The organism is Massilia sp. 05N420 (assembly GCF_056397205.1).
The window spans coordinates 112753-167813 of the sequence record NZ_JBFTMX010000006.1 but is presented as its reverse complement, the minus strand read 5'-3'; the positions used below and the strand labels follow the sequence as shown (position 1 = coordinate 167813).

Sequence of the window (55061 nt, the reverse complement as noted above, 5' to 3'; positions counted from 1 at the left end):
CTGGCCCAGCTGCTCGCAGGCGGTGCGCTGCTCGAAGGGTACCGGGGACGGCCCCTCGTTGTGGCAGGAGATCAGGCCCCACAGCTTGCCCTTGACCATCAGCGACACCGACATCGAGGCCAGCGTGCGCATGTTTCGCATGTACTGCAGGTGCACCGGCGAGACGCTGCGCAGCACCGCGAACGACAGGTCGTTCGGCTTGCCGGTGACCGGATTCATGGCCGGGACCAGCGGCGCCGGCGTGTAGTTGGCGTCCTGGATCAGGCGGATCGGCGACAGCGCGTACAGCTGGCGCGCCTGGACCGGGATGTCGGAGGCCGGGAAATGCTGGCCCAGGTAGGAAGCGTAGTCTTCCTGCCTGGCCTCCGCCATCACGTGCCCGTGGCCGTCGCGGTCGAATTTGTACACCATCACGCGGCCGAAACCCGTCACCGAGCGCACGTGGTGGCAGGCCAGCCGGGCCAGCGATTCCACGCACTCGGCACTGTTCACTTTCTGCAGGAAGTCGCCGATCAGCGAATACAGGTGGCGGAAATCGGCCGTGGCGGCGCGTTCGGTCGGTTCGAACTCGAGGATGGTCAGCTCGTCCCAGCGGTGCCCGAGCACGTCGAAATGGCGGCCATTGCCGATCGTGACCGTGCCCACGTAATAGGGACGCGAGCCCAGATTTTCCGTCAGTTCCGGCGCCAGGCGGAGGGCGGCCGCTTCGCCGGTCACCTCGGCGAGCGGGCGGCCGACGGCTTCCTGGACGCCGAAACCGGTCCAGTCGCCCAGGTTGGCGCTGGCCTGCAGGATTTCCAGGCCGTCGGACAGGGTCAGCATGAAGCCGTGGGGCTGGATGCTCCCGGGCGTGCGAATCGGCTCCCTGTCGCAGGCCGACAGGTCGAGTACGGGGGCGGAAGAGGCCGGATTCATGTACGTGGGATGATGTAAAACTTAAATTTCAACTCCGCCATTTTACATTGAATGCCGTGCGGTACCCTTCTTTAGGTATTCTGGCAATGTTGCCCATGCGGCGATAACGCAACGGTATGACTAATGCAGAATTGTGAAATCCCTTGTTACGCGTGCGGGCTGGGCGAACAGGCTGGGTGTATCATGAAGTGGATTTGGATCAATGAATTTGTGCCTCTGACACGAGCGGCAAGCCATGAGCGAACACATGCAGGAAAAGAAAATCTTGTCGGATGAGCGGCGCTATCAGTACCTGATTTCCGGTATCAACGACTACGCGATCTACATGCTCGACCCGCAAGGGCACGTGAGCAGCTGGAACGCGGGCGCGAACCGGTTCAAGGGCTATGTGGCGCAGGAGATCCTCGGCCAGCATTTCTCGCGCTTCTACACCGAGGAAGACCGGGAATCCGGTCTGCCGGCGCGCGCGCTGAAGACCGCGCTCGAGCAGGGCAAGTTCGAATCCGAAGGCTGGCGCGTGCGCAAGGATGGCAGCCGCTTCTGGGCCCACGTGGTCATCGACCCCATCTACAACGAGGAAGGGGTCCTGCTCGGCTTTGCCAAGGTGACCCGCGACGTCACCGAGCGCAAGGAGGCCGAGGACAGGCTGCGCGAGAGCGAGCAGCGCTTCCGCCTGCTGGTGCAGGGCGTGACCGACTATGCGATCTACATGCTGTCGCCGGAAGGAACGGTCACCAACTGGAATTCGGGCGCCGAGCGGATCAAGGGCTATACCGAGGACGAGATCGTCGGCAGCCACTTCTCGCGCTTCTACACGGCCGAGGACCACAACGCCGGCGTGCCGAAACAGGCGCTGTCGACCGCCGCCGAGACCGGGCGCTTCGAGGCCGAGGGCTGGCGGGTGCGCAAGGACGGCACCCGCTTCTGGGCCCACGTGATCATCGACGCCATCCACGATGACGAAGGCAAGCTGGTGGGTTTTGCCAAGATCACCCGCGATCTGACCGAGAAGAAGCGCATCGCCGACGCGCTGGAAGCCGCCAACGCCGCGCTGTACCAGGCGCAGAAGATGGAGTCGATCGGCCAGCTCACGGGCGGCGTCGCGCACGACTTCAACAACCTGTTGTCGGTGCTGTCGAGCGGCCTGGAAGTGCTGGCGATGCAGCGCGGCGAGGGCAGCGACACCCGCACCATCGAGAGCATGCGGCGCGCGGTGGACCGCGGCGCGCGCCTGACCCAGCAGCTGCTCGCCTTCGCGCGCCAGCAGCCGCTGCAGGCCGAGACCCGCAACCTGAACCGCATCGTCACCGGCTTCGAATCCGTGCTGCGGCGCGCCGTCAATGCCGRCATCGAGTTCGAGGTCGACCTCGACCGCAATGCGCACAGCGCGATGATCGACAGCGCGCGCCTCGAATCGGCCCTGCTGAACCTGGTGGTGAACGCGCGCGACGCCATGCCGGAAGGCGGCCGCATCGTCATCGCGACCCGCAACGTGACGCTCGGCCACCACGAGGGGGGCAGCCTGCCGGCCGGCGACTATGTGCGGATCTCGGTCAGCGATACCGGCACCGGCATGCCGCCCGACGTGGTGAGGCGCGCCTTCGAACCCTTCTTCACGACCAAGGAAGTGGGCAAGGGCACCGGCCTGGGCCTGTCCCAGGTCTACGGCTTCATCAAGCAGTCGGACGGCGACGTGGTCATCGAAAGCAAGCCCGGCGAGGGCACCACGATCTCGATCTACCTGCCGGCGGTGGTGTCCGAGGCCCACGAGGACAAGCGTGCGCATGTCGAGCGCGTGCTGATCGTCGAGGACGAGCCGGATCTGATGGATGTCGCCGCCTCGCTGTTCACCAGCATGGGCTACGACGTGGTGACGGCATCCAGCGGCCGCGAGGCGATCGACATGATGGAGCAGCTCGATGTCGACATCCTGTTCACCGACGTCGTCATGCCGAACGGGATGGACGGCCTCGAGCTGGCCAGCTACACGCGCACCCATTATCCCGGCACCAAGATCATGCTGGCCTCCGGCTATCCGCTGCCGGCGCTGAAGCAGCGCCACGGCCAGGACCTGAACGAGTTCGCCTTCGTCAACAAGCCCTACCGGCTGTCCGACCTGGCGCGCACCCTGCGCACGGCGATGTAGGCGGAGCGGGCGCGACGATGGTCCTGCATGTCGAGACGCCGCTGCTGCCCTCGGGCGCCATGGCCACCCGGCCCGGCCAGTCGGTGTGGCTGAAGATGGAGGCGCTGCAGCCTTCCGGCTCGTTCAAGCTGCGCGGCATCGGCCACGCCTGCGAGCAGTACGCGCTGCGCGGGGCGCGGCGCTTCGTCTCGTCCTCGGGCGGGAATGCCGGCATCGCCGCCGCCCACGCCGGACGCCGGCTCGGCCTGCCGGTGACGGTGGTGGTACCGGAGACGGCCAGCGCCAGGGCGCGCGAGCTGATCGCGCGCGAGGGCGCCGAAATCGTCGTCCATGGCGCCTCCTTCCAGGAAGCGAACGCGCTGGCGCAAGCGATGCTGGGCGCCACCGACGCCTTCATCCACCCCTTCGACGACCCGCTGCTGTGGGAGGGCCACGCGAGCATGATCGACGAGGTGGCGCGCGCCGGCCTGATTCCCGATGCGGTGGTGCTGTCGGTCGGCGGCGGCGGCCTGCTGTGCGGGGTGGCCGAAGGTTTGCGGCGCCATGGCTGGGATGCGGTGCCGGTCATTGCCGTCGAGACCGAAGGCGCCGATTCCCATGCGCGCTCGCTGCGGGCCGGAGAGCGCATCGAACTGCCGGCCATCACCAGCATCGCCACCTCGCTGGGCGCGCGCAAGGTGTCGGAACAGGCTTTCGAACTGGCGCGCCGCCGTCCGGTCGAGCCGGTGGTGGTGAGCGACCGCGAGGCCGTCGAGGCCTGCCTGCGCTTCATGGACGACCATCGCGTCGTGGTGGAGCCGGCCTGCGGCGCCTCGCTGGCGCTGGCCTATCGCGCCGGCGAGAGGCTCGCTGCTTACGAGCGCGTGCTGGTGGTCGTGTGCGGCGGCGTCACGGCCACCGTCGAACAGCTGCAGCGCTGGGGCCGCGAGCTGGCTGCCTGAATCGTGGGCACGGCGTGCCCACCCTACCTTATTCCAGGCCGAAAATAATGTCGCAGATGCGGTCGTAGACCGGATCGGCCGACGGTCCCGGGTTCGGCCAGTTCAGGATGTCGAAGTGGTCGTAGCCCTCGTAGGTGCCGAGGTAGTTCCAGCTGCCGCGCACGGCCCGGCCGTAGTAGTCGCGCACCGGATGGCCGGCGGGCGCGCGCATGCTCACCGTGTTGACCACGCCGTCGCTGGCGAACCAGCTGCCGTCGATCCGCACTCTCCCGGGCGCCGACTGGGTATAGGAACCCATGCCCGGCTGCGCCAGCGAACCCGCGATGAACTCGCCCGCGAACAGCTTGAAATAGGGGATCATGTCGTCGCGTGGATACTGGAACCGGCTGCTCTGGATCGGTGCCAGCACGCGGTCGCTGCCGTTGCAGCACCAGGCGCCCGCCACCGTCGCCCGCGTCCCCAGCGAAAACCAGTAGACCGAGGGAGAGGTCTGCGCCCAGCGGTTGAATTCGCGCGCGCCGTCCGGCGCCAGCTCCCAGTGCGCCAGGCGGCTGTCGAGGATGTCGCGCAGAGGACTGCGTAAATTCGGCAGGACGTCCAGCACGGCGTCGCGCAGGGTGGTGCCGTTGTGCGGCGCCGAGATCGTCACCACGCTCGACACCCAGCCGGCCTTGCCGCCACGGTAAAGGTCGCCGCCGCCTTCGTCGCCGTCGGGCGAACCGTGTTCCAGTAGCTGTACCAGGGCGCGGATCGTGGTGCCGCCCTGGCTGTGGCCGATCAGGTGGACCGGGTGCGCCGCATCCCATTGTGGATAGAAGGCGAGGGGATAATCGTGCGGATTGTTGTCCGGATCGGCGGCCCAGCACTTGCCGGCCGGCTTTTGCGGCTGGCCGGGATAGCCGTGGCGGGCGACGTGGGTGGCGCCGTAGTCGACGCAGCCGCCCTTGATCTGGGCGTACAGTTCGGCGGCGCGGTCCCAGTTCGAACTGATCGCGCCGACRCCGGCCGTATAGACCGCATGCTGCCCCTTGTAGCGCTGCATGCGGGCCGCGATGTCGTGGTAGCCGCCCCAGTACAGGAAGCGACTGACGGGAAAGGTATCCAGCCCGAAGCCGAGGAAGCCGTGCACCAGTACGACAGGATGGTTGTTGGCGGCCCCGGCCGTTGCACCGCCCAGCAGACAGGCCAGGGCCAGCAGCGCTCGGGTGCTTGTTGTGTTAAACGACGGCATGTAGCTCTCCCTTGGTGGCGGACGCTACATTGTCGAATTGGTATTGGGTAGGGGGTTTGCGCGGTACCAAACGTCGGCCTGCGCCCTCAAACGTCGTCCCCGCGAAGGCGGGGACGGCGTTTGCACTTAATTCGCTACAACCGCGGTACCACCCATCTGCGCAGTACCCGCCGAATCGGCCGCGGGCGCGGGCGCCGGCACCGGCGTATTCGATGCCGTGACCGCGGCCTTCTCGGCCAGGTCCGGATTCCACACCACGTGCTCGTCGACGGAATACAGGCGGCACGGCTTGTCGCTCTTGGCCGAGCAGGTGGCAAGGGCGCGCGCTTCCGGATCTTCGCCTTCCTCGGCCCAGCACCAGGCGCCGCTCGGCGACACCGCGAAGGCGCGCGGGGTCATCTTGGTCAGGTATTCGGCATAGGCGCGCTTGCCGTTCTCGCTGAGGAAAGGCACGGCCTCGACGTCCTCGATTTTTGCGAAATTGGTTGCCTGCGGCATCGGTGGCTCGGGCACCTTGTAGACCACCTTGGTCGGCATGCCGACGCGCTCCAGGAACTGCATGGTGTCGGCCAGCCAGACTTTCTCGCCGTCGCGGCTGGCCAGCATGCCGTGCGCATCGCGCTTGAACGCCGCGTACTCGACCAGCTGGGCCTTGCCGCCGGCCTGTTCGAAGGCGTCGTGCATGCGCGCCACCAGTTCCGGGCCGAACAGCGAATCGTTCTGGCCGTACATCCACAGGCTCGGAATCTTGTTCTGCAAACCGTATTCGGCAAAGGCCGAGACCAGGGCCGAGCGCCAGCCGCAACCGTTGCTGTCGTCGCGCAGGCCGCCGGCAAAATTGATCAGGCCGCGCACGCCCGGCAGTTCCCGGGTGCCCAGCGCCATGGTCGCGAGGCCGCCGTAGGACTGCCCGGCCACCACGATGCGGTCGGCGTCGATCCATTTCTGCTCGCGGGCGTATGCCAGGGTGTCCATGATGTCCTCGGCCTGGATGTAGCCGTTGGCCGTCATGTCGCAGCCGCGGTCGCGGTAGCGGCCGGTCGAGTTGGCGAAGCCCTGGCGCATCGGCACCATCACCGCGTAGCCGCGGGCAACGAAGGCATGGGCCATGTGATAGAAGCGGTCGCGCGGCTGCAGGTTCGGGTGCCCCGGATCCTTGCCGTGGTTGATGATGATCAGCGGGAAGGGGCCCGGGCCGTTCGGCGAGAACACCGTCGTTTCCAGGCGCGCCTGGTGATTCTTGCCGGCCGGGATCAGGATGATGTGCTCGTTGATCCGGTAGTCGAGTTGCAACTCCTGCTCGACGGAAAAGCCCGGCAGCATGGCCAGCCCGATGATCAGTGCGGACGTAAGGTGGCGAACAGAAGCGCGTACTCTAAACATGGAAGACTCTGGGAACAGCGGCCTTACGGATGCATCCGGCAAGAACCAATTGCTTAGGGGAATAAATTGATTCTAAGCACTGTAATTTCTCAGAGCAATATCCGAATAACCAATTCGCGCATTAAATCTTTGTGTGTGGCCAGATTTGTCAGAACAGGCAGATAATTAGAATGTCCAACGATTGGGTGGCCCCATGGTTACTTTCGATGAACGGCTCAATGACCGCCTTGGCGAATTGTTCACCCAGGCCCTGCAAGGCGGTGGACGCGCATGGAACAAGGCGCTGGAACGCCAGTTGAAGCCTTACGGTCTGACGGTGGCCGGCTGGAGCGCCATCGCCGCGCTGGCGGAGCTTCGGCGTGGCGTCGGCGAGCATGAGGCACCAGGACCCTCGCAGACGGCCCTGGCGCAGCAGCTCGGCGTGGATGGCGCCACCCTCGTCACGACCATCGACCGCCTGACCGCCGCCGGCCTGATCGAGCGGGTCCCGAGCCAGCAGGACCGGCGGGTCAAGCTGGTCGTGCTCACGCAGGAGGGCCGGGAGATGGAGGACAAGCTCAGGGAGCACGCCGATGCCATGCGGCGCGAGGCACTGGCGCATCTCAATCCCGGTGAAGTGGCGATGGCCGTGAACGTGCTTGAGCAGTGGCAGCAGGTGCTGGAGAGTGCATGAGCGATAAATATGCGCCGCGCGAATGGCACCCGGACGAACGGCCGACCATGCCTGGCGGCCCATCCTTCCCCAGGCATTCCACGCCGCGCCGCATCGCCTATTTCCTGGTCGGCAGCCTGGTCAGCCTGACCGGCGGTCTCGGTAATGCGCTGGTGACGGTCAACCTGGTCAACCTGCAGGGCGCGCTGGGCGCCTTTGCCGCCGAGACCAACTGGCTGCCGACCGCCTATGTCATGACGAATGTCTCGATGAACCTGCTGCTGGTGAAGTTCCGCCAGCAGTTCGGCCTGCGCGCCTTCACCGAATTCTTCCTGGTGCTGTACGCGCTGGTGACCTTCGCCCACCTGTTCGTGAACGACCTCGGTTCGGCGATCGCGGTGCGGGCGGCGCACGGCATGGTGGGCGCCGCGCTGTCCACCCTGGGCCTGTACTACACCCTGCAGTCATTCAAGAAGGAGTGGCGGCCGCGCGGCATCATCATCTCGACCGGCATCTCGCAGCTGGCGCAGCCGATCGCCTACCTGTTCTCGACCCGGCTGCTGGAAGTGGCCGAATGGCGCGGCCTCTATTTGTTCGAGCTGGGCCTGACCCTGGTGACCCTGGGCGCCGTGCTGTGGCTCAAGCTGCCGCCGGGCGACCGCTTCCGGGCCTTCCGCCCGACCGACTTCCTCACCTTCGCGCTGTTCGCGCCCGGCATGGCGCTGCTGTGCGCGGTCCTGACTTTCGGCCGGGTGCTGTGGTGGACCCAGGAGCCCTGGGTCGGCGTGGCGCTGGCCGTGTCGGTGGTCCTGCTGCTGGCGGCCGTCGCCGTCGAGCACAACCGCAAGAATCCGTTGCTGAACCTGCGCTGGCTGACCAACGGCATGATCGCGCGCCTGTTCATCGCGATGGTGCTGGTGCGCGTGGTGCTGTCCGAGCAGAGCATCGGCGCGGTCGGCTTCCTGCGCATGGTCGGCCTGAACAACGACCAGCTGCAGACCCTGTTCCTGGTGGTGCTGGTCTGCACCCTGCTCGGCATCGCCATGTCGGCCCTGGTCTACAACCCCAGGCACCTGATGGCGCCCCAGGTGGTTGCCCTCCTGATCATGGCCATGGGGGCCTGGATCGACTCGCACGCGACCAGCCTGACACGCCCCGAAGAGATGTACGTCAGCCAGGGCCTGCTGGCCTTCGGCGGCGTGTTCTTCCTCGGGCCGCTGCTGCTCACCCTGCTGGGTACGGTGATCACGAATCCGGCCAACCTGATCACCTTCTCGGTGCTGTTCGGCCTGACCCAGAACCTCGGCGGCCTGCTCGGTTCCTCGCTGCTCGGCACCTGGCAGGTGATGCGCGAAAAATTCCACTCATCGAACCTGGCCGATGAGCTCAGCAGCCTCGACCCGCTGGTGGCGGCCCGCATCCAGCAGGGCGCGGCGGCCTATGGACGGGTGCTGGCCGATCCGTCCTCGCGCACGCGGCAGGGCATTGCGGTGCTGGGCCAGACCGCCACCCGCRAAGCCAACATCCTCGCCTACAACGACGTGTTCCTGGCGATCTCCATCCTCGCCGCGTTGCTGGCGGCCTGGATCTTCGGACGCGCGCTGTGGCTGACCTATGTGGCGCCGCCCGCCGCGGCGCCGGCGCCGCCGACGTCCGCCCCCGAGACGGTGACCGACTCGCCGATCGCCAACGCCGCCGGCGAACCGCCCGAGCCGACCGCCGACGGCACCATCCGCCCGACCTGATCCTTTGAATACGACGACATTATGGCCGAGACCACTACCAACGCTTCCCAGGACAAATCGAACCGCCACGTGATCGCCAGCGGCGCCGTATTCGCGCTGATCGCCCTGATCGGCGTCCTCATCGTCCTGTACGCCTGGGACCTGCCGCCCTTCCGCAGCACCATCCAGAGTACCGAGAACGCCACCGTGCGCGGGCAGGTGACCATCATCAGCCCGCAGCTGTCCGGCTACATCGTCGAGGTCGACGTCCAGGACTTCCAGCATGTGCGCCAGGGCCAGCTCCTGATGCGCATCGACGACCGCATCTACAACCAGCGCCTGGAGCAGGCGCGCGCCCAGCTGGCGACCCAGCGCGCGGCGCTCGCCAACTTCGCCCAGAGCCAGCAGAGCGCGCGCGCCACCATCTCCCAGAACCAGGCGGCGGTGGCGAATGCGGCGGCCCAGGCCCAGCGCGCCCAGGCCGACCTGCGCCGGGTCGAGGAACTGGCCGCCGACGGTTCGCTGTCGGCGCGCGAGCGCGACGCCGCCCGCGCCGCCCACGCCCAGGCGGTGGCGCAGACCGCGCAGTCGCGCGCCGCGCTCGAGATCTCGCGCCAGAGCCTCAAGACCGTGGACGTCAACCGCGCCTCGCTGGAAGCGGCGGTGGCCAACGCCGAGGCGGCCGTGCGCCTGGCCGAGATCGACCTCGCCAACACCCGCATCCTGGCGCCGCGCGACGGCCAGCTGGGCCAGGTGACGGTGCGCCTGGGCGCCTTCGTCAACGCCGGCGCCCAATTGACCGCCCTGGTGCCGCAGACCATGTGGGTGGTGGCCAACATGAAGGAAACGCAGATGGCCGACGTGCGCCTGGGCCAGCCTGTCAGCTTCACCGTCGACGCCCTCAACCACGCGAAGATGCGCGGCCACGTCGAGCAGATCTCGCCAGCCACCGGCTCCGAGTTCTCGGTGATCACGCCGGACAACGCGACCGGCAACTTCGTCAAGATCGCCCAGCGCATCCCGGTGCGGATCAGCATCGACCCCAACCAGGAACTGGCGGCGCGCCTGCGGCCGGGCATGTCGGTGGTGGCCAGCATCGATACCGCCGCCCCCGCCGCCGCGCCGAAAGGGCAGCAGCGATGAAGAGGGCCGTGCGCGCATCGTTCGCCTACGGCGCGGCCATGCTGCTGCTGGCCGGCTGCCGCATCCCGGTGCAGGACCGCCCGGGCTCCACGCTCGAGGTGCCGGCGGCCTGGCGCGCGCCCCTGCAGGTGGGGCCGAACGCCGCCGTCGAGCAGGAATGGTGGCGGGCCTTCGGCGATCCGGCGCTGGACGCCCTGGTGGCCCAGGCGCTGGCGCGCAACGGCGACATCCGCAGCGCGCGCTCGCGCCTGCAGGAATACCAGGCCCGCATCGGGATCGCGCGCTCGGCCCAGGAACCGAACCTGTCCGTCAGCGTGGGGCCGACCCGGGCGCGCAGCATCGGGCCCTTCGGTACGCCGATCGAATCGACCAGCATCACCGGTAATGTGCAGGCGGCCTACGAGATCGATCCCTGGGGCCGGCTGGAGGCCGCGACCCGGGCGGCGCGCTTCGATTACGCGGCCCAGCAGGCGGCGGCCGAGGCGACCGCGCTGTCGGTGGCGGCCAGCACCGCGTCCGGCTACCTGAACCTGCGCGGCCTGGACGCCCAGCTGGCGCTGGCGCGCCAGACCCTGGCCTCGCGCGAGCAGTCGCTGGCGCTGGCGAAGCGTCAGTTCGAGGTCGGCTACAGCTCGCGCCTGGAGCTGTCCCAGGCCGAGGCCGAGTACCGCGCCACGGCCGCCGTGGTGCCCCAGCTGGAACGCTCGATCACCCAGCAGGAGAATGCCCTGGCCCTGCTGGCCGGCGCCAATCCGGGACCGGTGGCGCGCGGCGCCGGCCTGGTCGGGCTGCGGGCGCCGGGCATCGCGCCGGGCCTGCCGTCCGAACTGCTGCGCCGCCGGCCCGACATCGCCCAGGCGGAAGCGGCCATCGCCGCCGCCGACGCCAGCCTGGCCGCCGCCCGCGACCAGATGCTGCCCTCGCTGCGCCTGACGGCATCGGTCGGCGGCTATGCGCACACGCTGCCCGACCTGCTGGGCGCCGGCACCACCTTGTGGAGCGTGGGCGGCAGCGTGCTGGCGCCGCTGTTCGACGCCGGCCGCCTGCGCGCCCAGGCCGAGATCTCGGCCTCGCTGCGCGACCGCGCCGTGTTCGCCTACAAATCGGTGGTGCGCAACGCCTTCGCCGAGACCGAGAATGCGCTGACGGCCGTGCAGCGCCTGCGCGAGCAGCTCGACCAGACCGAGGCGCGCCGGGTTGCCACCGCCGAGGCCCTGCGCATCGCCCACAACCGCTACCGCAACGGCTACTCCTCCTACCTGGAAGAGCTGGACGCCCAGCGCAACGCCTTCAGCGCCGAAACCGCCGTGCTGCAGCTGCGCGCCAGCTGGCTGGCGGCGCACGTGGACCTGTACCGGGCGCTGGGGGGAGGCTGGCGCGTGGCACCATGAATCACCAATCGCATGGATGGAGGGGAGCATGATCAATGTGGGAATCATCGTGGGCAGCACCCGCCCCGGACGCAAGGCGCCCGACGTGGCGCGCTGGGTGATGGAATGCGCGGCCGCGCGCGGCGACGCCGCCTTCGAACTGGTCGACATCGCGGACTTCGACCTGCCGCTGCTGGACGAGCCGGTGCCGCCGTCGATGGGCCAGTATTCGCAGCCGCATACGAAGGCCTGGGCGGCGAAGATCGCCGGGTTCGACGGCTTCGTGTTCGTCACGCCGGAGTACAACCATGGGACGTCCGGCGCGCTGAAGAACGCCATCGACTATCTGTACAAGGAGTGGAACAACAAGGCGGCCGGCTTCGTCGGCTACGGCAGCGCGGGCGGCGCGCGCGCGATCGAGAACCTGCGCCTGGTGATGGGCGAGCTGATGGTGGCCGACGTGCGCGCCCAGGTGATGCTGTCGCTGTTCACCGACTTCGAGAATTTCACCACCTTCAACCCGGCCGAACACCACGAGCGCGCGGTCGAGACCATGCTCGACCAGGTGGTGCGGTGGAGCGGGGCGCTCAAGCCCCTGCGCAAGGACGATCCCCCGGTGCCGGAGCCGGACAATATGCCGCCGCGCGGGGAGCGGGTGGGCGGCAGTTTTTGATGTTTCGTCCGCCGGGCGGAGAGTACAATCGCCGCCCATGACATCTTCAGCTTCCCGGCGCGCCACCTGCGCCGCCTGCCTGCGCGCGCGGAGCGCCTGCATCTGCGGCTTCGCGGTGCCGCTCGCCAGCCGTGTCGAGCTGCTGGTCCTGCAACATCCGCTCGAGGTGCATCACGCCAAGAACAGCGCGCGGCTGCTGCACCTGTCCCTGCCGTCGAGCCGGCTGCTGGTCGGCGAGGCGTTTGCCGCCGCCGAGCTGGACGCGGGCCTGCATGCGGACGGACGCAGGCCGCTGCTGTTGTACCCGCACACCCCCGGCGAAGCCGCGCTCGGCCTGCCGGCGCCGCCGCCGCTCGATCCTGCCGGCTTGGCGCAGCCGGAGGCGCTGCGCCTGGTGCTGCTCGACGCCACCTGGCGCAAGAGTCGCAAGATGCTCTACCTGAACCCTGCGCTGCAGTGCCTGCCGCGCCTGGCTCTGCAGGAACTGCCGCCTTCGGCTTATCGGATTCGCAAGGCCCATGCGCCGGACCAGCTGTCGTCGCTGGAAGCGGCCGTGCATGCGCTGTCCCGCCTCGAAAACCGGCCTGAACACTACACTTCGTTGCTCGACGGATTCGATCGGTTTGTGGAACAACAATCCCGTCTATTTCGCGCTTGAACCAACAATAAAGCAGGTGTACGATACTGTATATCCATACAGTACTCGGGAGCGCCATAGTGAATCGCCAACAAGCTTGGGCAGAAGACGTGGAATTGCAAGGCCAGGTCATGATCCCCCCGCGGCCGCTCACGCCGCACAAGGGCCGTGGCGCCGTGTCGAACCTCCAGGGCCGTTACGAAGTCCACGGCCGCGAGCGTTTCGACGACGGCTGGACGGTCCCGGGGCTGAAGGATGAAGGACCGGCCGCGCCGAAGACCATTGTCACGGATGAGTTTGCCAAAACCATCCTGACCCGCAATGCATCGCCGGACATTCCCTTCAATGTCTCGCTGAATCCCTACCGGGGATGCGAGCACGGCTGCATCTATTGCTTTGCACGTCCCTCGCACAGCTATCTCGGCCTGTCGCCCGGCCTCGACTTCGAAAGCCGCATCTTCGCCAAGGTGAATGCGGCCGACCTGCTGCGCCGCGAACTGGCCCGCCCCGGCTATGTGCCCGAAAGCATCGCCATCGGCGTCAACACGGATGCCTATCAGCCTTGCGAACGCGAACGCGGCATCACGCGCGAAGTGCTGCAGGTGCTGGCCGAGTGCAAGCACCCCTATGGCCTGATCACCAAGTCGGCGCTGATCGAGCGCGACATCGACCTGATCGCGCCGATGGCGGAGAAGGGCCTGGCGGCCGCCGCGATCACGCTCACGACCCTGGACGGCGAGATCGCGCGCACCCTCGAGCCGCGCGCGGCCGCGCCGGCACGCCGCCTGCGCGCGATCCGCACGCTCACCGAAGCCGGCATCCCGGTCAGCGTCAGCGTGGCGCCCATCATTCCCTTCATCACGGAACCGGAGATCGAGCGCATCCTCGAGGCCGCCAGGGACGCCGGCGCGGTCGGCGCGCACTACGTCGTGCTACGCATGCCGTGGGAAGTCAACCCGCTGTTTCATCAATGGTTGTACGCTCATTTTCCAGACCGGGCTCAACGCGTCCTGAATCGCATGAAAGATATGCGCGGCGGCAAGGAATACGATAGCGATTTCGGCAAGCGCATGACGGGCGAAGGCGTGTGGGCCGACCTGATCCGCCAGCRCTTCACCAAGGCGGTCAAGCGGCTCGGCATGGACGGCTTCAATGGCCGCTTCAGCAAGATGGACGGCACGCAGTTCCGCCGCCCGCTGGTGGTGCCCTCGGCCGCGGCCTGCCAGCGCCGCGACGAGGACGTCACCCAGCTCGACCTGTTCGGCGGCGTGCCGGCGGCCGAGGCGGGCGGCAAGCCGCAGGGCGGGAAGGCCAAGGCGAGCCCGCAGATGGACCTGTTTTGAGTTAGGATGGCGCCTCGCATCTTTCTGGGATGCAAGTAATTCATTACGATCACGGGATTCATATGGAAGAGCAGGGCAGCGCAGCAGGCCGGATCAGGCGGGTGGTGTTTGTCGGTGCGGAATCGACCGGCAAATCGACCTTGTGCGAATACCTGGCGCGCCAGTACGGCAGCGTGGCCGTGCCCGAGATCGGCCGCTACATCTGGGAAGACAAGGAAGGCCAGCTGGATGCCGGCGATTATGTCGACATCGCCCTGCGCCACCGCGAGGCCGAGGACGAGCAGATGCCCTACGCCAGGCGCTACCTGTTCGTCGACACGAATGCCCTGACTACCTTGCTGCTGGGCCTGGAATTCGGCCAGGTCGGCAAGCCGGTCCCGCCCGAGCTGCTGCGCTGCGCCGACGAATGCCGCGAGCGCTATGCGCATACCTTCGTCTGTGCCGACGACATCCCCTATGAGGAGCAGGCCGCGCGCGAGAACGAAGCCTGGCGCGGGCGCATCCACCAGCTCGTCCTGGAGGACCTGGAGGCGCGCGGCATTCCGTATACCCTGGTGAGCGGCAGCGTCGAGGAACGCGCGCTGCAGGTACGCCGGGTGATCGAGGGCGTGGTCTGACTGCGGGCCGCTGTAAACGAACAAATCCGCCCGAGGGCGGATTTGCTTTATTGGCGTGTCAACTTATTTCTTCACGCATTCCATACTTACGATGCCATCGCGAATTTCAACTTTGATGTTCCTGTTGACGCTGTTTCGAGCGTCATCCATGGACTGAATTGTGTTGTTCGCGGCTTCGCAGGAGTCCTTGGACGTGAACTCCTGCATAAAACGCCACCGTACACAACAGGACGATAGCTATCCTGAATGCCAAGCTTGCGTGATCGCATCAGGCACGAGGACCAAGCAGAGTGTTGTTGCACCGTCATTCGGAATGCATATTTGATAAAAAAAGTTTCCCTTTTTATACAATTTTTCTCAGGATCCTTGTATGTTTGTGTTGCTGATGCATTCCGATACACAGACCAGGTCCCATGCCAAGCAACGTCCCGCTCTACAAATACCGTGCGCTGTTGTTGTCGCAGAGTTTCTTCATCAAGGACAACGCTGCCGAGTTGCGGCTCCACGCCCACAAATATGACTTCGACATGGCTTTCTTCAGCGAAGTCAGCGAGTTCGTGGCGGCGGTGGAGGGCGATGCCGGCAACGGCCTGTTCGTGATCGATCTCGATGCCCTGCACAATATGCAGGCCGACATGCAGGACAGCCGCAAGACCCTGATGCTGGGCGAGCTGCTGCAGCGCCTGCCGCCGGGGCGCGAATACGTCTACCTGCAGAGCTCGCGCCAGGGCGGGCGCTACCTGCTGCAGCAGAAACTGGTCGACTCCCACTGCCTGGCCTATGCCGAAAAGCCGATCGCCAACGACGTACTGGTCGACAAGCTGTTCAATCTCTTCGTCCAGCAAAAGCGCGGCGAGCTGGTACGCCTGCTCCACCTGGGAGAAGCCGGCGGATTCGACGACGATTGCCTGCGCCAGGCGCGCATCGAGCTGATCCCGCACGACCAGGCCCAGACCCTGCACCTGCGGGTGCGCGAGCTGCAGCCCGACCTGGTGCTGATCAGCGATGCCGAGTTCGCGCGCACCGATTCCCTGGCGCGCGTACTCAAGAAAAACATCGAAGCCGACCCGGTGCGCGAGATCGTGCTGCTGCAGCGCCAGCCGGACGCCGCCCTGATGCAGCGCGCCCTGGCGAACGGCTTCGACGCGGTGCTGCCGGCCGGCGACCCCGGCCTGCTGTGCGCCCAGCTGGTCAACCGGGCCAGCAAGATCCGCATCAGCAAGGACCTGATTGCCAAGGACCGCGCGACCGGCCTGCTGAACAAGGTCGGCCTGCAGAAGAAGGCCCAGGAACTGATCCGCCAGGCGGCGCGCGAGGAGTGTCCGCTGGCCTTCGGCGTGATCGACATCGACAAGTTCAAGACCATCAACGATAGCTGGGGCCATTATTTTGGCGACATCGTCATCAAGCGCCTGGCGGTCTGCCTGGCATCCCACCTGGGCGAGCGCGACCTGCTCAGCCGTTTCGGCGGCGAGGAATTCGTGATCGTGTTCTGGGATTGCACACTGGAGCGCGGCTGGCACCGGCTGAATGCGATGCGCCAGGCCTTCGGTCTGCTGCCTTTCGAAGTGCGTTCGGGCGACGTGCGGCGCTTTTCCTTCAGCGGCGGGATGGCCGCCTATCCGGCCTGCCAGACGGAGAACGCGCTGTTCCTGCGCGCGGACGCCATGCTGTACGAGGCCAAGCAGGGCGGGCGTGATCGTATCTGTCCGATGCCTTCGGCCTGATTATCTTTCATTGGTGCTTGCGGCCATCAGCTCCATGGTGTCGGCGGCCCCCATCCTGCGCGCCGCGTCGAGCATGGAATTGCCGTCGGCATCCAGCCGGAAGGGATCGGCGCCGCGCGCCAGCAGCAGCCGGGCGATGTCGGCGCGGTTGAACATGGCGGCGAACATCAGCGCCGTCTTGCCGTTCGGGCCGGCGGCGTCAACCTGGGCGCCATGGCCGAGCAGCAGGGTGGCGATCCGCAGATCTCCCTTGAAAGCGGCGCCGTGCAGCGGGGCCTGGCCGGCATCGTTCATGAGGTCCGGATCGGCGCCGTGGTCCAGCAGGACTTTCGCGGCATCGTGGTGGCCGTGGTAGCAGGCCAGCATCAAGAGGCTGTCGCCGCGTTCGTTGCGCAGGTTCGGCGGCAGGCCCTGGCCCAGCAGGGTGGCGAGTTCCGCGGCCTCGCCTGCGCGGGCGAAGCCGAATACCCGGCGCACGAAGGCGAGGGTGTCCTCGTCGAGTTCGTCGCTTGACGGCGGCCGTGTCGGTGCTGGTTGCATGCGGCGATTAGACCACAGGCGCCGGAATCGGGGCGCAGGATCAGCCGTGGAACGCTACCAGGTGGCGCTCGATCTCGAACACGTGTTCGTCGGGCTTGCCCAGTTCGCGCAGGGCCCTGGCCAGCTCCAGCAGGTACTCGCTGTTCGGTCCGCTCGGTCCGCGGGCGCCGGCGATCTGGCGCGCGATCTCGCGCTCGCTGGCCGGACCCAGGTAGGCCGCGTTCTCGTGGGTGGCGATGTAGACCAGGCCCTCGGCCGAGCCGCCGTCCTCGAAATGGATGTCGGTGGCGAGGCGCAGGTAGCCGTTCTTTTCGCGGTAGTCGAGGTGGGCGAATTCCTCGGGCGTGACCAGGTAGGCCATGCCGTGGCAGAGCGCGCCGGCTTCCGGCACCAGGGTCACCACGCGCCCGGGCGCCGTCTCGGTGCCGCGGTGGTCGTGCGAGCCTTGCCAGAAGCGCCTGGTCCAGCCGGCGATGTGGGCCGGACGGCGTTCGAGGAAGGGGAAGTCGGCCTTGAAGATCAGGGAGCCGTAGCCGAACAGCCACACCTTGGCGTGGCTGTCGAAGCGCTTCATGGTCCGGTTGATGTCGATGGTGTTATGGGACATCCCGCCATTCTAGCGCTTACCGGGGCAAGCCCTTGCCGACGTAATCGAGGAAGAAGGCGACGAAGGCCTCGGCCGCCGGCGACAGCGAGCGCTGTCCGCGTGTATAGATGAAGAAGCGGCGTGTCAGCACCGGCTCGGCCAGCGGCCGGGTCAGCAGGCCGTGGCGCCGCACCAGGGCCGACGCATAAGGCATGCAGATCGTCACGCCGAGGCCGGCCGCCACCATCGCCAGCGCGGTCGTCATGAAGGTCACCTCGTGCTCGGGTTTCAGGGTCGCTTCGCGCAGGGACCCGCCCATGTCGGCCAGCAGGCGCTCGGTGAACTGGCCGCGCAGCGAGATGAAGGGGTGGCCGGCCAGGTCGTTCCAGGTCAGCTGCCCGCGGCTCTCGAGCGGATGGCCGGGCGGCAGCACGGCTTCGAAAGGCATCTCGAGCAGCGGCCGCGCTTCGAGTTCCGGGGTGTCGTCGCGCTCGGGACCGATGCCGCAGTCGACCTCGCCGGACAGCACCCGCGCGCCGACCTGCTCGACCCCGCTGTCGGCCAGGCTGACCTTGATTTCGGGGTGGCGCACTCGCCAGGCGGCGATGGCCTGGGGCAACAGGGTACATGCCATCAGCTGGGGCGCCGCGACTCGGACGATACCCTTCCTGAGTTGTGTATGATCCGCAACGTTAGCAAGCGCACGGTCGAGATCGTCGATCATCTGGCTGAATAGGGGGTAGAGCTCCTTGCCCATTTCCGTCAGTGCGATTCGACGCGTACTGCGATCAATCACCCTCGCGCCAAGTGTTTGTTCTAGTTCTTTGATCAAACCGGACAAAGCTGACTGTGTCACGTGCATGTATTGAGCAGCAAGCGTAAAGTTACCAGTCTTGGCCACAGCGACGAAGGCGCGCATCTGGCGCAGGGTGGGATTCATCAGATAGTCCGATAAATAGGCTGAAAAATATTGTTTGTATGATAGTACGTTTTCATTTTTAATTACGGCAATATTTGTCGCTGAGGAATCTCATGAAATTTGCCACTCTGAAAACCGGCGGCCGCGACGGCACTCTCGTCGTCGTCAGCCGTGACCTCGTCACCTGCCAGGCCGTCCCCGGCATCGCGCCCACCCTGCAGGCCGCGCTGGACGACTGGGACCGCGTCGCGCCGCAACTGCAGCGGGTGTACCAAGAGCTGAACGAGGGCACGGCCCAGGACGCCGTCTCCTTCCTGGAAGAGGAATGCGCCTCGCCGCTGCCGCGCGCCTACCAGTGGGCCGACGGCTCGGCCTACATCAACCACGTCGAGCTGGTGCGCAAGGCCCGCGGCGCCGAGGTGCCGCCGTCCTTCTACAACGATCCGCTGATGTACCAGGGCGGTTCGGATTCCTTCGTCGGCCCCTGCGACCCGATCGCGGTGCTGTCCGAGGACTGGGGCGTCGACCTGGAAGCGGAAGTGGCGGTCGTCACCGGCGACGTGCCGATGGGTGCGAGCCCGGAACAGGCTGCGCAGGCGATCCGCCTGGTGATGCTGGTGAACGACGTCTCGCTGCGCAACCTGATCCCGAAGGAGCTGGAGAAGGGCTTCGGCTTCTTCCAGTCGAAGCCGGCCAGCGCCTTCTCGCCGGTGGCCGTGACGCCGGACGAGCTGGGCGAGGCCTGGCGCGACAGCAAGCTCTGCCTGCCGCTGCTGGTGACCCTGAACGGCCAGCCCTTCGGCCGCCCGAACGCGGGCGAGGACATGACCTTCAGCTTCGCCCAGCTGGTCGCGCATGCCGCCAGGACGCGCGAGCTGGCGGCCGGCAGCATCATCGGCTCCGGCACGGTGTCGAACAAGCAGGGCGGCCTGCACGGCTCGAGCATCGCCAACGGCGGCGTCGGCTACTGCTGCCTGGCCGAGCTGCGCATGTATGAAACGATCGAACAGGGCGCGCCCCAGACGCCGTTCCTGCGCTACGGCGACACGGTCCGCATCGAAATGCAGGATGCGGCCGGCGCGAGCATTTTCGGGGCGATCGACCAGGAGGTCGCCCACTATCACGGGAGGAAGGAATGAAGCTCTATACCTATTTTCGCAGCTCGGCCGCCTACAGGGTGCGTATCGCGCTGAATCTGAAGGGGCTCCAGTACGATGCTATCCCGGTGCATCTGCTGCGCGGCGGCGGCGAACAGCTGCAGGAGCAGTACCGCGCCATCAATCCGAGCGGCCTGGTGCCGGCTTTTCAGGACGACTACATCACGCTGACGCAATCGATGGCCATCCTCGAGTACCTCGAAGATGCCCATCCGAAGATGCCGATCATGCCGAAGGACGCCACCGAGCGCGCCCGCGTGCGCGAGCTGGCCCAGATCATCGCCTGCGACATCCATCCCGTGAACAACCTGCGCGTGCTGCGCTACCTGGTGCACGATCTCGGCGTGACGGAAGAGAAGAAGGCGGAGTGGTACCGTCACTGGCTGGTCGGCGGCCTCGAGGTGCTCGAAAAGCACCTGGCGCGCGACCCCAGCGCCGGTCCGCTGTGCCATGGCCACAAGCCGACCATCGCCGACTGCTTCCTGGTGCCGCAGGTCTTCAATGCGCAGCGCCACGGTATCGACGTCTCGATCTATCCGAACATCTCGCGCATCAACGCGCTGTGCGTGCAGATTCCCGCCTTCGTGGCGGCGCATCCTTCGAACCAGCCGGACGCGGAGTAATCCCGCGCCGGCCGGCGATTGACGGCTCAGTGCCGGGTCTGCGATCCGGCCGTCGAGCGGTCCGGTCTCGACGGCTTCGATACCTCTTCCAGGGCGTGGTCGACGCCGGCCGAGTGCTTGGTCGCCATATCCCCCAACGACACGATCCCGACCACCTCATGCGAGGCCTGGTCGACCACCGGCACGCGGCGGATCTGCACGTCGCCCATCTGGCCGAGCACTTCGTCGACGGTCTGGTGCGGCGAGCAGGTGCGCACGTCGGTGCTCATCACGTCGCCGACGCGGGTGCTGCCCGGCGCCTGGCCGGCGGCGGTGGCGCGCACGGTGATGTCGCGGTCGGTGATCATGCCGACCAGCTTCTGGCCGTCGAGCACCGGGATCGAACCGACGTTCAGTTCATCCATCATCTGGGCGGCGCGCTGTATCGTTTCCTGCGGCGAGATGCTTTGCACGTCGCGGGTCATCACATCCTGGATCGTTTGCATGGGGGGCTCCCTGGGTTGCGAAATGCTGCCGATGATGCACCGATTTGCGAAACCCGGACGCCAGGTTGACGCGCGGAACGGCCCGTAAAAAGCTACAATCTGAGCCCTTTTCAGCTTGCCGTGCCCAGCCATGCCGAATACCGCGATCCCCGCGCCCATCCTCGATGCCCTCGACCTTGCCGACCCCTCGTGGCGGCCGCACCTGGAAGCCGGCCTGCGCGCCATGATGGCGCTCGACCCGGCCTATCTGCCGGCGCTCGCCGCCGACGACTACCTGCCGACCGGCGGGCGGCTGTTCGCGGCCTTTTCCCTGCCGCTGGCGCAGGTGCGCTACGTGCTGGTGGGCGAGGGACCGTACCCGCGCCCCGAGAGCGCGACCGGCGTGTGCTTCATGGACGGCGCGGTGGGCGAGCTGTGGTCGGACACGGGCCTGTCGAAGCCGGTCAACCGCGCGACCTCGCTGCGCAACTTCATGAAGATGCTGCTGGTGGCCGACGGCCAGCTGAGCATGGCCGACACCGGCGGCGCGGCCCTGGCGCCGATCGCCAAAGCGGCCCGCGAAGGCGCTTTCATCCAGACGCTGCCGGCGCTGCAGGACAAGTTGGTCGCGCGGGGCTTCCTGCTGCTGAACGCTTCGCTGGTATTCCGCAAGCACGTCGCCCCGGTGGTCGACGCCCGCGCCTGGCTACCGTTCCAGCGCGCCGTCTTCGCCGCGCTCGGGCAGTGCGAGCCGAAGCCGACCCTGGTCCTGTGGGGCAAGATCGCCGAGCAACTGAAGAAAGTACCGGAAACCGAAGGCTTCCCCCAGATCCACGCCGAACACCCCTACAACCTGAGCTTCATCGGCCACGAAGGCATGCACAAGCTGTTCGGCCCGATGCAACTGCTGCGTCCCTAATTCGGGGTCAGAGCACTTTTTCGATCAAATGTTCTCTGGAACCGTCATTGCGCGATTGCGCCGGTATCGGCGCGGAAGTGCCGGGGACACGGGGGGYGATTGCCGGTGAGCTTTTGTCGGGAAAAGTGCTCTGACCCCGAATTTTGGGAGTGTGGTGGTTTTGGGGCCGCCAAGACAAAGGCTGCCGAATGCGCTATACTTGACTAATTCAATCAACTAATCAGGTTTTATTCTTGCTAATGCGGGAAAGGAACTTGAGGCGTTGAAGAGAAGCAAGATTTTAACACTGTTTGGATACCAACCCGGGGTTGTGATGCGTCTGACCACCAAAGGCCGTTTTGCTGTTACCGCGATGATCGATCTTGCCCTGCGCCAGGGCAATGGTCCCGTCACGCTGTCGGGCATCAGCCAGCGCCAGGCCATTTCGCTGTCCTATCTGGAGCAGCTGTTCGGCAAGCTGCGCCGGCACGAGATCGTCGAGTCGGTGCGCGGCCCGGGCGGCGGCTACAGCCTGGCGCGCAGCGCCGACAAGGTGACCGTGGCCGACATCATCATCGCCGTCGACGAGCCGCTCGATGCGACCCAGTGCGGCGGCAAGGAAAACTGCCACGGCGCCGATGCCGCCAGCGGCACGCGCTGCATGACCCATGAACTCTGGGCCACGCTGAACGCGAAGATGGTCGATTACCTCGATTCGGTCACCCTGCATGACCTGGTCGAGCAGCAGAAACAAAAAGAATCGAAGGAACAGAACGTGGTGGTGATGCACCGCCACGCGTCGCCGGACAACACCGAAGCAAAGCATATTGGAGTGAACTGATGAACGCGCCCCTGGACAAAAAAATCGAGCAGAGCTTCCAGACTGCACCGCATTTCCCGATCTACATGGACTATTCGGCGACCACGCCGATCGATCCACGCGTCGCCGACGCCATGATTCCCTTCCTGCGCGAGCAGTTCGGCAATCCGGCCTCGCGCAGCCACGCCTACGGCTGGAGCGCCGAGGCGGCGGTCGAGGAAGCGCGCGCCAATGTCGCCGCCCTGGTCGGCGCCGATCCGCGCGAGATCRTSTGGACSTCGGGYGCRACCGARTCGAACAACCTGGCCMTSAAGGGYGCCGCSAACTTCTATAAAACGAAGGGCAAGCACATCATCACCGTGAAGACCGAGCACAAGTCGGTGCTCGACACCGTGCGCGAACTGGAGCGCGTCGGCTTCGAGGCGACCTACCTGGAGCCGCAGGACAACGGCCTGGTCTCGCTGGAACAGCTGGAAGCGGCGATCCGCCCGGACACCATCCTGGTCTCCGTCATGCTGGTGAATAACGAGATCGGCGTGATCCAGCCGATCAAGGAAATCGGCGAACTGTGCCGCAAGAAGGGCGTGATCTTCCACTGCGACGCCGCCCAGGCCACCGGCAAGGTCCACATCAACCTGGAAGACCTGAAGGTCGACCTGATGACCTTCACCGCGCACAAGACCTACGGCCCGAAAGGCGTGGGCGCCCTGTATGTCCGTCGCAAGCCGCGCGTGCGCCTGGAAGCGCAGATGCACGGCGGCGGCCACGAGCGCGGCCTGCGTTCGGGCACCCTGCCGACCCACCAGATCGTGGGTATGGGCGAAGCCTTCCGCATCGCCAAGGAAGAGATGGATGCGGAGATCGTGAAAGTGAAGGCGCTGCGCGACCGCCTGGCCAAGGGCCTGATGGAGATCGAAGAGGTCTACATCAACGGCGACATGGAACACCGCGTGCCGCACAACCTGAACGTCTCGTTCAACTTCGTCGAAGGCGAGTCGCTGATCATGGCGGTCAAGGATCTCGCCGTGTCGTCGGGTTCGGCCTGCACCTCGGCCTCGCTGGAGCCGTCCTACGTGCTGCGCGCCCTGGGCCGCAGCGACGAACTGGCGCACAGCTCGATCCGCTTCACCATCGGCCGCTTCACGACCGAGGAAGACATCGACTTCGCGGTCAACCTGCTGAAGTCGAAAGTCGGCAAGCTGCGCGAACTGTCGCCGCTGTGGGAAATGCACAAGGACGGGATCGACCTGAATTCGATCCAATGGGCCGCACACTAATCACCGCATACGAATACAAGGAGCACTGACATGGCATATTCCGACAAAGTCCTCGACCACTACGAAAACCCGCGCAACGTCGGCTCGTTCGACAAGAACTCCGACGACGTCGGCACCGGCATGGTCGGCGCCCCGGCCTGCGGCGACGTGATGAAGCTGCAGATCAAGGTCAACGAAGCCGGCGTGATCGAAGACGCGAAGTTCAAGACCTACGGCTGCGGTTCGGCGATCGCTTCGAGCTCGCTGGTGACCGAATGGGTGAAGGGCAAGTCGCTGGACGAGGCGCTGTCCATCAAGAACACCCAGATCGCCGAAGAACTGGCGCTGCCGCCGGTGAAGATCCACTGCTCGATCCTGGCAGAGGATGCGATCAAGGCCGCCGTGGCCGATTACAAGCACAAGCACGCTACCGAACAGGCGTAAATCCGTAGGGTGGGCGCGCCGTGCCCACCCTGCCGAAGCAGCAAACGTAATTCAAGCTGGAGAATACTGATGGCAATCACCCTGACCGAAAAAGCCGCGAAGCACATCAACCGTTACCTCGAACGCCGGGGCAAGGGTGTCGGCTTGCGTTTCGGTGTGCGCACGACCGGCTGCTCCGGCCTGGCCTACAAGCTGGAGTACGTCGACGAGCCGGCGGACGAAGACAATATCTTCGAATCGCACGGCGTGAGGGTCTTCGTCGATCCGAAGAGCCTGCCCTATATCGACGGCACCGAACTGGACTTCGCGCGCGAAGGCCTGAACGAAGGCTTCCGCTTCAACAACCCGAACGTCAAGGACAACTGCGGCTGCGGCGAATCCTTCCGCATCTGAGGCAAGCAGACCCRCGATGCAGAACCACTTCGAGCTGTTCCAACTCCCGGCCAGGTTCGACGTCGACATGGACGCCCTGGATGCGGCCTACCGCGAAATCCAGGGCCGGGTCCACCCGGACCGATTCGTCAACGCCAGCGACGCCGAGAAGCGCGTCGCGATGCAGTGGGCGACCCGCGCCAACGAGGCCTACCAGACCCTGCGCAAGCCGATGCTGCGCGCGCGCTACCTGTGCGAGCTGAACGGCGTCGACCTGCAGACCGAGTCCAACACGGCGATGCCGATGGACTTCCTGATGCAGCAGATGGAACTGCGCGAGGCCCTCGGCGATGCGAGAGCAAGCAAGGATGCCGAGGCGCTGGACGAACTGGACGCCCAGGTACGCAGCGAGAAGAAGAGCCGGCTGGCCCAGGTCGGCAAGCTGCTCGACGCCGGCGACTACGGCCAGGCCGCGCAGGGCGTGCGCGCGCTGATGTTCCTCGATAAATTCGCCGACGAATTGCATTACGCGTTCGAAGCGCTCGAATCATAACGTGGGCACGAAGCGCCACACCAAGTGGCCCGGCAGGCCAGCGCAGCGCGGTACATAAAAACAAACAGGTAACACGACCATGGCACTACTGCAGATTTCCGAACCCGGCATGTCGACCGCACCGCACCAGCATCGGCTGGCGGTGGGCATCGACCTGGGCACCACCAACTCCCTCGTCGCGACCGTCCGCTCCAGCATTCCCGAAGTGCTGAGCGACGAAGACGGCCGCGCGCTGCTGCCATCGATCGTTCGCTACCTGCCGAACGGCCACGCCAACATCGGCTACAAAGCGATGGCGGCCCGCACCACCGATCCGAAGAACACCATCGTCTCCGTGAAGCGCTTCATGGGCCGCGGCCTGAAGGACATCGCGCACGTCGAGAACCTGCCGTATGACTTCGTCGATGCTCCTGGTATGGTGCAGGTCAAGACCGTGGCCGGCGTGAAAAGCCCGGTGGAAGTCTCGGCACAGATCCTGGCGACCCTGCGCCAGACCGCCGAAGACGCCCTCGGCGACGAACTGGTCGGCGCCGTGATCACCGTGCCGGCCTACTTCGACGACGCCCAGCGCCAGGCGACCAAGGATGCGGCCCAGCTGGCCGGCCTGAACGTGCTGCGCCTGCTGTCCGAGCCGACCGCGGCCGCCATCGCCTATGGCCTGGACCACGGCAAGGAAGGCGTGTTCGCGGTCTACGACCTGGGCGGCGGCACCTTCGACATCTCGATCCTCAAGCTCTCGAAAGGCGTGTTCGAAGTGCTGTCGACCGGCGGCGATTCGGCCCTGGGCGGCGACGATTTCGACCAGCGCCTGTTCTGCCACATCACCCAGCAGGCCGGACTCGCGCCGCTGTCCGACGAAGACACGGCGACCCTGATGGTCAAGGCGCGCCAGGCCAAGGAACTGTTGTCGACCAACGAAGAGACGACTGTCGAGGCGATCCTGAAGTCGGGCGAGATCGTGCAGGTACTGGTGAGCGCCAGGACCTTTGCCGAGATCACCCAGCCGCTGATCGCCAAGACCATGAACGCGGTGCGCAAGGCCATGCGCGATGCGAACGTCAGCGTCGAAGACGTCGACGGCGTCGTGATGGTGGGCGGCGCGACCCGCATGCCGCACGTGCGCCGCGCGGTGGGCGACTTCTTCAAGACCATCCCGCACGCGAACATCGACCCGGACAAGGTGGTGGCGCTGGGCGCCGCGATCCAGGCCAATCTGCTGGCCGGCAACCGCGCGGCGGGCGACGACTGGCTGCTGCTGGACGTGATCCCGCTGTCGCTGGGCATCGAGACCATGGGCGGCCTGGTCGAGAAGATCATCCCGCGCAACTCGACGATTCCCTGCGCCCGCGCCCAGGAGTTCACGACCTTCAAGGACGGCCAGACGGCCCTCGCCGTGCACGTGGTGCAGGGCGAGCGCGAGCTGGTGCCGGATACCCGTTCGCTGGCGCGCTTCGAGCTGCGCGGCATTCCGCCGATGGCGGCCGGCGCGGCGCGCATCCGCGTGACCTACCAGGTCGATGCGGACGGCCTGCTGTCGGTGTCGGCGCGCGAGACCCGCTCGGGCGTCGAGGCGCACATCACCGTCAAGCCGTCCTACGGCCTGGGTGACGACGAAGTCGCGCGCATGCTGCAGGATTCGTACAACTCGGCGCAAGTCGACATGGTGGCGCGCGCGCTGCGCGAAGAACAGGTCGAGGCCGAGCGCATCCTGCTGGCCACGCAGTCGGCGCTGGACGCCGACGCCGACCTGCTGAACGACGAGGAACGCGCCGCGGTGGCGACCCTGGAGCAGGGCGTGCGCGACGCGCTGGCCCGCTCGGCCGACGAGGCGCTCGGCGTGGACGAGCGCCAGCACAAGCTGCACGACGCCGTACAGGCGCTGGCCCACGGCACCGAGGAATTCGCGGCGCGGCGCATGGACAAGAGTGTGCGCAAGGTGCTGGCCGGTAAATCGCTGGATCAGGTGTGATGGATCGTGGGCACCCCGTGCCCACGTCAAGCAATAAAACAAACGAGGTAAAAGAAGTGCCACAAATCGTCATCCTCCCCCATCCCGTCTTCTGCCCCGAAGGCGCCGTGCTCGAAGGCCAGAGCGGCAAGTCGATCTGCGACACGCTGCTCGAAAACGACATCGAGATCGAGCACGCCTGCGACCGCGTGTGCGCCTGCACCACCTGCCACGTGATCGTGCGCGAAGGCTTCGACTCGCTGAACGAGCAGGAAGAAAAGGAAGAGGACATGCTGGACAAGGCCTGGGGCCTGGAGCCGAACTCGCGCCTGTCCTGCCAGGCCATCATCGCCGATGAGGACCTGGTGGTCGAGATCCCGAAATACACGATCAATCACGCCGCAGAGAATCACTGATCGCCTGAACTGGAGATTGCCATGAAGTGGACCGACGTCACCGCCATCGCCGAGGCCTTGTACGAGACCTACCCGGACGTCGACCCGCGCACGGTGCGCTTCGTGGATCTGCACAACTGGGTCGTCGGGCTGGAAGGCTTCGACGACGACCGCGCGCGCGGCGGCGAGCGCGTGCTGGAAGCCATACAAACGGCCTGGATAGATGAAGCAAGCTAAAAAAGAAGGCGCCCCGAAGAAGCCGGCGCCGGCCGCGCAGTCGGTTTATGAACTCCTCCCCGAGGTCAAGCCCGGGCAGTCGATCGAGCTGCTCAAGGAGCTGCACATCCTCACTCGCGACGGCAAGCTGAATCAGGACAGCCGCCGCAAGCTCAAGCAGGTCTACCACCTGGTCCAGTTCATCGAGCCGCTGGTCGGCGACGTACTGGAAAAGCAGGGCGCTCAGTTGGATGGCAAGCACGGCGTGAGCCTGGTCGACCATGGCGCCGGCAAATCCTACCTCGGCTTCATCCTGTACGACCTTCTCTTTAAAAACAAGGCGGCGGGCGAGGGCGGCCACATCTACGGCATCGAAACCCGCGAAGAGCTGGTGCAGAAATCGACCGAGCTGGCGGCGAGACTCCAGTTCGAGGGCATGTCCTTCCTGAACCTGTCGGTGGCCGAGTCGACCGACTCGAGCAAGCTGCCCGCGGCCATCGACGTGGTCACCGCGCTGCACGCCTGTAATACCGCGACCGACGACGCGATCGACTTCGCCTTGAAGAAGAAGGCGAAGCACATCGTGCTGGTGCCCTGCTGCCAGGCCGAAGTGGCATCCGTGCTGCGCAAGAACAAGGGCAAGGACCTGGGCCGCAGCGCGCTGACCGAGATCTGGCGCCACCCGATCCACACCCGCGAATTCGGCAGCCAGATCACCAACGTGCTGCGCTGCCTGCAGCTGGAGGCGCACGGCTACCAGGTGACGGTGACGGAACTGGTGGGCTGGGAGCACTCGATGAAGAACGAGCTGATCGTCGCCACGTATAAAAACCTGCCGCGCAAGCGGCCCGCCGAGCGCCTGCAGCAGGTGCTGGCCGAAGTGGGCCTGGAAGAGATGGCCCAGCGCTTCTATACCGGCGAACCCGCCGTCTCCACCAACGACTGATAGCCAGAGACTCATGAGCGACCGACACGAACACTGGATCGACCTGCGCAGCGACACCGTCACCCAACCATCCAGCGCGATGCGGGCCGCAATGGCTGCCGCCGCCGTCGGCGACGACGTGTATGCCGACGACCCGACCGTCAACCGCCTGCAGGACTTCGCGGCCGAGCTGTTCGGCTACGAGGCCGGCCTGTTCGCGGCCTCCGGCACCCAGACCAACCTGATCGCGCTGATGACCCACTGCGGCCGCGGCGACGAATACCTGGTCGGCCAGGAAGCGCACACCTACAAGTACGAAGGCGGCGGCGCCGCGGTGCTGGGCAGTATCCAGCCGCAGCCGATCGCCAACCAGCCGGACGGTTCGATCGCCTTGTCCGACATCGCGGCCTACATCAAGCCGGACGACATGCACTTTGCGCGCACGCGCCTGCTGGCGCTCGAGAACACCATCGGCGGCCGCGTGCTGCCCCAGGATTACGTGCTCGCCGCAACCAGGCTGGCCCACGACAAGGGCCTGGCCACCCACCTGGACGGCGCCCGCGTCTGCAACGCCGCCGTCAAGAACGGCATCAGCCTGCGCGCAGCCGTCGAAGGCTTCGACACCGTCTCGGTCTGCCTGTCGAAGGGACTCGGCGCGCCGGTCGGTTCGGTGCTGCTGGGCCCCAAGACCTTCATCGAGCAGGGCAAGCGCTGGCGCAAGATGCTGGGCGGCGGCATGCGCCAGGCCGGCGTGATCGCCGCCGCGGGCCAGTACGCGCTCGAGCACAACGTCGAGCGCCTGGCGGACGACCACCAGAATGCCGCCGACCTCTCGAGCGGCCTGGCCGGGATCGAACAGCTGCGTGTCACCACGCCGCAAACCAATATCTTCTACGTCGAGATTCCGGAAGCCGCCGTGGCCGGGCTGCGCGAGCACCTGGCCAGGCAAGGCATCCGCGCCTCGATCGGCACCCACACTCGCCTGGTGACCCACCTGGACATCAGCAAAGAGGACGTGCAAAAGACCATCGCCGCGTTCAAGGACTACTTCCAATGACCGAAGACGGCATCCGCCTCGCCAAGCGCGTGGCCGAAATCCTTCCCTGCTCGCGCGGGGAAGCCGAGCGCTACATCGCCGGCGGCTGGGTCAGCGTCGACGGTGAAACGGTCGACGACCCGGCCACGCGCGTGACGCCCGCCCAGCAGGTCGTGCTGCTGCCGGGCGCGACGCCGGTCGAGCCGCCGCCGGTCACCATCCTGCTGCACAAGCCGGCCGGCCTGCACGGCAAGGCGGCGCTCGATTCCCTGCAGCTGGACACCGTGTTCGACGCCGGGAAGGGCCAGCGGGTGCTCAAGCGCCACCTCACCAAGCTGACGCCGGCGATGCCGCTGGAAGCCATGGCGAGCGGCCTGGTCGTGTTCAGCCAGGACTGGCGCGTGCTGCGCAAGCTGGGCGAGGACGGCGACCGCATCGAGCAGGAATACGTGGCCGAGGTCACCGGCGCCATCGCCGAGGATGGCCTGGCGCGCCTGAACCGGGGCGGCCGCCCGAACGCGCCGATCAAGGCCAGCTGGCAGAGCGAGGCGCGGCTGCGCTTCGCCGGCAAGGGCATCGTCCCGGGCCAGATCGAGGCGTTGTGCGGGGAAGTCGGCCTGCAGGTGACGGCCCTGCGCCGCCTGCGCATCGGCCGCGTGGCGCTCAGCAGCCTGCCGCTGGGGCAGTGGCGTTACCTCAAGGATAGCGAGAAGTTTTAAGCGCCCGCGGCCTGGGCCGCATCGGCGGCCGGCTTGGCGTTCGCTTTCGGCAGCTGCACCAGGCGGGTGCCGGCCAGGCGGTCGTGCAGGAACTGGCGGTCCTTGTCGAGGAAGGCCGTGAGGCCCCAGGCGACGACGCCGACGGCGATCGCGGCCGAGATTTCGGTCTTGCCGTGCAGGCCGAAGGCGGCGCAGACCATCAGCGCCGGCAGGAACCAGCCCCAGGCCAGCAGGTAGCGCAGCACGGCTGTGCGCAGCGGCACGCGGGCCTGGCCGTCGCTGGTGAGGCGCAGGCGCCAGGTCTTCATCGCCAGCGTATGGCCGCTGTCGGTCCAGCACCAGACGAAGTAGGCGCCGGTCACCAGGAAAAGGAAGAGCTTGAGGCCGTGCTGGGCCAGCGGCGCGTGGCTGTTGCGCGTGACGAGCAGGTAGAGGGCGACGGCCAGCATCTCGACGGCCAGCAGGAGGAAGGTCTCGTAGACCATGACGATCAGGCGGCGCTTGACGGTCGGGGTGCTGCTGGCGGTGTCGCTCATCGGATCGGGCTCGAAGCTGGACTCAGGCGTTGTTCGGAGTAATGCCCCAGTTGGCCGGCACCGGCTTTTCCTGCTGGGGCGGATTGACCGGCTGGGCGGGCTGGGCCGGTTGCGGCGTCGCCGGCGCGGGCACCGGCTGCAGCGGCGTCGCCGGCACCGCCACGCAGGGCGGGGTCGCGGACACGTTGTTCTTGACGGTCCCGGCAGGACAGGAGGTCGCGCCCTGGCCGAGCGGCGCCACGGCCTTGCCGCTGGTCTGGCTCGGCACCACCGAGGTCGACTTGCGGCCGGCGGCCGAGGCGGCCAGTTTCTTCTTCTGGTCGTCGGGCAGTTGCTGGTAGCTTTCCCAGCTCGCGGTTTTCTGTTCCGGCGCGATCTTGCGCGCACGCGCATAGGTTTCGCGCGCCAGTTCGCGCTGGGCGGGCGTGAGCTTGGCCCATTCGCGCATGCGATCATGTACGCGCTGCTGTTCTTCCGGTTTCATGCTGGCAAAGCGGTTGGCCAGCTGCAGCCATTTCTGCTTGCGCACGCCGTCCATCTGGTCCCATTCTCCCTGCAGCGGCTGCAATGCCACCTGCTGGGCCGGGGTCAGCGAGCGCCACAGCGGCTTGTCGCCGGTCTTGCGGGCGTTGACAGTCCCGGGCTTGGCGGGATGGGCGGTGGCATCGGCGGCGGCGCCAGCAGGCGTGGCGTTGCCCGCGTCCGGCGTGCCGAACAGTTCGTGCTGATGGCTGAACAGCAGCACGATGGCGGCGAATGCGGCGGCGGCGCCGGCGGCAGCGACTTTACCCTTGTTTGCCGTCATCAAAGCTGGGCCTTACTGTGCGCGTTGCGGCGCTTGCTGCTGTTGCTGGGCCAGGTAGGCGTTGAAGCCGTGGTCGGTGTAGGCGGTGAGCGGCAGGTCGTCGGACAGCACGGCGGCGTCCAGGTCCGCCAGCTCGGCCACGCGCTGCTCGCGCTCGACGTGGTAGACGCCGACCATGCCGGCAACCATCGCCAGCAGCGGGGCGACCACGGCGGCGCGCGCCACCCATTGCATCGAGAACAGCGAGCGGACATCGAACAGCGGACGCTTCTGCTGGCCGCGAACCGGCGCCTGCGCGTCGGCCTTCTTGCGCGACAGGGCAAGGGCGCGTGCAGCCGCCAGCCGATCGGTGGTCGAGGCCGGCAGGTTATCGAGGTTCTCGTTCAGCGCATGGCGGATTTTGTACGCCAGGTTGATGTCGTCGGTGTTCATAGTTTAATTCCCTTGGCCCCCAGGGCTTTCTGCAGGGCATGCGTGGCGCGAGAACAATGTGTCTTTACACTGCCCTCGGAGCACCCCATCGCTTCGGCCGTTTCGGCCACGTCCATGTCCTGCCAGTAACGCATGAGGAAGGCTTCCCGTTGACGCGCCGGGAGCTTTTGTATCTCCTCGTCGATCAGGCGCAGGGTTTCGGCGCGTTCGACCTGGTCCGCGCTCGACTCGGCGGCGGCGGTCCCTTCCTCGGCCTCGTAAGAGGCGAGTATATCAAAGTCTTCATCGTCCTCATCCCGCCGCCCGAGGCTTCCGAACAGACTGATCCAGGTGTTGCGGACCTTCTCGCGGCGGAAATAATCGAGGATGGTGTTCTGCAGGATGCGCTGGAACAGCATCGGCAGTTCGGCCAGCGGCTTGTCGCCGTATTTTTCGGCCAGCTTGATCATGGCGTCCTGAACGATGTCCAGCGCTGCCTCGTCCTTGCGGACCGCGTACGCAGCCTGCTTGAAGGCGCGCCGCTCGACACTCTCGAGGAAGTCGTTTAGTTCTTTGTCAGTGGCCATGCGATGAAGGGTCGGAAAACCTTCGAATGCTAGCAAAAATTACGGCTGAGCGCACTGTAAAATAGAAGAATGAACACATTGCGCGTCCTGGGAAAGGCAAGCTCGATCAATGTTCGCAAGGTCTTGTGGACCTGCGCCGAACTGGATCTTCCATTCATCCGCGAAGACTGGGGCAGCGGTTTCCAGTCCACCCAGCAGGCGGAATTCCTCGCCATGAACCCGAATGCCATGGTGCCAGTGATCGTCGATGCGGACCTGGTCCTGTGGGAATCGAACACGATCTGCCGCTACCTGGCCGGGCGTTACGGCAAGAACGAGTCGCTGCTGCCTGCGGAACCAGCCGCGCGGGCCAGGGTCGAGCAGTGGATGGATTGGCAGGCGACCGATCTCAACAACGCCTGGCGCTACGCCTTCATGGCCCTGGTGCGCAACAGCCCGGCCCACGCCGATGCGGCCCAGGTCGAGGCCAGCGTGGCGCAATGGCACTGGCACATGGGCATCCTCGAGCGCCAGCTCGACAAGACCGGCGCTTTTGCCGCCGGCCCGGAATTCACGCTGGCCGACGTGGTGCTGGGGCTGTCCACCAACCGCTGGCTGATGACGCCGATGGCACGTCCCGATTATCCGGCCATCGAAGCGTATGTGGCGCGCCTGCGCGAGCGGGCGGGATGCCGCGAGTTCGGCATGAACGGGGTTGCCTGACCCCGGACGGCCCGTGGATACGCTTGGGCAGGATCGTCAGGGAGACGCAACTGCGAGGTGTAAAAGTCTGCGCGGGAGCATGACGTTTATGAGGCCTTGCCCGCATCGACATACGCTTCCAGTTTTACGTTGATCCAGTCGACTGGCTTGCCATTTTCTTCGCCTTTTGTCGACGAGAGCCCGAAACGGAAGAGTTTTCCGATAAAGCCATTCTTTTGATAATCCTCTGCGGCTTCCAGATTCTTCTGGCCAAGCTTATTTGGTTCCGCTTCAATTTCTCGTGTTCTTGCCAAGGCCCTTGCTTCGAACCTTGCCGGCCTCAAGACGAGATGATGAAGAGGTCTCTTCGCTACCGCGGTCGGGTGCTTGCCTTACCAATTGCCACCGGCTGCGGCGCTGGAATACGTCGGCGGCTGCCGCCCCTATCCGGAATCTGGAGCGCGCGACCTGGAAGCTTGCAGGGGGYAGCAGTTCGTCCCTTGCGAACCATCGGGTGCCGTCGAGCGCTTCTGTATCCTCGCAACGCCACCAACCGCTTGCCGGACAGGGAGCGCCGGTGGCGGCGAAGTTCCCGACCGGCGCCGTGGGAGCGGTTTGGCTTGTGGCAGGCACATGGATGCTTCCTTTTGAAAGCCCCGGCTCCGCCAGCTGGATTGCCGGTACTACCCGTGCCTGATTTCTTCGATCGAGGAGCGTCCAGCAGGTAGGCTGGTCAAGTTGGTAGCTCGACTGTTCCCTGCGGAGCTTGTCCCACAGCTTCTGTGGTTGCAGCAGCAGCGCCTGTGGCATGCGTTGGCCTTTTTTCAGGAACTGGCGCTGGCCTCCTGCCACTTCAGCACGTTTTCTGCCATCCTTGCATTGCCACCAGCCGGTTTCGGGACAAATGTCTCCTGCAGATGCCGTATTGCCCGGCTTGGAGCCGGGTGCTTGTTCAGGTTTCGCCGTCGGCGCGGTACTGGTCGGACGCACCTGGATACTGGACGAGATCTTGTCCCATAGCTGGATCAGGGCTTCTTCGCCCAGGAAGCTGATGACGGGCCGGGCGCCTGCATTGACGGGGTGGCCGGTCGACATTTCGAGGTGCATGAATGGGACGAAGACGTTATCGCTTGTGCCATTCACTTCCCAGTTGAAGCCGAAGGTATGTACAAAATTCAGCTCTGTCCATTTTTCCGCTACTTCATCGCCTTCAATCCCGCTGATACTTCGCTTGCCCTTCCTTAATTTATTCATGAGCGGCTTCTGCCACAAAGGCATTTCCGCGTCCACAGCCGTGTCGCGCTCGAGGCGTCCTTCCTTATCCGGTTTTGTTCCTGCGCGAGTATTCAATGCCAAGGCTAGATCCGGATGATCCTTGAAGCCCGCAAACATCACCACGCCTTCCGTATAGTCGGCTGGTAAGGGGTCCAGCAAGATGCCGGGGCCGAAGCAGAATCCGGCGGCAGTGGGTATTTCGTTCGCCGGTACCAGCCTCAGCTGGTCGAGAAGCATTGGTAGGTTGCCGATCTTACTGGGATCGTAATCATCGGCGATGAAGTCGAAGCTCGTTCCCTTGGCGTGAACATAGGCTTCCAGTTTGACGTTGATCCAGTCGACCGGTTTGCCGTTTTCTTGGCCTTTCGTCAAATTTCGTCCGAACCGGAAGAGCTTTCCGGTAAAACCATTTTTCTGATAATCCTCTGCGGCTTCCAGATTCTTCTGGCCGAGCTGGTTTGGCTCGGCTTCTATTTCTTTTTGTCTTGCCAAGACCCGTGCTTCAAACTCCTGTTGGGTTTCCTCCTGGGCTGAAATCCAGAATCCTTTCATGTATGCGCGGCCGTAGGAAAAGTCCATGGACTGCGGCAGATCGATCAGGAACCTGCCGATGCAGGCCGTCTTCATCTGTTGCGTCAGTTTTGCCACCGAATAGCGGTCCATCATTGCAGCCCCTATGCCGTAAAGAAGATAAATCCCGTAGAGTGCCGCCAGGACACCGATCAATGGATGCGTCTTCTTGCGCGTTTTATCCATTCTCTCCGAGTTCCTGGACAACTTTGGCGATGCAATAGCAGGTCAGCAGGATAGCGTCGTGATGCTTGTAGCTTTCCTGGTGGCGGTAGCCCTGGGTGGCGAACAACTGCCTGACCTTGCCGCCCGGGCCCGCGCCGGACTGTTGCGATACCGTGTCGTCACCGGCCGACTCCTGTTGCTCGACCGAGAAGGTGAGGGTGCGTTTGCCTTCGACCAGTACGGTCCGTGCGCCGTCCGGCGCATGGCCCAGGTATTTTGCCGTTCGAATATTCGACATCGTTACCGGCCCATGTGGCCCGTTGGACGGCTCATGCGCCACCCAGCGGATCTGGCCATATGCAGGATGAGCCTGGTCCGCGCCGTAAAAGGCAAAGCTTGTGGGATGGTAGTAATCCGCCAGCCAGTCGTGAAATTTTTCTGCGGTGTCGATGGCGTCACGGACTCTTTTTCCAACTCCCCCAAACAAGTCTTGGTACAGATCAGCGGGGTTAGTGAGAGCAGGATTGATCAATCCGTACCATGAATCCATGTCGCGATACAGATCGTAGGGATTCGGCTGCGATTCGTTCGGCAGGCTCAGGCAATCGTTGGTCGCCTCGCGCCGCGCGTTCGGTGCGGGAGTCCGGGCCACCCGGACATGCAGCCAGGGCCGCGGGTAGAGCTTGTTCGGCAACAGCTCGAGAGCCCCCGGCGCAACCGACAACACAGGCGTTGTATCCTCGGGCCGCCTGCCGGCGATGTCGGCGAATTTACCCGCCTTGTAGTTGTCGAGCGTATCGTTCGCCGGGTTGTCGCATTCCGTGCCGCAGGCCAGGCGGCGGTAAGCCAGGGGCGCGCCCAAGGCCGGCATGACGCCGTGGATCACACCCAGGATCTTGTCCGGAATGCGCTTGGCGCAGGCACGCCCGACCAGGCCGCCCATGGAATGGGTAACCAGGATCACCTTGTCGCATTCGTGCTTGCGGGTTCGCCACCATTTGACGATCTCGTCGATGCGCCGCTCGAGACGCATGGCCGATTTGCCGCAGGACTGGAGCCAGTTGTAGCCGCAGGCGTAGATCGGGTACTGGTACCCGGCGTATGTTTCGAGTTCGCTTTCCGTCAGGGGCGCTACCGAGCGCACGCCCCAGCGCCGGAGCGGCTCGCTCTGCATGGCCTGCATGACTTCCTTCCAGCGGGTACGGATGTGTCGCTGGTTGAGCGCATCGAATCGAAAGGTCATTTCAAGGTGGCTCTGCAGTTCGAACAGCAGGTTCCCGTACGAACCATTGAAGATCTCGCCCCAGCCGCGCTCGCGCATGACGCTCTGCTCGAGATGGCAGTGAGGAATATCCAGGTCGCCGGTATCGTCGACTTCTACATAGTCTGGATGCAGGAGGAGTTGGCGTGCTCTCGGGCTTCGCTTCTTCCATTCGTTCGCATACAGCAAAGCAGCCGCATCATTGTTCGGCGGCCGCCAGGCCGGCTCCCCCGGCTTGAGCGGGTAACCCGGCGGCAGCTTCACATCGCGCCTGACACGCAGATTCGTTCCCATCGTTCCTGGAATAAATATGACTGGAACAACCTTGTTCGAACCTTTGTACACCAGGCCGCGCGTCTTGAAACTGGTCGGCGTCAGGACAGTGCGCACACTGAGGCTGCCGTCTTCGTTGATTACGGGATCTTTCAAACGACGCAATGGATCTGTCATCTTTGGCTTCACATAAAAAGCTGTAATGCTGGCATGACCAACGGGCGGCACTTCTGCTCGATTCCGACTGCGGCGGGACACACGATAGATCGCCAGCAAAGGAACGATCGGCGCAATGTGCATCGYACAAGTTCATTGCGTCGCGTACCTTTTTCTTTCGAAACTTTGAGGAGATAAGTGCAGTAGGGAATCTAAAAGAGGGATAAATCCGGGCATTGGTCCTGTGCGAGACAAGCTGGCAACTCGTCATCTAGGGATCGCTTGTATTGCTGGGTAAGGGATGAATGCCTGAGCACGGCAACATTTCACGCGCCGCGTGTCGATATGAAAATTTCGAAAAAGAAAATCCTTTTTTAACTTGACCAGAATGGTGCAACGCAGTAATGTAACTAACGCTTTGCAACCCCGAAGCCCACGGTCAGGCAGGACCGGCACACAAGGCCGCTCCCGCATGACGCGCTTTCACATGTAGGCAGTTTGCTCCAACCCGCGCCAAAAGCGCGAGAGACACGCATTCCGCACACAGAAACTCACGCTGAACGAGTTTGCGCCCAGCGCCGGTTCGTAAGTCATCTACGGGTGGCTGAAAGATCGACGTGACCGCAGGAAGAAGGGAAGCATGAGCACTGTTGCGTGACACGTATCTCGTCAGGAACGAGCATCCGATCAATCTCCCTATGGGTCTTGAAAGGAAACGTAATGAGTCACGATTCGGCAGTTCCCATCACGGGCGCTGAGATACTGGTCCGTTGTCTGGCGGAGGAGGGCGTGAAACACGTCTTCGGCTATCCGGGCGGCGCGGTCCTGTATATCTACGACGCCATCTTCAAGCAGGACAAATTCCAGCACATCCTGGTACGCCACGAACAGGCGGCCATCCATGCGGCCGACGCCTATTCGCGCAGCTCGAACCAGGTCGGCGTGGCCCTCGTCACGTCCGGTCCGGGCGTCACGAATGCCGTCACCGGCCTCTCGACCGCCTATATGGACTCGATCCCGATGGTGGTGATTTCCGGCCAGGTGCCGACCCACGCGATCGGCCAGGACGCGTTCCAGGAGTGCGACACGGTCGGCATCACCCGGCCTGTGGTCAAGCACAACTTCCTCGTCAAGGACGTGCGCGACGTCGCCGCGACCATCAAGAAAGCCTTCTATATCGCCCGTACCGGCCGTCCCGGTCCCGTGCTGGTCGATATCCCGAAGGACATCAGCATGCAGAAGGCCCTGTACGAGTATCCGCGCGAGATCGAGATGCGCTCGTACAAGCCGGTCGACAAGGGCCATGCGGGCCAGATCCGCAAGGCCGTGCAGCTGCTGCTGTCCGCCGAGCGCCCGATGATCTATACGGGCGGCGGCGTGATCCTGGCGAACGCCTCGAACGAGCTGAACCGCCTGGTCGACAAGCTCGGCTATCCGGTCACCAACACGCTGATGGGCCTGGGCGCCTACCGCGCCTCCAGCGGCCACTTCGTCGGCATGCCTGGCATGCACGGCACCTATGAAGCGAACATGGCGATGCAGCATTGCGACGTCCTGATCGCGATCGGCGCCCGCTTCGACGACCGCGTGATCGGCAACCCGAAACACTTCGCCAGCAACCCGCGCAAGATCATCCACATCGACATCGACCCGTCGTCGATCTCGAAGCGGGTGAAGGTCGACATTCCCATCGTCGGCAACGTCAAGGACGTGCTGGTCGAGCTGCTGTCCCAGCTCGACGCCGCCGAACAGAAGCCGAATGAGCAGGCGCTGCAGAAGTGGTGGGGCCAGATCGGCGAATGGCGCTCGCGCGAATGCCTGCGCTATACGCCGTCCGACGAAGTCATCAAGCCGCAATCGGTGGTCGAGACCCTTTGGCAGGTGACCGGCGGCGACGCCTTCGTCACCTCGGACGTCGGCCAGCACCAGATGTGGGCTGCCCAGTACTACCCGTTCAACCAGCCGCGCCGCTGGATCAACTCGGGGGGGCTCGGCACCATGGGTGTGGGCCTGCCGTACGCGATGGGCGTGCAGATGGCGAACCCGGGATCCACCGTCGCCTGCATCACGGGCGAGGGCTCGATCCAGATGAACATCCAGGAGCTGGCGACCTGCAAGCAGTATCACCTGACGCCGAAGATCATCCTCCTGAACAACCGCTTCCTGGGCATGGTGCGCCAGTGGCAGGAACTCGACTACAACTCGCGCTATGCCGAGTCGTACATGGATGCGCTGCCCGATTTCGAGAAGCTCGCCGAGGCCTACGGCCACGTCGGCATGCGCATCGAGAAGCCGGGCGACGTCGAGGGGGCCCTGCGCGACGCCTTCGCCATGAAGGACCGCCTGGTGTTCATGAACTTCATCACCGACCGCAGCGAGAACGTCTGGCCGATGGTCAAGACGGGCAAGGGCCTGTCGGAGATGCTGCTGAGCTCGGAGGACCTGTAATGCGCCACATTATTTCCGTCCTGCTCGAGAACGAAGCGGGCGCCCTGTCGCGCGTGGTCGGCCTGTTCTCCGCACGCGGCTACAACATCGAGACGCTCACCGTGGCGCCGACCGAAGACCCGACGCTGTCGCGCATGACCATCGTGACCACCGGCTCCGACGACATCATCGAGCAGATCACCAAGCACCTGAACCGCCTGATCGAGGTGGTGAAGGTGGTCGACCTGACCGAAGGCCAGCACATCGAGCGCGAGCTCATGCTGATCAAGGTGAGGGCGGTCGGCAAGGAGCGCGAAGAGATGAAGCGCACCGCCGACATCTTCCGTGGCCGCATCATCGACGTGACCGAGAAGACCTATACGATCGAGCTGACCGGCGCCAAGAGCAAGCTCGACGCCTTCATCGATGCCATCGACCGCGCTTCCATTCTGGAGACCGTGCGTACGGGCGGCAGCGGCATCGGGCGCGGCGAACGGATTTTGAAAGTTTAAACGTCAAGGCGTGGGCGGAGTGCCCACCCTGCGGTAGGGTGGGTACTCCGTGCCCACGCACTACATACCACACACCAAAACACAGGACACAAAAATGAAAGTTTTCTACGACAAAGACTGCGACCTCTCCCTCATCAAAGGCAAGAACGTCGCCATCATCGGCTACGGCTCGCAGGGCCACGCCCACGCCCAGAACCTGTCGGAATCCGGTGTCAACGTCACCGTCGGCCTGCGCCGCGGCGGCGCTTCCTGGACCAAGGTCGAACAGGCCGGCCTGAAGGTCGCGGAAGTCAACGAGGCAGTCAAGGCTGCCGACGTCATCATGATCCTGCTGCCGGACGAGAACATCGCCCAGGTCTACAAGGAAAACGTCGAGCCGAACGCCAAGCAGGGCGCCGTGCTGGCCTTCGCCCACGGCTTCAACGTCCACTACGGCCAGGTCGTGCCGCGCGCCGACCTCGACGTGATCATGGTCGCACCGAAGGCCCCGGGCCATACCGTGCGCGGCACCTACACCCAGGGTGGCGGCGTGCCGCACCTGGTTGCCGTCTACCAGGACAAGTCCGGCGCCGCGCGCGACATCGCGCTGTCGTATGCGATGGCCAACGGCGGCGGCCGCGCCGGCATCATCGAAACCAACTTCCGTGAAGAGACCGAGACCGACCTGTTCGGCGAGCAGGCCGTGCTGTGCGGCGGCGCCGTCGAGCTGATCAAGGCCGGTTTCGAGACCCTGACCGAAGCGGGCTACGCACCGGAGATGGCCTATTTCGAGTGCCTGCACGAGCTGAAGCTGATCGTCGACCTGATCTACGAAGGCGGCATCGCCAACATGAACTACTCGATCTCGAACAACGCGGAATACGGCGAGTACGTGACCGGCCCGCGCATCGTGACCGAAGACACCAAGAACGCGATGCGCCAGTGCCTGAAGGACATCCAGACCGGCGAGTACGCCAAGTCCTTCATCCTCGAGAACAAGGCCGGCGCCCCGACCCTGATCTCGCGCCGCCGCCTGAACGCCGAGCACCAGATCGAGCAGGTGGGCAGCAAGCTGCGCGCGATGATGCCGTGGATTGCGAAGAACAAGCTGGTGGATCAGTCGAAGAACTAAGTCAGCCAGGAAGGTCATCCCCGCTTTCGCGGGGATGACGCTACTGTCCGCATGAACGACGGTAATGAATTGCAACCGTTTGCAATATTCCATTACATAAATACGCGCCCACCCCAAAACACGCTATCGTTCCGCCTGTAACCAATCAGGAGAACAACAATGCGTCCGTCCCCCCTCATTCTCGCCATCAGCATCGCACTGGCTACCGTCCCGGCCCTGAACGCCCAGGCCCAGAACGCACCCGCCGCAGTCGCCACCACCAGCGGCACCCTGGTCATCGTCCCCGCCTACGGCGAAGTCCGTCATGCCAATGACGAAGCCACCGTCACCTTCTCGGTCGAAGAGCAGGACAAGGACCGCGCCGCCGCCGCCGCCCGCGTGAACCAGAAGATGAAGCAGGGCACCGAGATCGTGCGCCGCGAGGATCCGCGTGCGGAGCTCAAGACCGTCAACTACTACAGCTATCCGGTGTATCCGGAAGTGCCGGACACGCCGCGTCCGATGGCCAACCAGCAGGCCGCGCGCCGGGTGCCGATCGGCTGGCGCGTCGGCCAGTACCTGGAAGTGAAGACCCGTAGCCTCGACAACCTGCCGAAGACCGCCGCCGCGGCCCAGAAGGTGCTGGGCATCACCAACATCGACTACCACCTGAGCCCGGAGCTGACTCGCAAGCTGGACGACGAGCGCATCGCCGCCACCTACCGCAACCTGAACGAGCGCGTCGCCTCGATCGCGCGCGCGATGGGACGCAACGTCAACGATGCCGTCATCGATACCGTCGACTTCGAAGGCAGCGGCAATTACGTGGGCGGGCAGGGCGATGTGGCCGCCGCGCCGATGGCCATGATGCGCGCCAAGCACGCGGAAGCCGCCGAGATGCCCGAGCCCAGCTTCGAGCCGGGCGAGACCCGTCTGCAGATGCGCCTGGTGGGCAAAGTGAAGTTCAGGTAAGAACCGATCCCGGCAGGCAGGAGCGACTCCTGCCTGCTGGGACAGGTTCCAAGCGTATCGGTTCGCTAACCCCCGTGCGCGGCCATATAATGGCGTGGTCCGCGCCCGCGCGCGCTGTTACCGAATAACAATACTTATGCCAACATTTCCACGCCGCAGAAAGAGCGGCGCACCCAAGACCTCGCGCTTCGGCCGTTTCAGCCGCTTCAGCCGCGCTCCGCGCAAGACGGACGCGGCGGCCCGCCCGCGGCGCGGCATCTACCTGCTGCCGAATGCCTTCACGACCGCCGCCCTGTTCGGCGGTTTCTACGCGATCGTGATGGCGATGAACCAGCGCTTCGACCAGGCTTGCTGGGCCGTGTTCATCGCCATGGTCCTCGACGGCCTGGACGGCCGCGTGGCCCGTCTGACGAACACCCAGTCGGAATTCGGCGCCCAGTACGATTCGCTGTCCGACATGGTGTCCTTCGGCGCCGCGCCGGCCCTGGTGATCTACGAATGGTCGCTGCGCGGCCTGGGCAAGCTGGGCTGGATCGCCGCCTTCGTCTACTGCGCCGGCGCCGCGTTGCGCCTGGCCCGCTTCAACACCAATATCGAAGTCGTCGACAAGCGCTTCTTCCAGGGCTTGCCCAGCCCGGCCGCGGCGGCGCTGGTGGTCGGCTTCGTGATGATGATGACCGATCCCGAGATCAACATCAGCCCGCGCCAGGCCGACTGGATCTCCTGGTGCATCGCGCTGTTCGCCGGCCTCACCATGGTCACCAACGTGCCGTTCTACAGCTTCAAGGACGTCAACTTCCGCAAGTCGGTGCCCTTCATCGTCGTGTTCCTCGTCGCGCTGGGACTGGCCCTGCTGGCGATCGACCCGCCGAAGGTGCTGTGGCCGCTGTTCGTGCTGTACGGCCTGTCCGGCTATGCCGTGTACCTGTGGCGCCTGGCCAAGGGCAAGCCGGTCAGCATCGTGCAGACCGAGGAAGAGCCGCTGGATCCGAGCGAGCGACGCTGATCCGCGCGCCCGATGGTATGCTGAAGCCATGACTACCGATTCCGACATTGAGCTGTCCGGCCCTTTCCAGGCCAAGGACGGCAACGGCCGTACCCTCGACGTGAAAGCGATCCGCATCTTCGACGAGGGCTACGGGATCATCGACGTGTACGTGGAGTTCAAGGCCCAGCTCGAGCCCGGCGCCCACAAGGATCCGGTGCTGCTGCGCCAGATCGTCGAACGCCTGCGCGCGGTCGGCTACAAGGGGCCGGACTTCGGGCTCAGCGATCCCGGCCTGCAGGAAAGCCGCCTGATCGTGCTCGAGGCGCCCGAGGAGTTCGCCGCCTTCGCCAAGAGCCGCGGCTGGAAGAACCTGGCCGAGGATTTCGACGACGAGTAATTTCGGCCCGCCGGCCTAATCCCGCAGCGTGCGCCACTCCTGCTGCGTCGCCGGCTGCTCGTGCTGCGGGCAGCTGGTAATCCTCTGCTTGCCGTGCTTTTCGATCATGTCGATGCTGGTGGCGGGCGAGCGGTCCGTGATGCAGTAGGTGCCGTTGCCGGTGATGACGCGCGAGCGGCGCGCGCCGTCGCCGGTGTCGTTCACCAGCGATTCCACCTTCGGCGCTTCCCAGATCCTGCCGGGCGCCAGCGCGGCGGCTTCCTCCATCTTCCTGCGCATGCGGATCTGCGGGCTGTCCAGCGGGGCGCCGATATACGGCCTGTTTTCCTTGCGCAGCGCCTTGTCGATGCCGCCGATGTCGCGCCTGGCGCGTTCCATGATCTGTTCGGCGCTCGGCTTCGTTGCGGCGGGCCGGGATGGCGCCTCGGCGCTCGTGCTGGATGGCGGAGCCATGCTGTCTGCCGGCGCCGCGAGCGGTGGTGATGCCGGCAAGGGCGGCAGGGTGATGGCGGGGGTGGGGAGGTGCAGATGCCGTGCGGGAGCTTCCTTGCGCGGTGGGGCGTCCTCGTCCTTCGGCGCCGTCGCCGTCGGAGGCCGCGGTCTCGGCAGCGGAATCCATACGGTGCGGCCGCGCGTCTCGTCATCCGGGCGGGCCGGCGCCGGCAGCGTGCGCAAGGCCTGCCAGCCGATCAGCAGCGCCAGGTGCACGAAGGCTGTCAGCAGCAAGCCCAGGCGGCGGTCGGTGGCAGCTGTGTTGTAGGCAAGGTTCATGCAGAAAAAGTATAGCGGCCGCCGGGCGCTGCTTTCTCACACATCCTCACCGTCCGCTTAACCCGGCCTTAAGACTCAGCGGTGCCGGAAGCGGTCGTCGTATATCGGATCCGGCCCGTTCAGCATCTGCCGCACGACACCCTGCTGGTCGAAGTGGACGTTCATCATCGAATTCCACACGCCCGCTTCCTTGTAGCGGTAGGACCAGACTTCGTAGTTGTGGAAGGCCACGCGCGAGATCTCGGCCGGGCGGCCGAAGTTGCGCAGGATGTCGTCCTTGGTCCACTGGTCGACCTTCACCTTGGCGAAATTTTCGCTGGTCAGCACCTGCTCGTAGGAGAGCAGGTGGCCGTCCGGCCCGATGCGCGCCATGTGCTGGAACTGGCCCATCGGCTGGCCGCGGTACTCCAGCACCTGGCCGCCGTCCGGCTCCGGGTAGCTGGCGGCCGGCTGGCCCAGCGCGGCCGTGACCTCGGCCAGCGGCGCGCCGACCGGCGGCGGCTGGCGGAACAGCGGGGCGCAGGCGGACAGGGAGAATGCGAGCGCCGCCGCCAGCGTCATCGTCCCGATCGAATGCTTCATTGCGAGCCTCCTTGTGTAAAGTACAGCCGGCGCTCACAGACCCTTGTAACGGTCGTCGAGCAGCGGGTCCGGGCTGTTGAACACGCGCAGCACCGTGCCGCGCGCATTGAAGTCCACATTCATCACCGAGTTCCACACGCCTTTTTCCTTGTAGCGATAGGACCAGATCTCGCCTTCCTCCAGGCGCGAGCGTACGACCTCGGCCGGGCGGCCGAAGTTGCGCAGGACGTCATCGCGGTTCCAGCGGCCGACCTCGATCCTGGCGAAGTTCTCGCTGGTCAGCACCTGCTCGTAGGAGATCAGCCTGCCGTCGGCGCCGATGCGCGCCATGTGCTGGAACTGGCCCATCGGTTGGCCGCGGTATTCGAGCACCTGGCCGCCGGCCGGGTCGGGGTAGATTGCATCCGGCTTGCCGAGCCTGGCCGTGACTTCGGCCAGCGGCGCGCCGACGGCGGGCGTCCGGCGGATCATCGGGGCGCAGGCGGAGAGCGACAGGATCAGTGCGAGGGTAGCGGCGGTGTTGAGCGTTTTCGTCATCGGTTTATGCATTCAAAGTCCATGAGGCATGCCAAAACGGCAATACCGGTCCCCCACATTGTATAGCGAAGCCGAAGAATTTCTGGCTTCACCCGGCGTTTTCAAATATACTTCCCGGTCTTGGCCTCAAGGCCGGGTTTCTTAACAACTCACGGTGCGCTGGGTTCCGACTCTTGCACCGCATGTGAAAGGTAACATCATGACCGTAGAAAACATCAACAAAGCCGCCATCATCGCGGACAACGCACGTGGCGACAAAGACACCGGTTCGCCGGAAGTCCAGGTTGCACTGCTGACCGCCCGCATCAACGAACTGAACGGCCACTTCAAAGAGCACCAGAAGGACCACCACTCGCGCCGCGGCCTGATCATGATGGTCAACCGTCGTAAGAGCCTGCTGGCTTACCTGAAGCGCAAAGACCTGAACCGCTACCGCGACCTGATCGCCAAGCTCGGTCTGCGTAAGTAATCTACGCATTGAGCCAATCGGCTTGATCACGAAATGCCTGCGTCAGTTCGGCTGCCGCAGGCATTTTGTTTTTCCAGATTTTGGCGTTTTTCGGGGTCAGAGCCCGGTTTTCACGGGTGGGCCCTGACCCCGAAAGACGCCAACTGACTTGCAGTAAAGGCTATCGAAGCCAGATGGCCCGTGGTGAGGTGAACGACAGCGCCTGAAAATCTGTCGGCAAATAGAAAGGGATTACCCATGTTTAACAAAGTTACGAAAACCTTCCAGTACGGCGACCATACCGTGACCCTGGAGACCGGCGAGATCGCTCGCCAGGCTTCCGGCGCCGTCCTCGTGTCGGTCGAGGACACCGTCGTCCTGGCAACCGTGGTGGCGAAGAAAGACGCCAAGCCGGGTCAGGACTTCTTCCCCCTGACGGTCGACTACATCGAGAAGAGCTACGCCGCCGGCAAGATCCCGGGCGGCTTCTTCAAGCGCGAAGGCCGTCCGTCGGAGAAGGAGACCCTGACGTCGCGCCTGATCGACCGTCCGATCCGCCCGCTGTTCCCGGAAGGCTACCTGAACGAAGTCCAGGTCATCATCCACGTGCTGTCCGTGAATCCTGAGATCGATCCGGACATTCCGTCGATGATCGGCGCCTCGGCCGCCCTGTGCGTGGCCGGCATCCCGTTCAGCGGCCCGATCGGCGCCGCCCGCGTCGGCTACGCCAACGGCCAGTACATCCTGAACCCGACCACCACCCAGCTGAAGACCTCGCAGATGGACCTGGTCGTCGCCGGCACCGAACACGCCGTGCTGATGGTCGAATCCGAAGCCCAGCAGCTGTCGGAAGAAATCATGCTGGGCGCGGTCGTCTACGGCCACGAGCAGATGAAGGCAGTCATCGACGCCATCCACGCCCTGGTCGAAGAAGGCGGCAAGCCGGAAGTCGAGTGGAGCCCGGCACCGAAGAACGAGACCCTGATCGCACAAGTCGCGCAACTGGCAGAAGCCAAGGTCCGCGACGCCTACCAGACCCGCGAAAAATCGGCGCGCCAGCAGAAGCTGAAGTCGCTGTCGGGCGAAGTGATGGCCGGCCTGTCCGAGCAAGGTATCGAAGCGGATGCGGCCGAAGTCGGCAACATCCTGTTCGACATGGAAGCCAAGGTCGTGCGTTCGCAGATCCTGGACGGCGAGCCGCGCATCGACGGCCGCGACACCCGCACCGTGCGTCCGATCTCGATCCGCACCAGCGTCCTGCCGCGTACCCACGGTTCGGCCCTGTTCACCCGCGGCGAAACCCAGGCCCTGGTGATCGCCACCCTGGGCACCGGCCGCGACAGCCAGAAGATCGACGCGCTGATGGGCGAGTACACCGACGACTTCATGATGCACTACAACATGCCTCCGTTCGCCACCGGCGAAACCGGCCGTGTGGGCACCCCGAAGCGCCGCGAAATCGGCCACGGCCGCCTGGCCAAGCGCGCGCTGGTCGCCGCACTGCCGGCGCCGGAAGAGTTCAGCTACTCGGTGCGCCTGGTTTCGGAAATCACCGAGTCGAACGGTTCGTCGTCGATGGCTTCGGTCTGCGGCGGCTGCCTGGCGCTGATGGACGCCGGCGTGCCGATGAAGGCCCACGTGGCCGGCATCGCCATGGGCCTGATCAAGGAAGGCGGCAAGTTCGCCGTCCTGACCGACATCCTGGGCGATGAAGACCACCTGGGCGACATGGACTTCAAGGTGGCCGGTACCGCCAACGGCATCACCGCGCTGCAGATGGACATCAAGATCCAGGGCATCACCAAGGAAATCATGCAGGTGGCGCTGGCGCAAGCCAAGGACGGCCGCCAGCACATCCTGGCCGAGATGCAGAAGGCCATGCCGACCGTGAAGACCGAGCTGTCGGACTTCGCACCGCGCCTGATCACCATCCGCATCAACCCGGAAAAGATCCGTGACGTGATCGGCAAGGGCGGCGCAGTGATCCGCGCGCTGACCGAAGAAACCGGCACCCAGATCGACATCACCGACGAAGGCATCGTGACCATCGCGTCGGTCGACGCCGCCGCCGGCCAGGAAGCCAAGCGCCGCATCGAAGAGCTGACCGCATCGGTCGAAGTGGGCAAGACCTACGACGGCACCGTGCTGAAGCTGCTGGACTTCGGCGCCATCGTCCAGGTCATGCCGGGCAAGGACGGCCTGCTGCACATCTCGCAGATCGCCAACGAGCGCGTCAACGCCGTTGCCGACTACCTGAAGGAAGGCCAGCAAGTGCGCGTGAAGGTCCTCGAGACCGACGAGCGCGGCCGTCTGAAGCTGTCGATGAAGGCCGCCGCCGCGGATGACGCGGCAGCGGGTGCGGCGCAGTAAGCTGCGTGCTCCCTCGGCCGCTTCCGCGGCCTGCCAAATGAAAACCGCCAGTGCGTGAGCCTGGCGGTTTTTTCTTTCTGCGCTGTTTGATGCGTTTCAACTCCGCACAGGAAATCCGGCGTAAGAATGCCTCGCATTGCCCGACGATTGCGCATTGTGCGCCAGGGGGCACTGCGAGGAGCGCCACATGGCTGACAGCACCGTTTACGATCAATTCGAGCAGCTTACTCCGGACGAAAAGTCGTATATCCTTAGTCATCCGCATCATGCCGTCGCCATCAGGGAATCGAGATATCTGGCGTTTATCGAAACCAAGCGGTGGTTTGGGCGTAATGGTCGTAACGATAAGTCGGATGCGTTTCGCCATTGCTTCTGGTCAGCACTATTGGCGCGCGAACCAGGATACGAGAACGCGTTGAAATTCACGACCGCACACGAATCCACTCCTGCTAACGATCCCGCCGAAAAAGCCATGGATTTGCACAACAACCGCGTTGGCCTTGGCATAGGGAAGGGTAATCGCACGGACCAGCAGCTTGCGGCCATGTGCCTGTCTGCCTAGAGGGCGGGCAGGCTGAAGGTGTTAAGCGGAGGCTGAACCATGCGCTTGTTCCTGATCGCCAGCCTGTTGTCGCTCGCCGTGGCCGGCTGCTCCGGTCATTCGGTCGAGAAGCAGGCAAAGCAGCTAGGAAACCGCGAATTTACCGCACAGGCGTGGCAAGGCGCCACCCAGGAAGAGCGCGGTGAAATGCTGGCTTCGCTGCTCGACAAACATCGGCTCGTAGGACACCCGGCCAAGGAAGCAGTGGCTCTATTGGGGAAGCCGACAGGTTATTACGAATACGACGAAAATCCCGCCTATTTCGTCGGTCCCGGAACGGTCAAGAGTGGGTTCGGAGACGGCTACCTGCTGGTCTTCCTGACCGACAAAGCAAGTGGGCGCATCACCGATATCCGCCTGATTCCACGGACTTAGCGTCCAGTCGATAGGCCACTCCGGCGGACGGCCACATGAAAACCGCCAGTGCGTGAGTGAACTGACCCCGCCGTTGCGGCGGAATGATCAGGTCTCCGCCTTCGTCTCCGCGAAGTAGGGAGGCTAAACCCGGGTCGCCTTGCACCCCGATTTGCATGGGTTTGGTCTTCCATTCCGCGTTCTCGGCTCCCGTCTCGACCCAGGTCATGGCCTTGATAACCTTCCAGTCGAGAGGGTGGAATCCAGGGCTGCAGCCTAGATGGCGATTGTAGTCATCGACTGCCGTTTTGATTGGAGTCCTTGACGGCGCGCCGCAGACCGCTTTTCCACTTTCCGAGCGCTGTCATCGATGCTTGCTCTGCCATGTGCTTCTCCTTTTGAAGGCGACAACGCACGATGATGGCGTGACAACGCGTGGTTTGAGTTGTTGCCGGGCAAGCGAAGGCAATTCGTGGGTTTTTCTTCGGCGCTTAGGATTTTATTGGCGCTCAGGCCAGTTCCGGATGATGCTCCCTGAGCCAGCCCCTGACATGCGCGAGCAGCGCCTTCGCCTGCGCCTGGGCATCCTCGACTGCGCCGTCACTGACGGCGGCGCCTTCATAGTCGTCGCAGTTGCGAAGCTGCCGCAGATCGTCGAGCTCGACCATGATGCCCTTGTCGAGGCCGACGGCGACCGGCAGGGACTGGATCGCGGTCTGGTGATGCCCGGGCTTGCCGGTCGAGGTGCGATAGCCGTTCGCCAGCAGGCCGGCGATGGCGCATTGCATGACGCACTTGTAGGCGGCGTCGAAGCGGTTTTCGTTGCTGATGGCGGTGACGGCGGCATCGTCCAGATTGCGCTCGGCTGCCGCCAGCAGGCGCTGGATGTCGCCGCGGTCGGGGCGGGCCTCGTCGAGGCTGCCGATTTCCAGCAGATTTTGTAAACTCATCTTTATTGTCCGATTGAAATAGTCTGATCCGGCAGAACCGGCTCGTAATGCTTGAGCATTCGCGACTGTAGCACCCCCGGCAGGCGCTCCCGGTTCGGTACGCAATCGTATCGTGTCGCGAAGGCAAGGAATGGTATAGTTAGTCATTTATTTAACAGAATGCCCTTGCTGTGACATAAAGGGGCTCAATCTTCCAAAGCCAAAGGAACCAATGATGACCACTCAGGACTACGCGACCCGCATCAGCCAGCTCATCCAGGAACACGAGGCCGATATCGGTGCGGAGTGGATGGCGCAGCTGGAAGCGCTGACGGTCCGTTCGAACGTGGTCTCGAAGGAGCAGCTGCGCAAGCACTGCCAGCAATTCCTCACCGCCTTCAGCAACGGCACCCGCGGCGGCGAGCTGAACAATATCGAGCACCGTTCCTGGGACGAGGTGCGCGACCTGCTGGCCGAGATCTCCTCGACCCGCGCCAGGAACGGCTCGACCCCGAGCGAAACCGCAACCTTTGTGTTCTCGCTCAAGCAGCCGCTGTTCGCGCGCCTGAACGCGGGCTTCGCCAACGACCCGGCGGCCCTGGCCAACGCGTCCTGGACCATCAGCTCGCTGCTCGACAAGTTCGGCCTGTACACCATCGAAGTGTTCCAGCGCGCGCGCGACCAGATCATCGTGCGCCAGCAGCAGGAACTGCTGGAGCTCTCGACCCCGGTGGTCAAGCTGTGGAACGGCATCCTGGCGCTGCCGCTGATCGGCACCCTGGATTCCGCGCGCACCCAGGTGGTGATGGAAAACATCCTGCAGAAGATCGTCGACACCGGCGCCGCCATCGCAATCATCGACATCACCGGCGTGCCGACCGTCGATACCCTGGTCGCCCAGCACCTGATGAAGACCATCGCCGCGGCCCGCCTGATGGGCGCCGACTGCATCATCAGCGGCATCCGCCCGCAGATCGCCCAGACCATCGTCCACCTCGGCGTCAACCTGGAAGACGTGACGACCAAGGCCAGCCTGGCCGACGCCTTCGTGGTGGCGCTCGAGCGCACCGGCACCTCGATCGTGAAGAAGGGCTGAGATCCGCATGGAACGTATCCCGATTCTCCGCATGGGCGACCTGCTGCTGGTGACGATCCAGGTCGACATGCACGACCGCCTGGCAATGACGCTGCAGGACGACCTGACCGAGCGCATCGTGCGCGATAATGCGAAGGGCGTGCTGATCGACATCTCGGCGCTGGACCTGGTCGACTCCTTCATCGGGCGCATGATCAGCAATACCGCCGCGATGGCGCGCGTGCTGGACGCCCAGACGGTGGTGGTCGGCATGCAGCCGGCGGTGGCGATCACGCTGGTGGAGCTGGGCCTGACCCTGCACGGCGTGAAGACGGCACTCAACGTGGAAAAGGGCATGACCCTGTTAGGAAAGACGCACTTTTGATGAGCGCAGCTCTCAATCACGCAGTGACTTTCGAGACCGCGCTCCTGGAGCGCGACAGCCGGTTGCGCACCGCGCGCACCACGCTTCCGCTGCGCTCCGACGAGGACGTGGTGGGCCTGCGCAAGCAGGTGCGCGAGCGCGCGGTGGCGATCGCGCTGTCGCTGGTCGACCAGACCAAGCTGGTGACGGCGGCCAGCGAACTGGCGCGCAACACGATCAAGTACGGCGGCGGCGGCGAGGTCCACCTCGACGCGCTGGAAGACGGTTTCAAGCGCGGGATCGGCCTGATCTTCGTGGATAATGGGCCGGGCATTCCCGACCTCGACCAGGCGCTGCGCGACGGTTTCACGACCGGCGGCGGCCTGGGCCTCGGACTGGGCGGTTCGAAACGCCTGGTCGACGAGTTCGCAATCGATTCCCGCGCAGGAGAAGGCACCGCAGTGTCTGTGGTCAAATGGAAACGCTGATCAGTTCGCTGTTACCGCAGCTCGTCTTCCAGATCAATCACGCCAGTGACATCGCGGCCGCCCGCCGCGCGGGCCAGAAGCTTGCCGGCGAGCTGGCCTTCGACGAGGTTCAGGCGGGCCGGCTGGCGATCGTGGTCACCGAGGCCTGCACCAATATCCTCAAGCACGCGGGCGAGGGGACCATCTACCTCATGCGCGCGCAGTCCGGCGCTTCGATGCCGGGCATCGACGTGCTGGCGGTCGACAACGGTCCCGGCATCCATGATTTTTCCAGCAGCCTGCGCGACGGCGTCTCCACCGCCGGCACGGCCGGCACCGGCCTGGGCGCGTTGCAGCGCCAGTCGGACGAGTTCGACGTCTGGTCGATGCCGGGCCGCGGCGCCGCCTTCTTCATGCGCCTGTGGCGCGGCAGTCCGCCGCCGCGTCCCTGCGGGGTCGAAGTCGGCGCGCTGTGCGTGCCGATGGGCGGCGAGGAAGCCTGCGGCGACGGCTGGGCCGTGAGCTGCGACCTCGACGGCGCCACCCTGCTCGGGGTCGACGGCCTGGGCCACGGTCCGGAAGCGGCCAAGGCCGCGCACGCGGCCGTGCATGCCCTCGAGCGCAAGCCGGCCTCGGCGCCGTCCGAGGTGCTGCACACGGCCCACGAGGCGCTGCGCATCACGCGCGGCGCGGCGCTGTCGGTGGCGCGCATCGACTACAGCGGCAACGACATACGCTTCGCCGGCATCGGCAACGTCAGCTGCGTGGTCCACGACGGCGCGGCGCGGCGCGCACTGGTGTCGCACAACGGCATCGTCGGCGCCAATATGCGCAAGGTGCAGGAGTTCACCGCCGACTGCCCGCCGGGCGCGATCGTGATCCTGCATTCGGACGGCGTGCAGACCCAGTGGGACCTGAGCGATTATCCCGGCCTGTATGCGCGCACGCCGGTGCTGGTGGCCGGCATCCTGATGCGCGACTTCATCCGCCGCCGCGACGACGCCATGGTGCTGGTCGGCCGGCGCCGGGGAGAACACACATGAACAACCAGCGCATCCTCGGCGTCAGCCTGTCCGCCGACCAGGACGTGGTGCTGGTGCGCCAGCGCGCGCGCCAGCTGTCGGCGCTGCTCGGCTTCTCGCAGCAGGACCAGGTGCGCATCGCCACCGCCGTGTCGGAAGTGGCGCGCGGCGCCTGCCAGCTCGCCTTCGGCGGGCGCGCCACCTTTCAGATGCGCGAATGCGGCGGCCGCCAGTGCCTGCAGATGATGATTTCGGCAGGCGGCGACACGCCTGCCGGCGCCTCCCTGCCGGACGACGCGGTGGTGACGGCGCACCGCCTGATGGACGAGTGCACGATCGCGAAGGACGCGCGCGGCATCCCGACGGTCACGATGTGCAAGGCCTTGCCGTCCCAGGTCCGGGTCGACGCGGCCCGGCTGGCCGAGTTGGGCGCCCAGCTCGCCAAGGACAGCCCGGTCGCCAACAGCTACCTCGAGGTGCACCAGCAGAACCAGGAACTGGTGGCTACCCTGGCCGAGCTGCGCGAGCGCCAGGAAGACCTGCTGGAGCTGACCCGCGAGCTGGAGGACACCAACCGCGGCATCGTCGCGCTGTACGCCGAGATCGAGGACAAGGCCGAGCGCCTGCGCCGCGCCGACGAGATGAAGTCGCGCTTCCTGTCGAACACCAGCCACGAGCTGCGCACGCCGCTGTCCTCGATCCGGGCCCTGGCCCAGCTGTTGCTGGCCCGCCTGGATGGCGACCTGACGCTGGAACAGGAGCGCCAGGTGAAGTTCATCGAGAAGGCCGYCAACGACCTGTCCGAGCTGGTCAACGACCTGCTCGACCTGGCCAAGATCGAGGCCGGCAAGGTCGAGGTGCAGCTGGCGCCGGTGGTGGCCGACAACCTGTTCCGCGCGCTCAAGGGCATGCTGCGGCCGCTGGTCGACGAGGCCCGGGTCGAGCTGGTGTTCGAGGCGCCGGACTTCGACGAGCCCTTCGAATCGGACGAGGGCAAGATTGCCCAGGTGCTGCGCAACTTCATTTCGAACGCCCTCAAGTTCACGGAACAGGGCCAGGTCCGCGTCCGCGCGGTCCGCGACCTGGAATGCGATACCATCACCTTCGCGGTGGCCGACACCGGGATCGGCATCAGCCCGGACAACCTGCAGCTGATCTTCGAGGAATTCAGCCAGATCGAACACCCGCTGCAGCGCCGCAGCAAGGGAACGGGCCTCGGCCTGCCGCTGTGCCGCAAGCTGGCCGATCTGCTCGGCGGCCGGGTCGAAGTGGAGAGCGAGGTCGGTATCGGCTCGACCTTCAGCCTGGTACTGCCGCGGCGCTTCCCGCAAATCGATGGATAGACGATGACGAACTCCACCCTGATCCTGAATGTCGACGACAACGACGGCGCCCGCTACGCCAAGACGCGGATCCTGCAGAGCGCCGGATTCGAGGTCGTCGAAGCCACCAACGGCACCGACGCGCTGGCGGCCGTCAAGCGCGGCGGGATCGCGCTGGTCCTGCTGGACGTCAAGCTCCCCGACATCAACGGCATCGAGGTCTGCCGCCRCATCAAGGCCGACCCCGACAGTGCCCTGGTGCTGGTGCTGCAGACCTCGGCCGCGCTGACCGGGCGCGCCGACAAGATCCGCGGCCTCGAGGGCGGCGCCGACAACTACCTGGCGGCGCCGATCGAAGCCGACGAGCTGATCGCCAACGTCAAGGCGCTGCTGCGCATGCGCCGCACCCAGAGCGCGCTGCGCGACAGCGAGGAGCGCTTCCGCCAGCTGACCGACAACATCGAGGACGTGTTCTGGATGTTCTCGGTGCCCGAGGGGGCGCTCGAATACGTGAGCCCGGCCTATGCCGCGATCTGGGGCCGCAGCATCGAGTCGCTGGAACGCGAGCCGGGCAGCTGGAGGGATTCGGTGCATCCCGACGACCGCAGCCATATCGACAGCCTGTGGCGCGGCCTGCAGGGCAATCCGCATTACGAGGCCGAGTTCCGTATCGTGCTGGAGGACGGTTCGCTGCGCTGGGTGCGCGACCGCCTGTTCCCGGTGCGCGACGGCCGCGACGA

At 65.1% G+C, this 55061-nt stretch carries 60 protein-coding genes (2 of these 60 only partly in view); 42 read left to right on the top strand and 18 right to left on the bottom strand.

Going from position 1 to position 55061, the window contains the following annotated elements:
• Positions 1 to 915: the 5' portion of an ATP-binding protein gene (locus tag AC1DIX_RS05610; RefSeq protein ID WP_477322629.1), read on the bottom strand. Its footprint begins 1350 nt before the window's first position; only the first 915 of its 2265 coding nucleotides appear in the window; its start codon is at positions 913 to 915; its stop codon lies off the left edge, out of view.
• Between the two features lie 235 nt (positions 916 to 1150).
• Here AC1DIX_RS05610 and AC1DIX_RS05605 point away from each other — a divergent pair, with 235 nt between their 5' ends.
• Positions 1151 to 3061 (top strand): hybrid sensor histidine kinase/response regulator, encoded by a 1911-nt coding sequence (locus AC1DIX_RS05605; protein WP_477322627.1) that lies wholly within the window; start codon positions 1151 to 1153, stop codon positions 3059 to 3061.
• A gap of 17 nt (positions 3062 to 3078) precedes the next feature.
• Positions 3079 to 4002, top strand: coding sequence for a pyridoxal-phosphate dependent enzyme (locus tag AC1DIX_RS05600; RefSeq protein ID WP_442121851.1), 924 nt, complete (start codon positions 3079 to 3081; stop codon positions 4000 to 4002).
• Between the two features lie 28 nt (positions 4003 to 4030).
• Here the strand turns inward: AC1DIX_RS05600 and AC1DIX_RS05595 are convergent, their stop codons facing one another.
• Together AC1DIX_RS05595 and AC1DIX_RS05590 are read right to left on the bottom strand one after the other, a co-directional pair.
• The gene (locus AC1DIX_RS05595) at positions 4031 to 5233 is read right to left on the bottom strand and encodes an esterase/lipase family protein (RefSeq protein WP_477322625.1); all 1203 of its coding nucleotides are present in this window, start codon (positions 5231 to 5233) and stop codon (positions 4031 to 4033) included.
• A gap of 126 nt (positions 5234 to 5359) precedes the next feature.
• Positions 5360 to 6616 carry a dienelactone hydrolase family protein gene (locus AC1DIX_RS05590; protein WP_477322623.1) on the bottom strand — a complete coding sequence of 419 codons (1257 nt, stop codon included), beginning with the start codon at positions 6614 to 6616 and terminating at the stop codon, positions 5360 to 5362.
• 193 nt (positions 6617 to 6809) lie between these two features.
• On the opposite strand from AC1DIX_RS05590, the gene AC1DIX_RS05585 reads away from it, so the two are divergent.
• The 9 genes from AC1DIX_RS05585 to AC1DIX_RS05545 all read left to right on the top strand — a co-directional run bounded on the left by AC1DIX_RS05585 (position 6810) and on the right by AC1DIX_RS05545 (position 16502).
• Entirely contained in the window at positions 6810 to 7289 is a 480-nt protein-coding gene (locus AC1DIX_RS05585) for a MarR family winged helix-turn-helix transcriptional regulator (RefSeq protein WP_442121848.1), read from the top strand.
• Positions 7286 to 9013: an MFS transporter gene (locus tag AC1DIX_RS05580; protein ID WP_477322621.1), complete on the top strand. Its 1728-nt coding sequence runs from the start codon at positions 7286 to 7288 to the stop codon at positions 9011 to 9013. The genes AC1DIX_RS05585 and AC1DIX_RS05580 overlap by 4 nt, the downstream gene beginning before the upstream one ends.
• A 21-nt stretch (positions 9014 to 9034) precedes the next feature.
• Entirely contained in the window at positions 9035 to 10135 is a 1101-nt protein-coding gene (locus AC1DIX_RS05575; RefSeq protein ID WP_477322619.1) for an HlyD family secretion protein, read from the top strand.
• A gap of 8 nt (positions 10136 to 10143) precedes the next feature.
• On the top strand, positions 10144 to 11526 hold the full coding sequence (locus tag AC1DIX_RS05570; RefSeq protein WP_477322617.1) for an efflux transporter outer membrane subunit: 1383 nt from the start codon (positions 10144 to 10146) through the stop codon (positions 11524 to 11526).
• 28 nt (positions 11527 to 11554) lie between these two features.
• A complete protein-coding gene (locus AC1DIX_RS05565) occupies positions 11555 to 12178 on the top strand; it encodes an NADPH-dependent FMN reductase (RefSeq protein WP_477322615.1) in 624 nt (207 codons plus the stop codon).
• A 37-nt stretch (positions 12179 to 12215) separates the two neighbouring features.
• The gene (locus tag AC1DIX_RS05560) at positions 12216 to 12836 is read left to right on the top strand and encodes a tRNA-uridine aminocarboxypropyltransferase (protein ID WP_477322613.1); all 621 of its coding nucleotides are present in this window, start codon (positions 12216 to 12218) and stop codon (positions 12834 to 12836) included.
• A gap of 110 nt (positions 12837 to 12946) precedes the next feature.
• Entirely contained in the window at positions 12947 to 14158 is a 1212-nt protein-coding gene (locus AC1DIX_RS05555; RefSeq protein ID WP_477322611.1) for a PA0069 family radical SAM protein, read from the top strand.
• A gap of 62 nt (positions 14159 to 14220) precedes the next feature.
• Entirely contained in the window at positions 14221 to 14775 is a 555-nt protein-coding gene (locus AC1DIX_RS05550; RefSeq protein WP_477322609.1) for an AAA family ATPase, read from the top strand.
• Between the two features lie 413 nt (positions 14776 to 15188).
• Positions 15189 to 16502: a GGDEF domain-containing protein gene (locus AC1DIX_RS05545; protein ID WP_477322606.1), complete on the top strand. Its 1314-nt coding sequence runs from the start codon at positions 15189 to 15191 to the stop codon at positions 16500 to 16502.
• On the opposite strand, the gene AC1DIX_RS05540 is transcribed toward AC1DIX_RS05545, so the two are convergent.
• From AC1DIX_RS05540 to AC1DIX_RS05530, 3 genes are read right to left on the bottom strand one after another with little or no spacing between them, the layout of a single operon-like run.
• Positions 16503 to 17042 carry an ankyrin repeat domain-containing protein gene (locus tag AC1DIX_RS05540; RefSeq protein WP_477322604.1) on the bottom strand — a complete coding sequence of 180 codons (540 nt, stop codon included), beginning with the start codon at positions 17040 to 17042 and terminating at the stop codon, positions 16503 to 16505.
• Between the two features lie 40 nt (positions 17043 to 17082).
• Positions 17083 to 17649: a gamma-glutamylcyclotransferase gene (locus tag AC1DIX_RS05535; RefSeq protein ID WP_442121838.1), complete on the bottom strand. Its 567-nt coding sequence runs from the start codon at positions 17647 to 17649 to the stop codon at positions 17083 to 17085.
• Between the two features lie 16 nt (positions 17650 to 17665).
• Positions 17666 to 18547 (bottom strand): LysR family transcriptional regulator, encoded by an 882-nt coding sequence (locus AC1DIX_RS05530; protein WP_477322661.1) that lies wholly within the window; start codon positions 18545 to 18547, stop codon positions 17666 to 17668.
• 113 nt (positions 18548 to 18660) lie between these two features.
• Here AC1DIX_RS05530 and AC1DIX_RS05525 point away from each other — a divergent pair, with 113 nt between their 5' ends.
• Positions 18661 to 19686, top strand: coding sequence for a fumarylacetoacetate hydrolase family protein (locus AC1DIX_RS05525; RefSeq protein WP_477322601.1), 1026 nt, complete (start codon positions 18661 to 18663; stop codon positions 19684 to 19686).
• On the top strand, positions 19683 to 20327 hold the full coding sequence (gene maiA / locus AC1DIX_RS05520; protein WP_442121836.1) for a maleylacetoacetate isomerase: 645 nt from the start codon (positions 19683 to 19685) through the stop codon (positions 20325 to 20327). The genes AC1DIX_RS05525 and maiA overlap by 4 nt, the downstream gene beginning before the upstream one ends.
• 26 nt (positions 20328 to 20353) lie before the next feature.
• On the opposite strand, the gene AC1DIX_RS05515 is transcribed toward maiA, so the two are convergent.
• Positions 20354 to 20812 carry a CBS domain-containing protein gene (locus AC1DIX_RS05515; RefSeq protein ID WP_442121835.1) on the bottom strand — a complete coding sequence of 153 codons (459 nt, stop codon included), beginning with the start codon at positions 20810 to 20812 and terminating at the stop codon, positions 20354 to 20356.
• A 130-nt stretch (positions 20813 to 20942) separates the two neighbouring features.
• Here AC1DIX_RS05515 and AC1DIX_RS05510 point away from each other — a divergent pair, with 130 nt between their 5' ends.
• From AC1DIX_RS05510 to AC1DIX_RS05455, 12 genes are all read left to right on the top strand, one after another.
• Positions 20943 to 21710 carry a uracil-DNA glycosylase family protein gene (locus tag AC1DIX_RS05510; protein WP_477322599.1) on the top strand — a complete coding sequence of 256 codons (768 nt, stop codon included), beginning with the start codon at positions 20943 to 20945 and terminating at the stop codon, positions 21708 to 21710.
• 313 nt (positions 21711 to 22023) lie between these two features.
• A complete protein-coding gene (gene iscR / locus AC1DIX_RS05505) occupies positions 22024 to 22530 on the top strand; it encodes a Fe-S cluster assembly transcriptional regulator IscR (protein WP_442121833.1) in 507 nt (168 codons plus the stop codon).
• Positions 22530 to 23786: an IscS subfamily cysteine desulfurase gene (locus tag AC1DIX_RS05500; RefSeq protein ID WP_477322597.1), complete on the top strand. Its 1257-nt coding sequence runs from the start codon at positions 22530 to 22532 to the stop codon at positions 23784 to 23786. The genes iscR and AC1DIX_RS05500 overlap by 1 nt, the downstream gene beginning before the upstream one ends.
• A gap of 30 nt (positions 23787 to 23816) precedes the next feature.
• On the top strand, positions 23817 to 24209 hold the full coding sequence (gene iscU / locus AC1DIX_RS05495; RefSeq protein ID WP_060567023.1) for a Fe-S cluster assembly scaffold IscU: 393 nt from the start codon (positions 23817 to 23819) through the stop codon (positions 24207 to 24209).
• 69 nt (positions 24210 to 24278) lie between these two features.
• Positions 24279 to 24602: an iron-sulfur cluster assembly protein IscA gene (iscA, locus tag AC1DIX_RS05490; RefSeq protein WP_442121831.1), complete on the top strand. Its 324-nt coding sequence runs from the start codon at positions 24279 to 24281 to the stop codon at positions 24600 to 24602.
• Positions 24603 to 24618: 16 nt separating this feature from the next.
• Positions 24619 to 25134, top strand: a complete 516-nt coding sequence (hscB, locus tag AC1DIX_RS05485) for a Fe-S protein assembly co-chaperone HscB (protein WP_477322593.1) — start codon at positions 24619 to 24621, stop codon at positions 25132 to 25134.
• Between the two features lie 79 nt (positions 25135 to 25213).
• The gene (hscA, locus tag AC1DIX_RS05480) at positions 25214 to 27103 is read left to right on the top strand and encodes a Fe-S protein assembly chaperone HscA (RefSeq protein WP_477322588.1); all 1890 of its coding nucleotides are present in this window, start codon (positions 25214 to 25216) and stop codon (positions 27101 to 27103) included.
• 56 nt (positions 27104 to 27159) lie between these two features.
• Positions 27160 to 27498, top strand: a complete 339-nt coding sequence (gene fdx / locus AC1DIX_RS05475; RefSeq protein WP_166858900.1) for an ISC system 2Fe-2S type ferredoxin — start codon at positions 27160 to 27162, stop codon at positions 27496 to 27498.
• A 21-nt stretch (positions 27499 to 27519) separates the two neighbouring features.
• Positions 27520 to 27714 carry a Fe-S cluster assembly protein IscX gene (iscX, locus tag AC1DIX_RS05470; RefSeq protein WP_477322584.1) on the top strand — a complete coding sequence of 65 codons (195 nt, stop codon included), beginning with the start codon at positions 27520 to 27522 and terminating at the stop codon, positions 27712 to 27714.
• Entirely contained in the window at positions 27701 to 28639 is a 939-nt protein-coding gene (locus tag AC1DIX_RS05465; protein ID WP_477322581.1) for a class I SAM-dependent methyltransferase, read from the top strand. The genes iscX and AC1DIX_RS05465 overlap by 14 nt, the downstream gene beginning before the upstream one ends.
• Before the next feature lie 13 nt (positions 28640 to 28652).
• Positions 28653 to 29675 (top strand): low-specificity L-threonine aldolase, encoded by a 1023-nt coding sequence (gene ltaE / locus AC1DIX_RS05460; RefSeq protein ID WP_477322579.1) that lies wholly within the window; start codon positions 28653 to 28655, stop codon positions 29673 to 29675.
• A complete protein-coding gene (locus AC1DIX_RS05455) occupies positions 29672 to 30373 on the top strand; it encodes an RNA pseudouridine synthase (protein ID WP_477322576.1) in 702 nt (233 codons plus the stop codon). Before ltaE ends, AC1DIX_RS05455 begins: the two co-directional genes overlap by 4 nt.
• Here the strand turns inward: AC1DIX_RS05455 and AC1DIX_RS05450 are convergent.
• Genes AC1DIX_RS05450 through AC1DIX_RS05435 form a run of 4 tightly spaced genes read right to left on the bottom strand, consistent with a single transcriptional unit; the run spans position 30370 to position 32712 of the window.
• Positions 30370 to 30909, bottom strand: coding sequence for an RDD family protein (locus tag AC1DIX_RS05450; protein WP_477322574.1), 540 nt, complete (start codon positions 30907 to 30909; stop codon positions 30370 to 30372). The genes AC1DIX_RS05455 and AC1DIX_RS05450 overlap by 4 nt on opposite strands.
• A gap of 22 nt (positions 30910 to 30931) precedes the next feature.
• A complete protein-coding gene (locus AC1DIX_RS05445; RefSeq protein WP_477322572.1) occupies positions 30932 to 31714 on the bottom strand; it encodes a DUF3106 domain-containing protein in 783 nt (260 codons plus the stop codon).
• A gap of 12 nt (positions 31715 to 31726) precedes the next feature.
• On the bottom strand, positions 31727 to 32146 hold the full coding sequence (locus AC1DIX_RS05440) for a DUF3619 family protein (RefSeq protein WP_442121822.1): 420 nt from the start codon (positions 32144 to 32146) through the stop codon (positions 31727 to 31729).
• Positions 32143 to 32712 carry an RNA polymerase sigma factor gene (locus AC1DIX_RS05435; RefSeq protein WP_442121821.1) on the bottom strand — a complete coding sequence of 190 codons (570 nt, stop codon included), beginning with the start codon at positions 32710 to 32712 and terminating at the stop codon, positions 32143 to 32145. The genes AC1DIX_RS05440 and AC1DIX_RS05435 overlap by 4 nt, the downstream gene beginning before the upstream one ends.
• A gap of 69 nt (positions 32713 to 32781) precedes the next feature.
• Here AC1DIX_RS05435 and AC1DIX_RS05430 point away from each other — a divergent pair, with 69 nt between their 5' ends.
• Positions 32782 to 33414, top strand: a complete 633-nt coding sequence (locus AC1DIX_RS05430; protein ID WP_477322570.1) for a glutathione S-transferase family protein — start codon at positions 32782 to 32784, stop codon at positions 33412 to 33414.
• A gap of 86 nt (positions 33415 to 33500) precedes the next feature.
• Here the strand turns inward: AC1DIX_RS05430 and AC1DIX_RS05425 are convergent, their stop codons facing one another.
• Genes AC1DIX_RS05425 through AC1DIX_RS05415 form a run of 3 tightly spaced genes read right to left on the bottom strand, consistent with a single transcriptional unit; the run spans position 33501 to position 37237 of the window.
• The gene (locus AC1DIX_RS05425; RefSeq protein WP_477250978.1) at positions 33501 to 33707 is read right to left on the bottom strand and encodes a hypothetical protein; all 207 of its coding nucleotides are present in this window, start codon (positions 33705 to 33707) and stop codon (positions 33501 to 33503) included.
• The gene (locus AC1DIX_RS05420) at positions 33685 to 35424 is read right to left on the bottom strand and encodes a T6SS immunity protein Tli4 family protein (RefSeq protein WP_477322568.1); all 1740 of its coding nucleotides are present in this window, start codon (positions 35422 to 35424) and stop codon (positions 33685 to 33687) included. The genes AC1DIX_RS05425 and AC1DIX_RS05420 overlap by 23 nt, the downstream gene beginning before the upstream one ends.
• Positions 35417 to 37237, bottom strand: a complete 1821-nt coding sequence (locus AC1DIX_RS05415; protein ID WP_477322566.1) for an esterase/lipase family protein — start codon at positions 37235 to 37237, stop codon at positions 35417 to 35419. The genes AC1DIX_RS05420 and AC1DIX_RS05415 overlap by 8 nt, the downstream gene beginning before the upstream one ends.
• Positions 37238 to 37813: 576 nt before the next feature.
• Between AC1DIX_RS05415 and AC1DIX_RS05410 the strand changes: the two genes are divergently transcribed.
• From AC1DIX_RS05410 to AC1DIX_RS05385, 6 genes are all read left to right on the top strand, one after another.
• On the top strand, positions 37814 to 39541 hold the full coding sequence (locus AC1DIX_RS05410) for an acetolactate synthase 3 catalytic subunit (protein ID WP_477250972.1): 1728 nt from the start codon (positions 37814 to 37816) through the stop codon (positions 39539 to 39541).
• Complete coding sequence (ilvN, locus tag AC1DIX_RS05405; protein WP_442121815.1) at positions 39541 to 40032, top strand: acetolactate synthase small subunit; 492 nt, start codon at positions 39541 to 39543, stop codon at positions 40030 to 40032. The genes AC1DIX_RS05410 and ilvN overlap by 1 nt, the downstream gene beginning before the upstream one ends.
• A 94-nt stretch (positions 40033 to 40126) precedes the next feature.
• Positions 40127 to 41143, top strand: coding sequence for a ketol-acid reductoisomerase (ilvC, locus tag AC1DIX_RS05400; protein WP_047826307.1), 1017 nt, complete (start codon positions 40127 to 40129; stop codon positions 41141 to 41143).
• 159 nt (positions 41144 to 41302) lie between these two features.
• On the top strand, positions 41303 to 42094 hold the full coding sequence (locus AC1DIX_RS05395; protein WP_477322565.1) for an SIMPL domain-containing protein: 792 nt from the start codon (positions 41303 to 41305) through the stop codon (positions 42092 to 42094).
• A 136-nt stretch (positions 42095 to 42230) separates the two neighbouring features.
• Positions 42231 to 43100 carry a CDP-diacylglycerol--serine O-phosphatidyltransferase gene (gene pssA / locus AC1DIX_RS05390; protein ID WP_442121813.1) on the top strand — a complete coding sequence of 290 codons (870 nt, stop codon included), beginning with the start codon at positions 42231 to 42233 and terminating at the stop codon, positions 43098 to 43100.
• A 28-nt stretch (positions 43101 to 43128) separates the two neighbouring features.
• Positions 43129 to 43479 (top strand): hypothetical protein, encoded by a 351-nt coding sequence (locus AC1DIX_RS05385; protein WP_442121812.1) that lies wholly within the window; start codon positions 43129 to 43131, stop codon positions 43477 to 43479.
• A 15-nt stretch (positions 43480 to 43494) separates the two neighbouring features.
• Here AC1DIX_RS05385 and AC1DIX_RS05380 read toward each other — a convergent pair whose 3' ends face one another.
• The 3 genes from AC1DIX_RS05380 to AC1DIX_RS05370 all read right to left on the bottom strand — a co-directional run bounded on the left by AC1DIX_RS05380 (position 43495) and on the right by AC1DIX_RS05370 (position 45369).
• On the bottom strand, positions 43495 to 44250 hold the full coding sequence (locus AC1DIX_RS05380; protein WP_477322563.1) for a hypothetical protein: 756 nt from the start codon (positions 44248 to 44250) through the stop codon (positions 43495 to 43497).
• Positions 44251 to 44325: 75 nt separating this feature from the next.
• Complete coding sequence (locus tag AC1DIX_RS05375; protein WP_477322561.1) at positions 44326 to 44832, bottom strand: hypothetical protein; 507 nt, start codon at positions 44830 to 44832, stop codon at positions 44326 to 44328.
• A gap of 33 nt (positions 44833 to 44865) precedes the next feature.
• Positions 44866 to 45369, bottom strand: a complete 504-nt coding sequence (locus tag AC1DIX_RS05370; RefSeq protein ID WP_442121809.1) for a hypothetical protein — start codon at positions 45367 to 45369, stop codon at positions 44866 to 44868.
• A 199-nt stretch (positions 45370 to 45568) separates the two neighbouring features.
• Between AC1DIX_RS05370 and rpsO the strand changes: the two genes are divergently transcribed.
• The 4 genes from rpsO (at position 45569) to AC1DIX_RS05350 (ending at position 49163) form a co-directional block, all read left to right on the top strand.
• The gene (gene rpsO / locus AC1DIX_RS05365) at positions 45569 to 45838 is read left to right on the top strand and encodes a 30S ribosomal protein S15 (RefSeq protein WP_036175277.1); all 270 of its coding nucleotides are present in this window, start codon (positions 45569 to 45571) and stop codon (positions 45836 to 45838) included.
• A 237-nt stretch (positions 45839 to 46075) separates the two neighbouring features.
• Positions 46076 to 48187: a polyribonucleotide nucleotidyltransferase gene (gene pnp, locus AC1DIX_RS05360; protein ID WP_442121808.1), complete on the top strand. Its 2112-nt coding sequence runs from the start codon at positions 46076 to 46078 to the stop codon at positions 48185 to 48187.
• 187 nt (positions 48188 to 48374) lie between these two features.
• Entirely contained in the window at positions 48375 to 48749 is a 375-nt protein-coding gene (locus AC1DIX_RS05355; protein ID WP_477322559.1) for a DUF6973 domain-containing protein, read from the top strand.
• A gap of 39 nt (positions 48750 to 48788) precedes the next feature.
• Positions 48789 to 49163 (top strand): hypothetical protein, encoded by a 375-nt coding sequence (locus AC1DIX_RS05350; protein ID WP_477322557.1) that lies wholly within the window; start codon positions 48789 to 48791, stop codon positions 49161 to 49163.
• A gap of 488 nt (positions 49164 to 49651) precedes the next feature.
• On the opposite strand, the gene AC1DIX_RS05345 is transcribed toward AC1DIX_RS05350, so the two are convergent.
• Positions 49652 to 50092, bottom strand: coding sequence for a DNA-binding protein (locus AC1DIX_RS05345; RefSeq protein WP_477322555.1), 441 nt, complete (start codon positions 50090 to 50092; stop codon positions 49652 to 49654).
• 214 nt (positions 50093 to 50306) lie between these two features.
• Between AC1DIX_RS05345 and AC1DIX_RS05340 the strand changes: the two genes are divergently transcribed.
• The 6 genes in view from AC1DIX_RS05340 to AC1DIX_RS05315 are tightly spaced (at most 7 nt apart) and all read left to right on the top strand, a layout consistent with a single transcriptional unit that may run on beyond the window.
• Entirely contained in the window at positions 50307 to 51167 is an 861-nt protein-coding gene (locus AC1DIX_RS05340) for an STAS domain-containing protein (RefSeq protein WP_477322659.1), read from the top strand.
• Between the two features lie 7 nt (positions 51168 to 51174).
• Positions 51175 to 51531 (top strand): STAS domain-containing protein, encoded by a 357-nt coding sequence (locus AC1DIX_RS05335; RefSeq protein ID WP_230029853.1) that lies wholly within the window; start codon positions 51175 to 51177, stop codon positions 51529 to 51531.
• The gene (locus AC1DIX_RS05330; protein WP_477250955.1) at positions 51531 to 51998 is read left to right on the top strand and encodes an anti-sigma regulatory factor; all 468 of its coding nucleotides are present in this window, start codon (positions 51531 to 51533) and stop codon (positions 51996 to 51998) included. The genes AC1DIX_RS05335 and AC1DIX_RS05330 overlap by 1 nt, the downstream gene beginning before the upstream one ends.
• Entirely contained in the window at positions 51986 to 53020 is a 1035-nt protein-coding gene (locus AC1DIX_RS05325) for an ATP-binding SpoIIE family protein phosphatase (RefSeq protein ID WP_477322553.1), read from the top strand. The genes AC1DIX_RS05330 and AC1DIX_RS05325 overlap by 13 nt, the downstream gene beginning before the upstream one ends.
• Positions 53017 to 54342, top strand: coding sequence for a sensor histidine kinase (locus tag AC1DIX_RS05320; RefSeq protein WP_477322551.1), 1326 nt, complete (start codon positions 53017 to 53019; stop codon positions 54340 to 54342). Before AC1DIX_RS05325 ends, AC1DIX_RS05320 begins: the two co-directional genes overlap by 4 nt.
• A 3-nt stretch (positions 54343 to 54345) precedes the next feature.
• Positions 54346 to 55061, top strand: partial view of a hybrid sensor histidine kinase/response regulator gene (locus tag AC1DIX_RS05315; RefSeq protein ID WP_477322548.1) — the start only. The gene runs 1174 nt beyond the window's last position; the window shows 716 of its 1890 coding nt (coding positions 1-716); the start codon lies at positions 54346 to 54348; the stop codon falls past the right edge of the window.

Coding starts and splice junctions, on each gene's coding strand:
- AC1DIX_RS05600 (WP_442121851.1), top strand. CDS start 3,079: ATGGTCCTGCATGTCGAGACGCCGCTGCTGCCCTCGGGCGCCATGGCC.
- AC1DIX_RS05590 (WP_477322623.1), bottom strand. CDS start 6,616: ATGTTTAGAGTACGCGCTTCTGTTCGCCACCTTACGTCCGCACTGATC.
- AC1DIX_RS05585 (WP_442121848.1), top strand. CDS start 6,810: ATGGTTACTTTCGATGAACGGCTCAATGACCGCCTTGGCGAATTGTTC.
- AC1DIX_RS05575 (WP_477322619.1), top strand. CDS start 9,035: ATGGCCGAGACCACTACCAACGCTTCCCAGGACAAATCGAACCGCCAC.
- AC1DIX_RS05565 (WP_477322615.1), top strand. CDS start 11,555: ATGATCAATGTGGGAATCATCGTGGGCAGCACCCGCCCCGGACGCAAG.
- AC1DIX_RS05560 (WP_477322613.1), top strand. CDS start 12,216: ATGACATCTTCAGCTTCCCGGCGCGCCACCTGCGCCGCCTGCCTGCGC.
- AC1DIX_RS05550 (WP_477322609.1), top strand. CDS start 14,221: ATGGAAGAGCAGGGCAGCGCAGCAGGCCGGATCAGGCGGGTGGTGTTT.
- AC1DIX_RS05545 (WP_477322606.1), top strand. CDS start 15,189: ATGCCAAGCAACGTCCCGCTCTACAAATACCGTGCGCTGTTGTTGTCG.
- AC1DIX_RS05540 (WP_477322604.1), bottom strand. CDS start 17,042: ATGCAACCAGCACCGACACGGCCGCCGTCAAGCGACGAACTCGACGAG.
- AC1DIX_RS05535 (WP_442121838.1), bottom strand. CDS start 17,649: ATGTCCCATAACACCATCGACATCAACCGGACCATGAAGCGCTTCGAC.
- AC1DIX_RS05530 (WP_477322661.1), bottom strand. CDS start 18,547: ATGCGCGCCTTCGTCGCTGTGGCCAAGACTGGTAACTTTACGCTTGCT.
- AC1DIX_RS05525 (WP_477322601.1), top strand. CDS start 18,661: ATGAAATTTGCCACTCTGAAAACCGGCGGCCGCGACGGCACTCTCGTC.
- maiA (WP_442121836.1), top strand. CDS start 19,683: ATGAAGCTCTATACCTATTTTCGCAGCTCGGCCGCCTACAGGGTGCGT.
- AC1DIX_RS05515 (WP_442121835.1), bottom strand. CDS start 20,812: ATGCAAACGATCCAGGATGTGATGACCCGCGACGTGCAAAGCATCTCG.
- AC1DIX_RS05510 (WP_477322599.1), top strand. CDS start 20,943: ATGCCGAATACCGCGATCCCCGCGCCCATCCTCGATGCCCTCGACCTT.
- iscR (WP_442121833.1), top strand. CDS start 22,024: ATGCGTCTGACCACCAAAGGCCGTTTTGCTGTTACCGCGATGATCGAT.
- iscU (WP_060567023.1), top strand. CDS start 23,817: ATGGCATATTCCGACAAAGTCCTCGACCACTACGAAAACCCGCGCAAC.
- iscA (WP_442121831.1), top strand. CDS start 24,279: ATGGCAATCACCCTGACCGAAAAAGCCGCGAAGCACATCAACCGTTAC.
- hscB (WP_477322593.1), top strand. CDS start 24,619: ATGCAGAACCACTTCGAGCTGTTCCAACTCCCGGCCAGGTTCGACGTC.
- hscA (WP_477322588.1), top strand. CDS start 25,214: ATGGCACTACTGCAGATTTCCGAACCCGGCATGTCGACCGCACCGCAC.
- iscX (WP_477322584.1), top strand. CDS start 27,520: ATGAAGTGGACCGACGTCACCGCCATCGCCGAGGCCTTGTACGAGACC.
- AC1DIX_RS05465 (WP_477322581.1), top strand. CDS start 27,701: ATGAAGCAAGCTAAAAAAGAAGGCGCCCCGAAGAAGCCGGCGCCGGCC.
- ltaE (WP_477322579.1), top strand. CDS start 28,653: ATGAGCGACCGACACGAACACTGGATCGACCTGCGCAGCGACACCGTC.
- AC1DIX_RS05455 (WP_477322576.1), top strand. CDS start 29,672: ATGACCGAAGACGGCATCCGCCTCGCCAAGCGCGTGGCCGAAATCCTT.
- AC1DIX_RS05450 (WP_477322574.1), bottom strand. CDS start 30,909: ATGAGCGACACCGCCAGCAGCACCCCGACCGTCAAGCGCCGCCTGATC.
- AC1DIX_RS05445 (WP_477322572.1), bottom strand. CDS start 31,714: ATGACGGCAAACAAGGGTAAAGTCGCTGCCGCCGGCGCCGCCGCCGCA.
- AC1DIX_RS05440 (WP_442121822.1), bottom strand. CDS start 32,146: ATGAACACCGACGACATCAACCTGGCGTACAAAATCCGCCATGCGCTG.
- AC1DIX_RS05435 (WP_442121821.1), bottom strand. CDS start 32,712: ATGGCCACTGACAAAGAACTAAACGACTTCCTCGAGAGTGTCGAGCGG.
- AC1DIX_RS05430 (WP_477322570.1), top strand. CDS start 32,782: ATGAACACATTGCGCGTCCTGGGAAAGGCAAGCTCGATCAATGTTCGC.
- AC1DIX_RS05415 (WP_477322566.1), bottom strand. CDS start 37,237: ATGCACATTGCGCCGATCGTTCCTTTGCTGGCGATCTATCGTGTGTCC.
- AC1DIX_RS05410 (WP_477250972.1), top strand. CDS start 37,814: ATGAGTCACGATTCGGCAGTTCCCATCACGGGCGCTGAGATACTGGTC.
- ilvN (WP_442121815.1), top strand. CDS start 39,541: ATGCGCCACATTATTTCCGTCCTGCTCGAGAACGAAGCGGGCGCCCTG.
- ilvC (WP_047826307.1), top strand. CDS start 40,127: ATGAAAGTTTTCTACGACAAAGACTGCGACCTCTCCCTCATCAAAGGC.
- AC1DIX_RS05395 (WP_477322565.1), top strand. CDS start 41,303: ATGCGTCCGTCCCCCCTCATTCTCGCCATCAGCATCGCACTGGCTACC.
- pssA (WP_442121813.1), top strand. CDS start 42,231: ATGCCAACATTTCCACGCCGCAGAAAGAGCGGCGCACCCAAGACCTCG.
- AC1DIX_RS05385 (WP_442121812.1), top strand. CDS start 43,129: ATGACTACCGATTCCGACATTGAGCTGTCCGGCCCTTTCCAGGCCAAG.
- AC1DIX_RS05380 (WP_477322563.1), bottom strand. CDS start 44,250: ATGAACCTTGCCTACAACACAGCTGCCACCGACCGCCGCCTGGGCTTG.
- AC1DIX_RS05375 (WP_477322561.1), bottom strand. CDS start 44,832: ATGAAGCATTCGATCGGGACGATGACGCTGGCGGCGGCGCTCGCATTC.
- AC1DIX_RS05370 (WP_442121809.1), bottom strand. CDS start 45,369: ATGACGAAAACGCTCAACACCGCCGCTACCCTCGCACTGATCCTGTCG.
- rpsO (WP_036175277.1), top strand. CDS start 45,569: ATGACCGTAGAAAACATCAACAAAGCCGCCATCATCGCGGACAACGCA.
- pnp (WP_442121808.1), top strand. CDS start 46,076: ATGTTTAACAAAGTTACGAAAACCTTCCAGTACGGCGACCATACCGTG.
- AC1DIX_RS05355 (WP_477322559.1), top strand. CDS start 48,375: ATGGCTGACAGCACCGTTTACGATCAATTCGAGCAGCTTACTCCGGAC.
- AC1DIX_RS05350 (WP_477322557.1), top strand. CDS start 48,789: ATGCGCTTGTTCCTGATCGCCAGCCTGTTGTCGCTCGCCGTGGCCGGC.
- AC1DIX_RS05345 (WP_477322555.1), bottom strand. CDS start 50,092: ATGAGTTTACAAAATCTGCTGGAAATCGGCAGCCTCGACGAGGCCCGC.
- AC1DIX_RS05340 (WP_477322659.1), top strand. CDS start 50,307: ATGACCACTCAGGACTACGCGACCCGCATCAGCCAGCTCATCCAGGAA.
- AC1DIX_RS05335 (WP_230029853.1), top strand. CDS start 51,175: ATGGAACGTATCCCGATTCTCCGCATGGGCGACCTGCTGCTGGTGACG.
- AC1DIX_RS05330 (WP_477250955.1), top strand. CDS start 51,531: ATGAGCGCAGCTCTCAATCACGCAGTGACTTTCGAGACCGCGCTCCTG.
- AC1DIX_RS05325 (WP_477322553.1), top strand. CDS start 51,986: ATGGAAACGCTGATCAGTTCGCTGTTACCGCAGCTCGTCTTCCAGATC.